Raw genomic sequence first — 56990 nt, forward strand, 5'->3', positions numbered from 1 at the left:
AGACGACCAACGCCGGCGTCCTGACCACCGTCACCACCACGCCCCAGGCGGTGTCGGTGGGACTGGTGATGACGGTCACACCACAGATCAGCGAGACCGACGAGATCATCCTCAACATCCGGCCCACCATCTCCAGCATCTCCGACTTCCGCCGGGATCCCAACCCCAACATCCCGGCGACCATCCCCAACCTGGTGCCCCAGATCCGGACCCGCGAGATCGAGTCGATCCTGCGTATCGAAAACGGTGAAACCGCCATCCTCGGCGGCCTCATGGAAGACCGGATCGACTACCGGACCGGCCGCGTTCCGCTGATCGGCAGCCTGCCCCTGTTCGGCGAGGTGTTCACCAGCCGGGACAACGGGGTCCAGAAGACCGAGCTGGTGATCTTCCTGCGCCCGATGGTGGTCCGGGAAGCCCGGCTCCTCGCCCGGACACCGCAGCTGCGCGAACACCTGCCGGGCGAGGACTTCTTTCGGAATACCCCACCGCCAGGGCAGCGCAACTTTCCGGGGACATCCCTGCCACTCGAGGCCAGGCCATGACCCGCCCCCCCCACCTCTCCTTCACGCTCGAGGAAGCCGGGCAAACCCCGGATCCCGGACTGAGCTTCGAATCCTCCGCAGCCCAGGTCATGCCGCCCGCAGAGGCCCGCCCGGCCGCCCCTGCCGCTCCACCTGCATCAATGGTCCGTACCCAGCGCCGCACGCTGGCAGACAGGTCGGCGCCATTTGCCCTGGCCGCTGCTGCACTCGCGCTCGCAGCCCTGGCCGGTCTGCTGGGCTACGAGTGGATGCTTCTCCATGCCGACCAGGCACCCCCTCCCGCCTCGCCAGCGAGCACCGACCACCTCCGGGCCCACACCAGCAGGAGTCCCAGCCAATGAACAGCGCCGCCCCTTCCCCGCCCATCGGCCAGACCCTCATCAGCATGGGCCTGATCAGCCCGGACCAGCTGCGGATCGGTCTACAGGAACAGGCCCGCAGCGGCCATGCGATCGGGCGACAGCTGGTCGGCCTGGGCTTTCTCTCCGAAGCGACCCTGCGCGACGCCCTGGCCCGCAAGCTCGACCGGATCAGTGTCGACCTGTCTGCCCTGCTGCCCGACCCGCAGGCCATCGCGCAGGTTCCCCGCCAGCTCGCCAGGCGCCTGGGCCTGATCCCCCTCAGCTATGACCCCGGCCAGGGCCGGCTGGTGGTGGCCTCCGCGAACCTTGACGACATCCTGGCCCAGGATCAGCTGCACGCCCTGCTGCCGCCCGGTACGCACATCGACGTCCGCCTTGCCGGCGACTCCGAGATCGCCCGCGCCATCGACCAGATCTACGGCCATGAGCTCTCCATCGACGGCATCCTCCAGGAGATCGAGACCGGCAGCATCGACACCGCGGCCGGGCGCGGCGACAGCTACGCGCAACCGGTAGTCCGCCTGATCGACGCCCTGCTTGCTGACGCCGTCAAGCAGGGCGCTTCCGACATCCATTTCGAGCCGGAGGCGGCCTTCCTGCGCATCCGCTACCGCATCGACGGCCTGCTCCAGCAGATCCGCGCCCTGCACCATGCCTATTGGCCGGCCATGGCGGTGAGGCTCAAGGTCATGGCCGCCCTCGACATCGCCGAGACGCGCAGCCCGCAGGACGGACGGATCTCCCTGAGTGTCAGCGGCCGGCCGGTGGACTTCCGGGTCTCCACCCAACCCACGCTGCATGGCGAGAACATCGTGCTACGCATCCTCGACCGCCAAGGCGGCCTGGTTGGCATCGACGAGCTGGGCCTCGCCCGGGCCCAGCTCGACCTGCTCAAGCGCATGATCCTCCGTCCGGAGGGCCTGATCCTCGTTACGGGCCCGACCGGCAGCGGCAAGACCACCACGCTGTACTCGGTGCTCAAGCACATCAACACCGAGAGCATCAACATCATGACCCTGGAGGATCCGGTCGAGTATCCGCTGGCCCAGATCCGCCAGACCGCCGTTTCGGATGCCGCCAGGCTGGACTTCGCCAGCGGGATCCGCGCCATGCTGCGCCAGGACCCGGATGTCATCCTGGTCGGCGAGATCCGCGACGGCGACACCGCCCGCATGGCGCTCCAGGCGGCCATGACCGGGCACCAGGTCTATTCAACCCTGCACACCAGCTCGGCCATCGGGGCCATTCCCCGCCTGCTCGACCTGGGCATCGTCCCCGAGATCCTCGCCGGCAACCTGATCGGGATCGCCGCCCAGCGCCTGGTACGCCGACTCTGCCCGGAATGCCGCGCTCCGGCGCCGGCCAGCGACCAGGAGATGCGCCTGCTCGGCCTCGGACAAGCCCGGACCAGGCCGGTGCTGCACCACCCGTCCGGCTGCCCGCAGTGCGCCTTCCGTGGCTACAAGGGGCGCATGGCCATCATGGAGCTGCTCCGGGTCGGCCCGGAGCTGGACGAACTCATCGTCCGCCGCGCCACCCCGCGTGAGATTTTCGAGACCGCGCAGGCACATGGCTTCACCAGCCTCGCCGAGGACGGCACCCGTCGCGTGCTGGAAGGCAGCACCTCGCTCGAAGAGCTGGCCCGGGTCATCGACCTGACCGGCCGCCTGGCATCCTGAGCGGCAGCAGGACTCATGGGCCTCTTCACCTATCGCGCCATGGATCCCCACGGACAGATTGTCCGGGGGCACATGGAAAGCAGCAGCCTGGCGGAGCTCGAAGCCCGGCTCCAGCGCCTCGAGCTGGATCTCATCCACGGCAGCGATGCCCGCAGCCACTGGCGCTGGCAACCACGCCCGGTGCCGCGCCGTGAGCTCATCAACCTGTGCTTCCAGCTGGAACAACTGCTGGGCGCTGGCGTGCCCGTCACCGACAGCCTGAACGACCTTGCCGACGCCATCCGGCAGCCCCGGCTGCGTCAGGTAGTGGCCGACCTGGCCTCGGGCATCGAGGGTGGCGCCAGCCTGAGCCAGGCTCTGGCACAACACCCCGACGTCTTCGATGCGGTGTTCTGCAACCTCGTCCGCGCCGGCGAATACAGTGGCCGCCTGCCCGAAGTCCTGCGGGCCCTTTGCGAAGCCTTCAAGCGCGACGACGAACTGGCCGCCTACGCGCGACGCATGGCCATCTACCCCGCCATCGTCGGCCTCATGGTGCTGGCCGCGCTTGGCGTGGCCTTGGTTTATGTGGTGCCCGAACTCGCCCGCCTGTTCCAGACAGCCGGCCTCCCGCTACCCTGGCAGACCCGGCTGCTGATCGCCCTCTCCCGCGGCGTCACCCACTATGGCGCGCTCCTGCTCTTCGCCACCGCCGCCGCCGCGCTGGCTCTGCGACAGGCGCTAGGCCGCCCCGCCCTGCGCCTGCGCTACGACGCAGCCATCCTGCGCGTGCCGGTTCTGGGGGCGCTCCGCAGCAAGATCGCCATGGCCCGTTTCAGCGGCCTGTTCGCCATGATGTACGCCTCCGGCATCACCGTGCTGGACGCCCTGCGGGCAGCCGAGAACGTGGTCGGCAATACGGCCCTGCAGGCAGGGCTGCGCCAGGCCGGACGCAGCATCGAGGACGGGCGGAGCGTCTCCGAAGCCTTTGCGGAAGTCAGCCACTTCCCACCCCTGGTCACCCGCATGATCCGGGTCGGCGAGCGCACCGGCGGGCTCGACAAGGCCTTGTCCAATGTCAGCTACTTCTACGACCGCGACGTGCGCGAAGCCATTGAGAAGCTCCAGGCCGGCATCGAACCCGCTCTGACCCTGATCCTGGGCGGACTGCTGCTGGCGGTCATGAGCGCAGTGATGATGCCGGTTTACGACATCGTCACCCGGCTCAAATTCTGACCATGACCAGGCCGCACCACATCCTTTACCTGACCAGCACCAGCCTGACCCCCTGTACGGTCGTGCGGGGCCAGATGAAAATCGAGCCCTCCTGCCCGCCGACCGCAGAAGGCTTCGCCCGCTTCGAAGCCTTTCTGCAGGCGAACCCGCCGGGCAGCCGCATGACCATCCTGGCCGACCTGGCGGACGAAGCCCACCACCTCGAATCCCTGCCCTTCGCCCGCGGCAGGGACCGGCGCAACATGCTGGAGCGGCGGCGGCAGCACCTCTTTGGCGACACACCTTTCGTGCTGACACGCTCGCTGGGGCGCAGCCCGGAAGGCCGCCGGGACGAACAGGTCCTGTTCGCAGCCCTGCCCCGCCCTGCCGTCATCACCCCCTGGCTGGAGCGCATCGTGCAGGCCGGGCATGTGCCCGGAGGGATCACCTCGGTCCCCTTCCTGACCCGCCACCTCGTGCCCGCAGACATCTCCGGCCCCATGGTGCTGGCCCACGCAACACCCGCCGGCTTCCGGGTCAGCTGCTTCGAGAAGGGCCAGCCGAGGTTCAGCCGCCTGACGGCACTCGCTGCCGCTCCGGGCCAGTCGGGCAACACCTGGCAGGACGAACTGCGACGCAGCGCAGACTACCTGCTCAACCAGCGCATCCTCCCACGGGATCCTCCGACGCCGGTGCTGCTGATCCTCACGCCGGAACTGGGCCTGTCCCCGGATGCCAACCTGAGCTCCCTTCACCCAGGCCTCGCCATACGCATCGAGACCTCGCCGACCGGGGCCGCCGCGCAGCCTGGCAGCCCTCTTCACGGACTGCTCGAAATCCTGTCACGCCACCCCGGTGAGCCCCAGTTTGCGCCGCACGCCATACTGGCCCGCCGGCGCCACCTGATCTTTGCGCAAGCCGCCTGGGTACTCGCCGCGGCGGGCATTCTGGCCTGCGCCGGCGTGTCCCTTCATGACCTGGGCAGCATCCGCGACCTGCGGCAGCAAAAAGAGACGAACCTGGCCCGGAGCCGGGCACTCGAAGCTCAGGCCAGTGCCCTGCGTGGCACACTGCACACAGCCCCCAACCCCCTGCCTCAGCTGGAGCAACTGGAACTGGATCTGGCCAACCTGGAGGCCCTGCAGCAGGCGCCGCAGGGCCCCGAAACCGACCTGCGTCGCCTGGCCGATATCCTGTCCGGCAACCCGGCCATTCAAATCGAGGCCCTGGATTGGCGGCGCCTCCCGCCTGTGGGGGAGAACAGCGCAAGCCGCAGTCTCGAGATAAAGATTGCCCCTCCGCCCCAGGAGCTGCAGGCAGGCGTGGCCCCCCCGCCGCTCATGAGCCTGCTCCGTGCATTACGTCAGTGGCCGGAAACTGAAGTCCGGCAGACAAGCGGGACGCTTGCGCCCGAGTCGCCGGCCCCGCGGGCAGGCGATGTCGCGACGGACGACAGGGCTGCACCGGACGACCATCCCAGCATCCAGGTCCGCTGGCTGCCACGCCAATGAAGAATCCCCTCACACGCTCCACTGCGCGGCTCGCCATGTCGGCCCTGGCGCCCGCCATGCTTGCACTCGCGGCTGGCGCGCTCCTCTTCTTCAGCCGCCACACGCTGGAAATCGCGCAAAGCCAGCTGGATTCCGCCCGCACAGCCCTGGCGCGCGCTGCGGCGGAAGTCTCGATGGCCAAAGATCTGGTCCGCCGACACGAGCTCGTGCAGGCTCATCTTGCCACCCTCCACGAACGCGGCCTTGACCAAGCCATCGATGAACTCCGCTGGCACGAGACCCTGACCAGGGCGCGCCGGGACCTCCACGTATCGTCCCTGCGCTACACCCTACCCCCCGAGAGCCCGGAGGAACGTGCAGCTGACGCACCGCCATCCTCACTCCGGATCTCCAGCCTGCGCTTTGAGGCGGAACTGCGGCACGAGGGAGATTTCCTGGCCCTGATGCACCGACTCGAACAAGTCAGCGCAGGTGTGCGTACCCGCCACTGCAGGCTGACACTGACACAGGAGGAGGATTCAGCCCCCCGCCTGAAGGCCCGCTGCGAACTCGAGCGGGCCTACGTTCAAGCAGGGGAAGGGGACATACAGCAGGCGGACCAAGGGCGCGGCGCCCTTCCGTCAAACCGGGGGGCGCCGCTCCGGCAGGATCAGGAGCGGTAATCCGCGTTGATCTTGACATAGTCATAGGAGAAGTCGCAGGACCACAGGGTGGCTGCCGCAGAGCCGCGCGCGAGGTCAACCCGCACGGTGATCTCGGCCTCCTGCATCACCCGGGCACCTGCCTCCTCCCGATAGCTCGCAGCGCGTCCGCCATGCTCAGCCACCAGCACCTCCTCACCGGCGCTCGCCAACCAGACACGCAGGCGGGACACGTCGAGATCGTCAATACCCGCATAGCCAATGGCGGCCAGGATACGTCCCAGGTTGGGGTCCGACGCAAAGAAGGCCGTCTTGACCAGCGGCGAATGGCCGATGGCATAACCAACCTTGCGGCACTCATCGCGGCTGGCACCGCCCCCCACCTGCAAGGTGATGAACTTGGTCGCGCCCTCGCCATCCCGGACAATGGCCTGGGCCAGCCAGATGGAGAGGTCCAGCACCGCTGCACGGAAGGCAGCGTAATCCGCCGAGGCTGCATCCGACAGGGTCGGGTTGCCGGCCTGGCCAGTCGCAATCAGGATGAAGCTGTCGTTGGTCGAGGTGTCGCCGTCCACCGTGATGCTGTTGAAGGACAGGTCGGCCACGTCCTTGACCAGCGCGTCCAGCAGGGGCTGGGCCACGTCCGCATCGGTGGCCAGGAAACCCAGCATGGTCGCCATGTTCGGCTTGATCATGCCGGCGCCCTTCGACATGCCGGTGAGCGTCACGGTCTTGCCGCCGATGCTCACCTGGCGGGAGGCCGCCTTGGGCACGGTATCCGTGGTCATGATGCCGTGGCAGGCATCGAACCACCCATCCGCCCGCAGCGCCTCCCGGGCAGCAGGCAGGCCGGCCACCAGGCGCTCGACCGGCAGCGGCTCGAGGATCACCCCCGTGGAGAAGGGCAGCACCTGCTCCGCCGACACGCCCAGGAGCGCCCCCACGGCCTCGCAGCTCGCACGGGCGGCAGCCAGGCCAGGCTCCCCCGTGCCGGCATTGGCCACTCCGGTATTGATCACCAGCGCCCGGATCCCGCCAGCCGGCAGATGGGCCTTGCATACCTGCACAGGCGCCGCGCAGAAACGGTTCTGGGTAAACACCCCGGCCACGCGGGCGCCCGGCGCCAGCTCGATCAGGGTCAGATCCTTGCGGTTCTGCTTGCGGATGGCGGCCTCGGCCACACCGAGGCGGACGCCGGTGACAGGCAGAAGGGCAGCGGCTTCAGGGGCACACAACAGGACAGGCATGAAAGACTCCGGAGATTCCTAGTTTTATGAGGATGAATGACACATACGCTGGCGCATCAGAATCGAGGCCAGCCTTGACGCGGATGATAGCGCCTCAAGGCTGCCAGGGGTTTGCACGCACAGGCGTCCCGTCCCAGCCCTCAGGGCCAGCCGCAGCCAGCCTTTCACACAGGCGTCTACACCATGACGAGCGTGCGTCGGCCAGTTCACCGGCATGTCGAATTTTTTTACACATCCTTGCACTCAAGTCTTCAATGAAATATTTTCCATAAAAAAAACATGAACTTACAGACGTAAAAATAGCTGGCACAGGACGTGCTAGATGGTTAGCGCGTCTTACTGCTGGCTCACAGCAACAGTCTGTTAGCAACCTACATCTGCAAAAGGAAATAAAATGAAACTCTCCAAGATTGCTCTGGCCACTGCTGCTACGCTGCTCAGCGGTGCCGCCTTCGCCGATTTCGTTCCGCTGCCCGTCGGCGTTGGCATCCTCGAAGATGACAACATCGAGTACGTTCTGGACGCTCAAGGCAACTTCAAGACCAGCGGCACCCTGGCCGTTGGCGACCGTCTGCGCGCTGTCGTGAAGTTCAGCAACGTCCTGAACCCCGACAACTCCGTCTTTACCGCCCTCGGCGCCCCCGGCCTTGAGCTGACCGGCATCTCCGAAATCGAAGTGAAGTCGATCAACGCGGTTACCGGCCTCTACACCTTCGGCACCTCCGCCGCCTTCACTTCCGTGTATGGCGCCGGCGCCATGGCCGCCATGTTCGCCCAGACCACCGGCGACTTCTTCACCTCCTGCAACGGCACCAGCATCGCTGCCTGCGAAACCGCCGCCACCAACGGTACCAAGTGGGCTGTTGCCGGCCTGTCGGATGCGGACGACTTCTGGGTTGCCAGCAGCGCCATCGCCGGCGTTCCCCTGAACACCATCGACGTCAGCACCCTGTCCGGCTCCGCCGCGACCACCAAGGTTGCCGTGGCCAACTTTGCCCTGTCCATCCTGTACAACGGCACTGGCTACGAGTTCAACGAACAGACCTCGGCCCTGTCCCCGTTCTACACCGTTGGCGGCGATGGCAAGACCGACGTTATCGGCTCCGGTGACATTCTCGGTGGTCAAGGCCTCGCCAACAACTACGTTGCTCGCAGCGACTTCGACTTCCAGGTGAGCCGCGTGCCGGAACCCACCAGCATGTCCCTGATCGGCCTCGGCCTGCTGGGCCTGGGCGCTCTGTCCCGCAAGCGCAAGGCTTCCTGATCTCCTGACGGAAATCACGTGCTGCCCCTGCAGCACGCAAGCCTGAACAAGCCCCCGGTTTTCCGGGGGCTTGTTTTTTTATGCCCATCACCCGCGGTATCCTCTTCTCCTGATCACTGGCATCCGTGTAATACGCAGCCCAAGGATCGGATCATTCGGTTCCACGCCGCCCATGCACCCCGCATGTAGCGGTCTTCAGTTACCGCAATCTGCCCGGAGAAGGCCTTACCCATGGACATTCTGGAACTACTGCGCCTGGCCACCCGCGCCCCATCCGCGGACAACTCCCAGCCCTGGACCTTCACCCAGCAAGCTGACGTCCTGAGCTGCCGCTACGCCCACCCGGGCAACTTCCGCGATCCCTTCGGTCCCAACGGGCATGCATCCCTGCTGGCAGCAGGCGCGCTGCACGAAAACCTGGACCTGATCACCGGCGGACAGGTCGAGTGCCGCCTGGATACCGGCCGCGAAGACATACCTTGGGAGTTGAACATCAGGCCTGCAGGTGCCTCCAGCCCTTCCAGCGCGTTACGCGGTCAGATGGAGAATCGCCATACCAACCGCCACCCCTTCGCCAGGCGCCTCCCGGGGCCACTCCCCGACTGCCAGGCCAGCCCTGGCGTGCGGATCATCACCTGCACGGAGAGCCCCCGCATCCATGCCCTGGGCGAGGCACTGCAACTCTGCTCGCGGGCCCGTTTCAATCAACCGGAACTCCATGAATGGTTGTTCACCAGCCTGCGCTGGAACGATGACGAGATCGCAGCAGGCGACGGGCTCGACATCAATACGCTCCACCTCCCGCCGGGCGGCCAGCACTTCATGCGCTGGATCAAGCCCTGGCACAGGATGGAAATGCTCAACCGGCTGGGTGTCGACAGGATGATGTCGATTGCCGATACCGTCATGGTCAAGCAGGCGCCCGCGGTCATTGCCCTGTGCGGCAGCGACGAGGCGCAAGACGTCTGGAACGCGGGGAGAACCCTGCAGCGCCTGTGGCTTGGATTGAACGATGCCGGCCTGGCCGTTCATCCCTACTACGCCGTGACCGACCTCGGCAACCGGCGCAAGGCCGGTCGCCTTCTGCCTGGCTGGGATGCCTCCGTCCAGCGCGGCGAGGAAATCTGCGCCGACACCCTCGGTCTCGAGCGAGGCGAGCAGGTCCACATGCTGCTGCGCGTCGGCCTCGCCCGCCACGAGGCTGTCCGCGCCAGGCGTCGCCCCGCACAGCGCTTTCTCTCCGCGGACAACAGAGCATGAATCCCCGCGCGGGTCTAAAGTCCGCCCGTTCCTGTCCGACATAGATCTGACGGGCATTTTCCGGAATCCCACCCGGCAGCCGCCATCCGCCGAGGAAGGTCTTTGGGCTACCATGTCGGCATGGGCGTCCGGGCGTACCTTTCGCTCACGCCCTCATTCAACACGCCAGGAACAGGAATCGACCCCCATGGCACGCATGCATAGCTCCAGGCACCTGCCAGCCCCCGGTGGCGCTCACCCTGCAGCGAGGACAAGATGAAACTGAATCTTGGCATCCTCCGCGGCATCGTCGACCTGGCCTCACGCAACCTGACGCGCCAGCGGAGACGCTCCCTGCTTGCGCTAGGCACTGTCTGCGGCGGGGTGGTGGCCTTCCTGCTGGCGGGCGGCTTCATCCACTGGATCTTCCTGCAGATGCGGGAGGCCACCATCCACGCCCAATTGGGGCACATCCAGATCACCCGGCCAGGCTACTTCAAGGAGGGCATCAGCGACCCCTACCGCTACCTGTTGCCGGACGACACGTCCGCGGTATCGGCCATCGCCCCCGATCAGATCAGCGCGGTCTCGCCCCGCCTGGCCTTCAGCGGCCTGGTCAGCAAGGAAGACTCGACCGTATCGTTCATCGGGGAAGGGATCGACCCGGTGCGCGAAGCACCGATCACCAGTGCAATCTCGATTGTGTCCGGCAAGGACCTGACTGCCAGCCCACCCGACTCCGCCATAGTCGGCGAAGGACTGGCGGCCAACCTGGGGGTTGCCGCCGGTGATCGCATCGTCCTGCTCGTCACCACTTCGAACGGCAGCATCAATGCGGTGGAGCTTACGGTCGCCGGGCTCTTCGCCACCAGCACCAAGGCTTATGACGATACCGCCCTGCGGGTTCCCATTCCGGTCGCCCGCAAGCTGATGCGGGTCCAGGGCGCCACGAGCTGGGTGGTCCTGCTCCACGAGACATCCCAGACCCAGCCCACCGCCGAGCTCTTCCGCTCCAAGCTGCCCCCGAAGGAGTTCGAAGTCGTTCCCTGGGAACAGCTGGCCGACTTCTACACCAAGACGGTAACGCTGTTTTCAAAGCAGGTGGGCGTCGTGCGCCTGCTGATCGCCATCATCGTCATCCTGACCATCTCGAACACCCTGTCGATGGCCGTCGCCGAACGCACGGGAGAAATCGGCACCTCCATGGCCCTGGGTGTCCGCCGCAGCGGGATCATGGCGCTGTTCATCTGTGAAGGCCTCCTCCTCGGCACCATAGGCGGGCTGCTCGGCATCGGTCTGGGTTATCTCGTCGCGGCTGCGATCTCGGCCGTCGGCATCCCGATGCCGCCACCGCCGGGCATGGCGCGCGGCTATATCGGTGCGATCCTGGTCTCCCCGGGCCTCGCCCTGGATGCCTTCCTACTGGCGTTCGTGACCACCCTCCTCGCAAGCATCCTGCCCGCCTGGAAGGCCTCACGGATGAACATCGTCGACGCACTGCGCCACCAGCGCTGACCGCCATGCTGCTCAAACTCGCCTCCCGCAACATCCTGCGCCAGAAGCTGCGTACCGCCATGACCCTGGCGGCGATCGTGATCGGCGTGGCCGGCCTCATCCTGTCCGGTGGCTTCGTCCAGGACATCTTCATCCAGCTCGGCGAAGCTTTCATCCACTCCCAGACCGGCCACATCCAGGTGTTCCGCAAGGACTACCTGGAGAAGGGCAGCCGCCAGCCGGAGCGCTTCCTGATCGACGCCCCCGACAAGCTGGCCGCAACGATAGCCGCCAGCCCCGGCGTGGAGTCCGTCTCCTCGCGCCTCAACTTCGCCGGTCTGCTCAACAACGGCAAGCGTGACCTGGGCATCATCGGGGAAGGCGTGGAACCCGACAAGGAAGCCCGTATCGGTACCTATGTGAAGGTCACCGCCGGCCGCCCCCTGACGGACAAGGATCAATACGGCGTATTCATCGGCCAGGGCGTGGCCCACTCCCTGAACCTCCACCCGGGCGACACGGTGAACCTCGTGATGAACACCTCCGACGGCGCGCTGAATACCCTGGAGTTCACGGTCATCGGGATTTTCCAGAGCTTCTCCCAGGAGTTCGACGCCCGCGCGGTACGCATTCCCCTGCGCGCCGCCCAGGAGCTGCTGGCAACCAAGGGAGCGAACCTGCTGGTCGTCTCGCTGAACCGGACCGAAGACACCGACACGGTCTTCAAGGGCCTGCGCGGCCAGCTCGACCCGGACAAGCTCGATGTCAAGACCTGGCGCCAGCTGTCCGACTTCTACGACAAGACCATCGTCCTCTATGATCGGCAGTTCGGGGTGTTGCAGCTGATCATCCTGTTCATGGTCCTGCTGTCGGTCATCAACAGCATGAACATGAGCACCTTTGAGCGCATCAGCGAGTTCGGCACCCTGCAGGCGCTGGGCAACCGCGAGAAGGATGTCTTCCGCCTGCTGATGTACGAGAGCTGCATCCTCGGGGCGATTGGCGCCACCGCCGGGGTCATCGTCGGCATACTGCTCGCGCTGATCATCTCCGCCATCGGCATCCCGATGCCGCCGCCCCCCATCGGCAATGTCGGCTACACCGCCTACGTCCGGCTGGTGCCCTCGACCATCGCCAGCGCCTGGATCATCGGCTTCCTGGCAACCGTCCTCGCCTCGATCCTGCCCGCCAAGCGCATCGTCCGCATGCCCATTGTCGATGCCCTGCGGCAGAGCATCTGAACACGCCCTGACACGAAAGGGAAACACACCATGATGAACCCTGCCCTGATCCCGGTCTTTCTGCGGGAGCTCCTGGTGGAACGAAGCCTGCCTCGCGAACCCGAGCCCGACCTGGTCATGGACGACCCGGAGCAGGTCGCGGCCTATGCCGAAGCCGGCCGCATCGATGGCGTGATGGCGGCGTCCTACCTGTTCCATTCGGCGCGGATCAGCCAGACCATCCAGGGTGCCCGCAGCGTGCTGGACCTGGGCTGCGGGCCTGCCACCCAACTGAGCCAGATCGCCCAGCTGAACCCGGACATCCAGTTCACCGGCATCGACCTGTCCCCCACCATGCTCACCGACGCGGAAGCCCATGTCCGCAATCTCGGGCTGAAGAACGTGCGCTTCATCGAGGGGGACATCTCCACCCTGGAGAAAGTGGGCGACGCATCCATGGACGGTGTGATCAGCACCATGGCCCTGCACCACCTGCCCAGGCTCGAGCTGCTGGCCAACACTTTCCAATCGGTACGCCGCGTGCTCACGCCTGGCGGCGCGGTATACCTGACAGACTTCGGGCGGCTCAAATCACTCAAGTCGGTGATCTTCTTCGCCTACATGAACGCCCGCTACCAGCCCCACCTGTTCTCCCTCGACTACGAACGCTCCCTGCGGGCAGCCTTCATCAAGGAAGAATTCGAGACCCTGGCGAGCCAGTTCCTGCCCCCCGGGATCAAGGTCCATTCGACCTTCAAGGTTCCGTTCCTGGTGATCGTCAAGTCGCCGGACCGGGGCTTGCCGGATGCATTGCGCAGCCATATCGGGAAGCTCTACCGCGAGCTGCGCCCCCGCTACCGCCGCGACATGGACGACATGCGCCGCTTCTTCGGCATGGGCGGGCTGCCCAACGATCCGTTCTGAACGAAGCGCCGCCGCCCCGGCGGCCTCCGGTCTTGCCTAGCCCTCGCCCCTCAGGCTGACCGCCAGGGACACCTGCATGGCGAAATGGCGCAGCGCCAGCCAGCGCTCCTCATCCCCGGGCTTCCCGTTGAGGTCGGCGTACAGGACACCGATCTGTCGATAAGGCGTCCCGAAAGGCACCAGGAAGGCCTCGTCACAGCCGGTGACCCCGAGCAGCCGTTCCATACCCGGCAGCTCCATGCGAGCTGGCTGGATGCGACAGGCCTGGGCACTATCGATGGCGGCGTCCAGCACATCATCCGGCTCACCATCCATCGAGAACACGAAACGGGCGCACAAGGCCTCTGCCCCCACGCCCAAGCCGAGCCGCCCCTTCAACTGGCGGCGGTCTGGCGTCAGCATGGCCAGGATCACACGATCGCAGGCCACCCCACGGAACACGCCCTCCACGGCCAACTGGAGAATCTCGGAGATGTCCGACCTGCCCACCGTCATCGCCGCCAGATCGTGCAGGATGCGCAACTGCAAGGCCGGATCCGGACCAGAAGGGGGGGCAACCACCTCGGGGGGGGGCGAAACCGGAAGATTTCCCTGCGGGATCAAGCCCGCTGCAGCCGTGGAGCCAAAAGTCGAGGCGATACGTGCCGCCACGGCTGAATTGGCCACGATCTCCTGCCCGACCACTGCCGGCGACATCTCAAGGTACTCGGCCAGCTCCCTCAGCAGCTGGCGCCCGGCGAGCGACTCCCAGCCTTGCTCCGCCACACGGGCGATCTTGTGCCCAAGCACGACGGCCCGCTCCGGCCCGCTGGCCCGCGGACGCCCCTCGAGCGCCGCCGCCACGAGGGGGCCAAGCCGCCACTCCCGCACAAGGCCAACCGATAGCTGTCGCAGCGGGAAGCCCGGGACCACCTGCTGCGCTTCATCCTCCTTGAGGCCGGACTGGATCATGCAGCGATCCAGACTGCGCGCCTGCCCGCCACCAAAGCACCAGAAGGCCATTTCACCCACACGCATCAGCAGGGCGGCAATGAAGACCTCTTCACCCTGGCTGCCACCACGCTTCATCGCCACCCAGCGAGCCTGCACCGCCGCATGGAAACTCCGGGCCATCTCCTCGTGCACCCGGCTGCGCACGCCACCGCTCAGCAAGGAGTCAACCAGGGACACCGAAAGAGCCAGCTCGGCGACCGGATCGAAGCCCAGCACGACGATCGCCCGCGACACGGTGCTCACACCTTGATGGGCGTGGTTGAAGAACGCGCTGTTGGCCAGCCGCAAGACCTTGGTGGTCATCGCAGCATCCTTGAGGATGACCTGGGCCAGCGCGGAGGCCGATGCCTTCTCATCCTCCATGAGGGTGTGCAGGGCATCGACAGTGCGGCCGAATACCGGCATCTCGCAATTGCGGATGTGCGCTATCCAGCCGGTCAGGTCGAGATTACGGTCAGTGGAGTTCATGGATTCACCTGCCCGGATAACGGCAGGCAGGCTGCCTGCCTTGAGGCTGATCGGGGCCGATCGGGGCCGTCAACGGCCGAGGCCGGCACTCTGCGCCGGCCTCGGAGAAGTCTCGCCAAGCGGGAAGATCAGCTCAGCTTGCCGTGGCAATGCTTGTACTTCTTGCCCGAGCCGCAGGGGCAGGGATCGTTGCGGCCTGCCTTGGGAGCCAGGTTCTGCACCGGCAGCGAGTTTTCGCGATCCGGGTTGGCCGCCGCCAGGGCTTCGTCGTAGTCGGCGTGGTGATACTGCACGTTCTCCAGCTCCGGCGGCGCTTCGACGTCCTCCAGTTGCGCCTCGGAGCGCACCTGGACGGTCATGAGCAGGCGGGTCACTTCGGTGCGGATGAGCTGCAGGAGGTTTTCGAACAGCTCGAAGGCCTCCCGCTTGTACTCCTGCTTGGGGTTCTTCTGGGCATAGCCACGCAGATGGATGCCCTGGCGCAGATGGTCGAGGGCCGCCAGGTGCTCGCGCCAGTGGGTGTCGAGGCTCTGCAGCATCACGTTACGCTCGAAGCCGTGCCAGGCATTGGCGTCCACCAGGGCCACTTTGTCGGCGTAGGCCTGGGCTGCCAGCTCGAGCACCCGGCGCATCAGGTCTTCGTCGCTCAGACTGGAATCGGCCTTGACCCATTCGGCCACCGGCAGCTTGAGCTGGTACTCGGACTCGAGGGCCAGTTCAAGGCCGGAGAGATCCCATTGCTCCTCGACGGAATCGGCCGGCACATAGATGCGGAACAGGTCGTGGAGCACGCCTTCGCGCATGGCGGCGACGGTCTCGGAAATGTCGGTGCTTTCCAGCAACTCGTTACGCTGCTGGTAGATCACCTTGCGCTGGTCGTTGGAGACGTCGTCGTATTCGAGCAACTGCTTGCGCATGTCGAAGTTGCGCTGCTCGACCTTGCGCTGGGCAGTTTCCAGCGAGCGGGTCACCATGCCGGCCTCGATCGCCTCGCCTTCCGGCATCTTGAGGCGGACCATGATCGCGTTGAGGCGCTCGCCGGCGAAGATCTTCATCAGCGGATCTTCGAGCGACAGGTAGAAGCGGCTTTCGCCCGGGTCGCCCTGGCGGCCGGAGCGGCCACGCAGCTGGTTGTCGATGCGGCGGGATTCGTGACGCTCAGTACCGATGATCTTCAGGCCGCCGGCCTTCAGGACCTGCTCGTGGCGCAGCTTCCACTCCTCACGGAGCTTATTGACCTGGGCATCCTTCTCCGCATCGGAGAGGCTTTCGTCCTCCCGGATGAGGGAGACGGGCTTCTCGACGTTGCCGCCCAGCACGATGTCGGTGCCGCGACCGGCCATGTTGGTGGCGATGGTGATCACTCCCGGGCGACCCGCCTCGGCGACGATCTCGGCCTCCCGGGCGTGCTGCTTGGCGTTGAGCACGTTGTGGGGCAGCTTGGCGCGGGTCAGCAGCTCGGACAGCAGCTCGGAGTTCTCGATCGAGGTGGTACCCACCAGCACCGGCTGCCCGCGGGACACGCAATCCTTGATGTCGGCGGTGATGGCGTCGTGCTTCTCCTTCATCGTGCGATACACCTTGTCGTTCTGGTCCTTGCGGATCATCGGACGGGAGGTGGGCACCACGACGGTTTCGAGGCCGTAGATCTGGTGGAACTCGTAGGCTTCGGTGTCGGCCGTGCCGGTCATGCCGGACAGCTTGGCGTACATCCGGAAATAGTTCTGGAAGGTGATCGAGGCCAGCGTCTGGTTCTCGGCCTGGATCTTCACGCCTTCCTTCGCCTCCACCGCCTGATGCAGGCCTTCGGACCAGCGACGGCCCGCCATCAGGCGGCCGGTGAATTCGTCCACGATCACGACTTCACCACCCTGCACCACGTAATGCTGATCCTTGTGGTACAGCGCGTGGGCCCGGAGGGCGGCGTACAGGTGGTGGATGAGCAGGATGTTGCCCGGATCGTAGAGGCTGGAGCCTTCCGGCAGCAGGCCCAGGCGGCCGAGGATCTCCTCGGCGTGCTCATGGCCCTGCTCGGTGAGCAGCACCGAGTGTGCCTTGAGGTCGACGGTGTAGTCGCCCGGCTGGGTGATCTCCTCACCCTCGCCCTCCTGGCGGGTCAACAGGGCCGGCACCGCGTTCATGCGCACGTAGAGCTCGGTGTGGTCCTCGGCCTGGCCGGAGATGATCAGCGGAGTACGGGCCTCGTCGATCAGGATGGAGTCAACCTCGTCGACGATGGCGTAGTTGAGGCCGCGCTGGACCCGCTCGGACAGGTCGTAGACCATGTTGTCGCGCAGGTAGTCAAAGCCGAACTCGTTGTTGGTGCCGTAGGTGATGTCTGCCGCGTAGGCCGCCTTCTTCTGGTCGTGGGGCATCTGAGACAGATTGCAGCCCACGCTCAGGCCCAGAAAGCGGTAGATGCGCCCCATCCAGTCGGAGTCGCGGCTGGCCAGGTAGTCGTTGACCGTGATGACATGCACGCCCTTGCCGGACAGGGCATTGAGATACACCGGCAGGGTGGCGGTGAGGGTCTTGCCTTCACCGGTCCGCATTTCGGCGATCTTGCCGTCGTGCAGCACCATGCCGCCCACCATCTGCATGTCGAAATGGCGCATGCCATGAACCCGCTTGCCGGCTTCACGGACCACCGCGAAGGCTTCGGGCAGCAGGGCATCGAGGGCTTCGCCTTGGGCGATGCGCTGACGGAATTCATCGGTCTTGCCGCGCAGCTCGTCGTCGGACAGGGCCTGAATCTTCGGCTCGAGGGCGCTGATGGCACGCACCGTCTGGGAATACTGGCGAATCAGCCGGTCGTTGCGGCTACCGAAAATTTTCTTGAGAAGGCCTGCGATCATTTGATTTCGAAGGGAAAACGCGGCAAAACCGCGATTCTATCATGGCACCCGGACCCGGCCGTGACGGACAACCGGGCTGCACGCATACTTGTCCGCCCCGGCACAAGTTCATACCATGGGGACGCTTTCCTGTTTTCCAAGCCCCCATGAGCACCAGTTCCATCGACAACTTCCTCGGCAGCGGCGACGCCCTGTCCCGCCTGCAGGCTCACGCAGCACGGCTGATGCGGCTGCAGCAGATGCTCGCCGGCTTCCTGCCCGACTACATGGGGGAGGTATGCCGTGTCGCCAACCTGAAGGGGGAAGAGCTGATCATCCACGTGGAAAGCGCCGGCCTCGCCGTGAAGCTCAAGCAGGCGGTGCCAAGCCTGCTCGTCGACTTCACCCGGGCCGGGGTGCTGCTGCGCGACATCAAAGTGAAGGTGGCGGTGAAGGACTATCGCCCGCCCCCTCCGCCCCCGCAGGAACGCCACGTCAGCACGACGACCCGCGAAGGTCTCGGCAGCCTGGCGGACACCCTGCCCGCCGATTCACCGTTGGCCAAGGCCCTGCGGCGCTTCGTCAAACGGGCAGGTTGACTGCAGCGGGCTATACGAAGGGAACGAAGACGCGCTCGAGGATCAGCAGCGCGAAGAACACCAGGGCTGCGATGATGGCGTAGCGGAACATGCGCCAGCCCAGCGCCAGATAGCGCCGGTCCCCCGTGAACACAAAGGCGGCCAGGGAGCCGCCGATCCCGATTGCCAGCAGCACGGCAACGAGGCGGAGCAGCAGCATGCCCGCCTCAGGCGCTGGCCAGATCGAAGAGACGCGCCACTGCCGGCGGGGTCCGGGCGTCTTCTTCGAAGGTAACGATCTCCCAGGCCGACTCGTCTTCGAGCAGCACCCGCAGGATCTGGTTGTTCAGGGCATGCCCCGACTTGTAGGCACTGTAGGAGGCCAGCAGGGAGTGCCCGGCGAGGTACAGGTCGCCGATCGCGTCCAGCACCTTGTGCTTCACGAATTCGTCGGCGTAGCGCAGGCCATCGGCGTTGAGGACCCGGTACTCGTCCATCACGATGGCGTTGTCGAGACTTCCGCCCAGGCCCAGACCATTGGCGCGCATGAACTCCACGTCCTGCATGAAGCCGAAGGTACGGGCCCTGGACACCTCGCGGACATAGGAGTGCTCGGCAAAGTCGATGACCACCGAGGTACCGGTGCTGTCGATGGCGGGGTGGTTGAACAGGATCGAGAAGCTCAGCTTGAAGCCATCGTAGGGCTCCAGGCGCACCCACTTGTCGCCCTCCACATATTCCACGGCCTTCTTGACCCGCAGGAAGCGCTTGGGGGCATTCTGCTCCTCGATGCCGGCGGACTGGATCAGGAAGACGAAGGGACCGGCGCTGCCATCGAGGATGGGGATCTCGGCCGCATCCACGTCGATGTGCGCGTTGTCTACGCCCAGACCGGCGAGGGCCGACATCAGGTGCTCGACCGTATTGACCTTGGCGTCACCTTGAAGCAGGCCGGAGCACATGCGGGTGTCACAGACTGCGTAGGGGTCAGCGGGCAGATCAACCACAGGCTCCAGGTCCACACGGTGGAAGACGATGCCCGTATCCGGTGCCGCAGGGCGCAGCGTGAGGGTGACCTTGGCGCCGCTGTGAAGCCCAACGCCCGTGGCACTGACGACGGTTTTGAGGGTGCGCTGCTTAAGCATGGTCCGGATCCGCTTTCAAGTCATTGAATATTAACACGTCCAGAGTGCGGCACTGCAGCATCCCGCGAAAACGGCCCGCCAATGAAAAACGCGCAGCGGATGGAGGCGACCTCCCGCTGCGCGTTCCCAAGGCCCGGAGGCCCCGCGTCAGTCCGCCTGCTTGCGCAGGAAGGCCGGGATGTCAAGGGTGGACATCCCGTTGGCGCTCATGGCTTCCACGGTGGTGCGCGAGGTGCGACGGATCACGGCCGGCATTTCCAGGCTGCCGTAGTCCACTTCCATACCGATGTTGTCGGTACCGGTACGGATCACCTGGATCTCCGGCTTGCGCATGACCGCGGCACGCACGGCACCCAGGCCGGTGGCCACCACGGTGACGCGGATGCGGTCTTCCATGGCCTCGTCGAACACTGTGCCGTACTTGACGAAGGCTTCGGAGGCGGCAAAGGCCTGGACGGTCTTCACGGCGTCACGCACCTCGGACATCTTCAGCGAGCGGCTGGCGGTGATGTTGATCAGCACGCAGCGGGCGCCAGACAGTTCGGTGCCTTCCAGCAGCGGGGACACAGCGGCCTGCTCGGCGGCGATGCGGGCACGGTCGAGGCCAGCGGCCTGGGCAGACCCCATCATCGCACGGCCCATCTCGGCCATGGCGGTGCGCACGTCCTGGAAGTCCACGTTCACCAGGCCCGGGACGTTGATGATCTCGGCGATGCCGCCCACCGCGCTGGTCAGCACGTTGTCGGCGGAGCGGAAGCAGTCCTCGAAGCCGGCGTCATCACCGTACACTTCGAGCAGCTTGTCGTTGAGCACGACGATCAGGGAGTCGACCTGCTTGGAGAGCTCCTCGACACCGCTTTCCGCCACGCGGATACGGTTCTCGAAGTCGAAAGGCTTGGTCACCACGGCCACGGTCAGGATGCCCATTTCCTTGGCGATCTCGGCCACCACGGGGGCGGCACCGGTACCCGTGCCACCGCCCATGCCGGCGGTGATGAAACACATGTGGGCGCCTTCCAGGGCCGCAGCGATGGCATCGCGGGACTCCTGGGCGGCAGCGCGGCCCGCTTCGGGCTTGGAGCCGGCGCCGAGGCCGGTCTTGCCGAGCTGGACCTTGGTGGGCGCCAGGCAGCGCGACAGGGCCTGGGCATCGGTATTGGCGGTGATGAAATCCACCCCCTGCACACCTTCACGGATCATGTGGTCGACGGCATTGCCGCCCGCACCACCCACGCCGATCACCTTGATATTGGTGCCACCGGCCGCCTTTTCAACAATTTCAAACATTTAACCTCGCCTCCAAAGAAATCTGCGCTGCCTGTTGCCGCGCGGCTAATACGATGCGCAAGCCGGGCCCATATTTAGTATTAATAGCGGATGTTACAACTAAATAAGGGCCTGCTGCACACAATCATTCAAATAGGTAACGCCTGTGAAACAGCGCTTCCCACCATTCAGAAATTCCGTTCAAACCAGGACCGCATGCGCGAAAAGACCTGCCCCACATTTCGCGTCTGACGTGCTTGGAAACCCCGCCGTTTCTGGGCTGCGCCTTCCATCACGAGCCCCATCGCATTGGCGTAACGGGGTTCGCAAACCACGTCTGCCAGCGCACCGTCGTACTTCGGATAGCCGATCCGCACCGGCATGTGGAAGACCTCCTCGCCAAGCTCGACCATGCCCTGCATCACCGCAGCACCACCGGCCAGCACGATCCCCGAGGACAGCAGCTCCTCGTAGCCGCTGCGCCGCAGCTCGGCCTGGACCAGCTCGTAGAGTTCGCATACACGCGGCTCGATCACGTCGGCGAGGGCCTGGCGGGAGAGCTTGCGGGGCGGACGATCGCCAACGCCCGGCACCTCAATCATTTCGGACGCGTCGGCCAGGGTATGCATGGCCACACCGTGACGGATCTTGATCTCTTCCGCCTCGGCCGTCGGCGTGCGCAGAGCCATGGCGATATCGTTGGTGACCTGGTCGCCGGCTATTGGAATCACCGCGGTATGGCGGATGGCACCCTGGGTGAATACGGCCAGGTCGGTGGTACCGCCACCGATATCCACCAGGCACACGCCCAATTCCTTTTCGTCATCGGAGAGGGTCGCATAGCTGGAGGCCAGGGGCTGCAGCACCAGATCGAGCACTTCAAGGCCGCAACGGCGCACGCACTTGACGATGTTCTGGGCGGCCGACACGGCGCCGGTGACGATGTGCACCTTCACCTCGAGGCGGACGCCGCTCATACCGATCGGCTCGCGCACCCCATCCTGCCCGTCGATGATGAATTCCTGGGTCAGAATGTGGAGGATCTGCTGGTCTGCCGGCAGGGGCATGGCCCGCGCGGTCTCGATGACCCGCTCCACGTCGATGGGCGACACTTCCTTGTCCTTGATGGCCACCATCCCGTTGGAGTTGAAGCTGCGGATATGACTGCCCGCAATGCCCGTATAGACATCGCGGATCTTGCAGTCGGCCATCAGCTCCACTTCCTGGATCACCCGGGAGATGGCATCCACGGTGGCCTCGATATTGACCACCACACCTTTCTTGAGACCCGAGGACGGCTGGGTGCCGAGCCCCACCACATCCATGCGGCCGTCCGGCTTGAGTTCGGCCACCACACAGGTGATCTTGGAGGTGCCGATGTCGAGGCCGACGATCAGTTCCTTGTACTCTTTGCTCATCGCTTCCCTTTGCTATCTTGCTTGCCTGCCGGCGCAGCGGACGGAATTGGCCGGAGGGCGAAACCACTGGGGTAGCGGAGGTCCACCACCGCTACGTTCATGTTCAATTGGGCCTTGGCCCTGGGGTAATGGGCCACGAAGCGCGACAGGCGCTCGTCGATGGGCGCTTTGGCCTGGTCATGGCCGAGCTCGATGGTCAGACCGTCTTCCATCTTGAGCTGCCAGGCCTCGCGGGCAGACAGCGAGACACCGACCAGTTGTTTGCCCAGGGGCCCGAGCTTGTGCGTGAAGTCGTCGAACTTGGCCAGCAGCACACCGGACGACCCTTCCGGGCCGCTGAAGATCGGCATCCTGGCATTGCTCGCCGCCGTGAAGATCTCGCCATAGCGATTGACCAGGCGCATGTCACCGGTCTCACCGACCCGCCAGTAGGCGGAGGCCACGTGCTCTTCCAGGCGCACCTCGATGGCACCCGGCCAGCGCCGCCGCACATCGGCCCGGCGCACCCAGGGCAGCTTCTCGAAGGCGCTCCGCACGTCGTCCAGGTCAACCGTGAAGAAATTGCCGCGCATCGACGAGCGCGCTGCGTATTCGAGCTGGGCCGTGGTGACCTGCGCCAGCGGAGTGGTGACCACCACTTCCTTCAGCGGGTACACCGGCAGGCGCGAGATGGCGGCCACCGCGGCATAGCCCAGCCCCGCCGCACCAAAGACCATCAGCGCATCGGAAATGAGATTGAGGAGCTGGGGACGATCCCACAGCCCGTTACCGCCTCCATCGCGCACCGGGCGCGCCGGGCGCGACCGCTTTCCGGCGGCGGACTTCCCCGCGCCGGCAGGCACATTGGAGGAGGCGCGCAAATCAGCCAAGACGCGCTCCAGCAAGGATTTCCAGGCACAGGGCCGCGAAGGACAGGCCGGCCACCCGGGCCGACATGGGAACCAGGGAGTGGTTGGTCATGCCCGGAGCCGTGTTGATCTCGAGCAGGGTGAAACTGCCGTCGTCCCGCAGGATCAGGTCGGCACGCCCCCAGCCCCGGCAGCCGAGCACCCTGGCGCTGCGCACGATGGCGGCCTGAATCTCCTGTTCCAGCGCTTCGGGCAGACCGCTCGGGCAGAAGTACTGGGTATCGTCGGTGAAGTACTTGTTCTGGTAGTCGTAGTTGCCGCCCGGCGCAACGATGCGCACCACGGGCAGCGCCCGTTCGCCCAGGAAGGGCGCGGTGAGCTCCTGGCCGGTGACGAACTCTTCGGCCAGGACCAGGGAGTCGTACTTCGCGGCCAGCTCCCAGGCCGCCTTCAGCTGCCCCGCCTCAGTGACCTTGGTGGCGCCCATGCTGGAACCTTCATGCACGGGCTTGACGAAGATCGGCAGCCCCAGCTCGGCAACCACGGCATCCCAGTCGGTATCCGCATCCAGAATCGCGAAACGCGGGGTCGGCAGGCCACTGGACAGCCACACCAGCTTGGTCCGCCATTTGTCCATGGCAATCGCCGAGGCCATCACGCCGCTGCCGGTATAGGGGATGCCCATCAGCTCGAGGGCGCCCTGCACCGTGCCATCCTCGCCACCACGGCCATGCAGGGCAATGAAGGCCCGGTCGTAGCCCTGTTCCTTGAGGATGTGCAGATCGGTCTCGGCGGGATCGAAGGCATGGGCATCCACGCCCGCCTCCTGCAGGGCAGCCAGCACCGCAGCGCCCGACATCAGGGAGATTTCGCGCTCGGCGGAAGATCCGCCCATCAGCACCGCCACTTTTCCAAATTGACTGCTCGACACCTTAGACCTCGCCACTCACCAGTTTGCCCGGCACACCGCCGATACTGCCGGCACCCATGGTGATCACCACGTCGCCATCCTGCGCCGCGGACAGGATTGCCCCCGGCATGTCATCGATGCTCTCCACGAACACCGGCTCGATCTTGCCCGCCACCCGCAGCGCCCGCGCCAGGGAACGCCCGTCGGCGGCCACGATGGGCGCCTCGCCGGCGGCATACACCTCGCCCAGCAGCAGGGCATCGACGGTGGACAAGACCTTCACGAAATCCTCGAAACAGTCCCGGGTGCGGGTGAAGCGATGGGGCTGAAAGGCCAGCACCAGCCGCTTGTCCGGAAAGGCGCCCCGCGCCGCGGCGATGGTTGCCGCCATCTCGACAGGGTGATGGCCGTAATCGTCGACGACCGTAGCCACGCCACCTTGGGGCAGGGCCACCTCGCCGTAGCGCTGGAAGCGCCGGCCAACACCCTTGAACTCGGCCAGGGCCTTGATGATGGCCTCATCGGACACCCCCACCTCGGTGGCCACGGCGATCGCCGCCAGGGCGTTCAGCACGTTGTGGCGGCCGGGCAGGTTGAGCACCACGGAGATGCGGCTGGTGGTGCCATTGACCCGCACCACATCGAAGCTCATGGTGCCGTCGGCGGCGTGGATGTTCTCGGCCCGCACGTTGGCGGATTCTGAGAAGCCGTAGCGCACGATCTGCTTCGACACCAGCGGCATGATCGAACGCACGTGCTTGTCGTCATCGCACAGCACGGCCACGCCGTAGAAAGGCAAATGCTGCAGGAAATCCACGAAGGACTGCTTGAGCCGCGCGAAGTCGTGGCCGTAGGTTTCCATGTGGTCGGCGTCGATGTTGGTGACCACCGAGATGACCGGCGTCAGCAGCAGGAAGGACGCGTCGGACTCGTCGGCCTCGGCCACCAGGAAGTCGCCCTTGCCCAGGCGCGCATTGGCGCCTGCCGCGTTGAGCTTGCCGCCGATCACGAAGGTCGGGTCCAGCCCGCCCTCGGCCAGGATGCTGGCCACCAGCGAGGTGGTGGTGGTCTTGCCATGGGTGCCGGCAATGGCGATGCCCTGCTTCAGGCGCATCAGTTCGGCCAGCATCTGGGCGCGCGGCACCACCGGGATATGGCGTGCCCGGGCAGCGATCACCTCCGGGTTGTCGCCCTTCACCGCGGTGGACGTCACCACGGCATCGGCGTCGACCACGTTCTCGGCGGCATGCCCCTGGATCACCCGGGCACCCAGCGACTTGAGGCGGCGGGTCGCCGCGTTGTCGCCCAGGTCGGAGCCGCTGACTTCGTAGCCGAGGTTCAGCAGCACCTCGGCGATGCCGCTCATGCCGGCGCCGCCGATGCCGACGAAGTGGATGGATTTGACCTTGTGCTTCACGTTCTGTCCTTTAAGCGGCGAGGCCTGCGCATACGTCCGCGACCCGCGCGGTGGCATCGGGCCGGGCGCACTGCCGGGCCTTTCCGGCCATCTCCAGCAAGCGCTCGCGATTCATGTCCTGCAGCAGCGCGGCGAGGCGCTGCGGCGAAAGTTCGGTTTGCGGCAACAGCACCGCCGCGCCGGCATCGGCGAGGAAGCGGGCGTTGCCGGTCTGGTGGTCATCCACCGCATGGGGGAAAGGCACCAGCACGCTGGCCACGCCGACGGCCGCCAGTTCGGCGACGGTGAGCGCGCCAGCGCGGCAGATCACCAGGTCGGCGTCGGCATAGCGCGCAGCCATGTCGTCGATGAAGGGCAGCAGCTCACCATCGACATCCGCCGCCGCATACGACGCCTTGAGCGCATCGATCTGGCGCGTACCGGCCTGGTGCGTCACCCGGGGGCGCTGCTCCGCAGCAAGCAGGGCCAGGGCCTTGGGCATGGCTTCGTTGAGGGCTGCGGCCCCCAGGCTGCCGCCCACCACCAGCACCTTGAGCGGGCCACTGCGCCCCGCGAAACGCTGGGCCGGCGGCGCCACCGCGGTGATCTCGGCGCGCACCGGATTGCCCGCCCACTCGCCCTTCTTCAACACATTGGGGAAACCGGTGACAACCTTGTCGGCCACCCCGGCCAGCACCCGGTTGGCCAGACCGGCCACGGAGTTCTGCTCATGCACCACCACCGGTGTGCCCAGCAGGGCCGCCATCATGCCGCCCGGGAAAGTGACGTAGCCACCCATCCCCAGCACCACATCCGGCCTCACGCGCCGGATCTGGCCCAGGGCCTGGGCGAAGCCGCGCAACAGGTTGAAGGGCAGCAGCAGCTTGCGCAGCAGGCCCTTGCCGCGCAGGGCGGTGAAGCGCACCCACGCCATGTCATAGCCGTTGGCCGGCACGATGCGCGCTTCCATGCCATCCGGGTTGCCCATCCACACCACCTTCCAGCCCCGCTCACGCAGGGCATCGGCCACCGCCAGGCCGGGGTAGATGTGTCCGCCGGTACCGCCGGCCATGACCATCAGGGTGGGCATCACGCGCTCCCTCCACGCATGATCTGCCGGTTCTCCCAGTCGATGCGGAGCAGGATGGCGATGGCCACGCAGTTGGCCAGGATGCCGGAGCCGCCAAAGCTCATCAGCGGCAGGGTCAGGCCCTTGGTCGGCAGCAGGCCCATGTTCACGCCCATGTTGATGAAGGACTGCACCCCCATCCAGATGCCGATACCCTGGGCCACCAGGGCGGCGTAGGTCCGCTCGAGCGTCACGCACTGCTTGCCGATGGCAAAGGTGCGCTGGATCAGGATGGCGAACAGCACCACCACCGTGAACACACCGGCAAAGCCCAGTTCTTCGGCAATGACTGCAAGCAAGAAGTCGGTATGGGCCTCAGGCAGGTAGAAGAGCTTCTCGATGCTCCCGCCCAATCCCACCCCGAACCACTCGCCGCGCCCGAAGGCGATCAGCGCATGGGACAACTGGTAGCCCTTGCCATAGGCGTCCTGCCACGGATCCATGAAGCCCAGGATGCGCTGGCGGCGATACTCGGAGAAGGTGATCAGCAGGACGAAGCCCACCGCCGCCACAATCGCCAGCAGCACGAACAGGCGCACATTGATGCCGCCCAGGAAGAGCACGCCGAAGGCGATGGCGGTGATCACCACGAAGGCGCCGAAGTCCGGCTCCTTGAGCAGCAGGAAGCCGACGAACAGGATCACCCCGGCCATCGGCAGGAAGCCCTGCTTGAAGCTGCCCATCAGGGGCAGCTTGCGGGTCGTGTAGTCCGCCGCGTAGAGCGCCGCGAAGAGCTTCATGAGCTCCGAGGGCTGCAGGTTGACAACCCCCAGGGGCAACCAGCGGCGGGCCCCGTTCACGTCGCGCCCGATGCCCGGGATCAATACGATCAGCAACAACACCACCCCGGCGATGAACAGCCAGGGCGCCATCTCCTGCCAGGCCCGCATGGGGATCTGGAATACCACCACGCCGGCGATCACCCCGATGGCCAGGAAGACGGCGTGGCGGATCAGGAAATAGGCGGGCTGGTGGCCGAACATGCGGCTGCCCTCGGCTGTGGCGATGGAGGCCGAGAAGACCATGACCAGCCCCATCAGCAACAGTGCCGCAGCCGACCAGATGAGGGCCGGATCGAGCTCACGGGCGGGGCCGGCCGGACGCAGCAGACGGTCGACGGCACGCCCGCTTTCCGGCGAACCGATCTCGCCGCCGTGGCGATTGAGGAAGCCGGACACAAGGCCCGAGAGGCTGGCAGCGAGCTTCATTCCGGGCTTACTCCGGGCAGGCGCAGCACGGCGTCGATGAAGACCTGGGCGCGGTGGGCGTAGTTTCTGAACATGTCGAGGCTGGCGCAGGCCGGGGACAACAGCACCACGTCACCGGCCTCGGCCCGGGCGTTGGCTTCGAGCACCGCGGCATCCATATCGGCGGCATGGACGAGCGGCACGCCGCAGCCGGCGACAGCCGCCTCGATCGTCGCGGCATCGCGTCCGATCAGGATCACGGCACGGGCATAGCGGGCAAAGGCCTCCTTGAGGGGTGAGAAATCCTGCCCCTTGCCGTCACCACCGGCGATCAGCACCACCTTGCAGCGCAAGCCTTCCAGCGCCGCCACGGTGGCGCCGACATTGGTGCCCTTGGAATCATCGTAATACGTCACGCCGTCATCACGCCGGGCGACCTGCTCCACCCGGTGCGGCAGACCACGGAAGGCTTTGAGCGCCTCGAGCAGGGCCGCCCGCGGCAGGCCGGCGGCCTCGCACAGCGCCAGGCCAGCAAGGGCGTTGGCCACGTTGTGGCTGCCCGCCAGACGCATGGCCGAACGTGGCATGAGCTTCTCGTCGCCCTTCGCCAGCCAATCCGCACCGTCCAGATCGACCACCCCGTAGGCGTCGGCACCGTCAGGCGCATCCACGCCAAAGCTCAGCACCCGACGGCCCGGCAGCGCCATGGCAACAACCCGCGCATCGTCGCGGTTGAGAACCTGTACTCCGTCGCCCTGGAAGACCGCGGCCTTGGTGGCCGCGTAATCGTCGAGCCCGGCGTAGCGGTCGAGATGATCGTCGGTCACATTGAGCACGGTGGCGGCCACGGCGTTCAGCGCGGGGGCGGTTTCGAGCTGGAAGCTGGAGAGTTCGAGAACCCAGAACCCGGGCAAGGGCTGGCCCGCATCCTGGCGGGCCATCAGCACATCCAGCGCGGCCGGGCTGATGTTGCCGGCCACCACACCATCCTCGCCGGCGGCCTTGACCATCTCGCCGGCCAGGGTGGTGGTGGTGGTCTTGCCGTTGGTGCCGGTGATCGCGATGATCCGGCTGCTGTCACGCACGCCGCAGAGATCCAGCGCCTCCACCAGCAGGTCCATCTCGCCGACCACCGGAATGCCCCGCGCCCGGGCGCTGCTCACCAGCGGCTGGCGCGGGTCCAGGCCCGGGCTGATGGCGATCCGGTCCACGCCGTCGAGCAGGCTGTCGGCGAAGGGGCCGGTCACCAGCTCGGCTGCCGGGGCCTCGACCTTCAGGCGGTCGATGCCCGGCGGCACGGGGCGCGAATCGGCCACGCGCAGGGCCACGCCTTGGCGGGCCAGCCAGCGGGCCATCGCCAGGCCGGATTCGCCGAGGCCGAGAACGAGAGTGAGCCGGGAGGCAGCCATGTCCGATTACCGCAGCTTGAGGGAGGACAGGCCGAACAGCACGAGCATGATCGTGATGATCCAGAAGCGCACCACCACCTGAGTTTCCTTCCAGCCGCCGAGTTCGTAATGGTGATGCAGCGGGGCCATGCGGAAGATGCGTTTGCCACCGGTGTACTTGAAGTACATCACCTGCACCATCACCGAAAGGGCTTCGGCCACGAAGAGGCCGCCCATGATGAAGAGCACGATCTCCTGGCGGACGATCACCGCAATCGTCCCCATGGCTGCGCCGAGGGCCAGCGCCCCCACGTCCCCCATGAAGACTTCCGCCGGATAGGCGTTGAACCACAGGAAGCCCAGGCCCGCCCCGGCGATTGCTCCGCAGATCACCGCCAGCTCGCCGGCACCGGGGATGTAGGGCACCCCGAGGTACTTGGAAAAGCCCATGTGGCCGGCGACATAGGCGAAGATCGCCAGCGCGGCGCTGACCATCACGGTCGGCATGATGGCGAGGCCATCCAGCCCGTCGGTGAGGTTGACCGAGTGGCTGGTGCCGTTGATCACGAAATAGGTCAGGACGATGAAACCGAGCACGCCGAGGGGATAGCTCACCGCCTTGAAGAAAGGCACGATCAGCTCGAGCTGGGCCGGCACCGAGGCCGTCAGCCCCAGGAAACAGGCCGCGGCCAGGGCGATGGCCGAGGTCCAGAAGTATTTCCAGCGGCTCGCCAGCCCCTTGGGGTCGCGGTACACCACCTTGCGCCAGTCATCGACCCAGCCCACGGCACCGAAGCCCAGGGTCACCAGCAGCACCACCCACACATACTTGTTGCCCAGATCGCCCCACAGAAGCGTGGTGAGCGCAATGCAGATGAGGATCAGCGCCCCGCCCATGGTCGGCGTGCCCGCCTTGGTCAGGTGGGACTTGGGGCCATCGTCGCGCACCGCCTGGCCGATCTTCTTGGCGGCCAGCCAGCGGATCACCGGCGGGCCGAAGACCAGCGACAGGACCAGCGCGGTCCCCGCGGCCAGCATCGTGCGCAGTGTGATATAGCCGAACACGTTGAAAAAACGCGCATCCTTGCCGAGCCACAGAGCCAGTTCAAGCAGCATGACACTCTCCCGGAAGCGTTACGGAAGACACTGCAGCCACATCGGCACTACGAAACATCATCAAACCTTCTCCGCGATGGCATCGACAACCCGTTCCATTTTCATGAAACGTGATCCCTTGACGAGCACCACCGTATCTTCATTGAGCTCCGCCTTCACCGCTGCGACCAGGTCGTCCAGCTTGGTGAAGTGGTGCCCGCCTTCTCCGAAGTTGCGTGCGGCAACCTCGCTCATCTCACCCAGCCCGAACAGGAAATCGATGCCCTCGCTCTTGGCGTAGCCGCCGATCTCGTCGTGGTACTGGAAACTCTGGTCGCCAATCTCACCCATGTCGCCGATCACCAGGATCTTGCGACCCGGCGTGGCGCCCAGCACCGCGATCCCGGCGCGCATGGAGTCGGGGTTGGCGTTGTAGCAATCGTCGATCACCGTGGCGCCATTGACGCCCTTGCGCAGGAACAAGCGGCCCGGCGTGCCGGTATAGCCTCCCAAGCCGGTCGACACCGCATCGAGGGAGACACCTGCGGCCAGGCAGGCCGCTGCCGCCGCGAGGGCATTGCGAACGTTGTGCTGCCCAGGCACCTGCAGGCGGAAACGGGTGCTGCCCTTGGGGGATTCGAGCACCACATCGCTGACAAAACCGTGGGCGTTGCAGGTGGCACGCACGTCGGCACCGGCCCCCAGCCCGAAGGTCAGGGTGTGACGCCCGCCATTGAGCGACCTCCAATATCCGGCGAAGGGGTCGTCGGCGTTGATGACGGCCACGCCGTCGGACGACAAACCCTCGTAGATGGCGCCCTTCTCGCGGGCGACCTCATTGATGCTGCCCATGCCCTGCAGGTGCGCGCGCTGGGCATTGTTGACCAGGGCCACGGTCGGCCGCGCCAGATGGGTCAGGTAGCCGATCTCGCCCGGATGGTTCATGCCCATCTCGATCACCGCGGCCCGGTGATTGCCGGACAGGCGCAGCAGCATCAGCGGCAGGCCGATGTCGTTGTTCAGGTTGCCACGGGTGGCCAGCACGCACAGGTCGGGGTCGAAACCGTCGAGCCGCGCCTGGGCGCGCAGGATCGCCGCGCACATTTCCTTGACGCTGGTCTTGCCGTTGCTGCCGGTCACACCGATCATCGGCAGGTCGAAGCGGCCCCTCCAGGCGGCAGCCAAGCGCCCCAGGCCGTAGCGGGTATCCTCGACCACCAGCAGGGGCAGCGGCACCGGATGAGTCGCCGCCCAGGCCCGGTCGACCATTGCCGCAGCCGCGCCCTGGCTGACCACGCCCTCGACGAAATCATGACCGTCGAAGCGCTCCCCGCGCAGGGCCACGAAAAGCTGGTCGGACTGCACCGCCCGGGAGTCGGTGCTGACCGAGAGAAAGGACGCGGCACCACCCACGGCGGTGCCGCCGGTGGCCAGCGCGGCTTCCTGCAGATCCATCATGACAGGTCTCCCTGGGCTTCATTCCAGGCTTCGAGGGCGGCGCGGGTCTGCTCCACGTCCGAGAAGGGGTGACGCACCCCGTTGATTTCCTGGTAGGGCTCGTGGCCCTTGCCGGCAACCACGACCACATCGTCGGGCGCAGCGGCGAGCACCGCACGGCGGATCGCCTCGGCACGGTCGGGGATACTCTCCGCCGCCGGACCTGCCGCCTCTGCGATGTCGCGAATGATGGCGAGAGGATCCTCGCCCCGCGGGTTGTCACTGGTCAGCACGACCTTGTCGGCCAGACGCCGGACCACCTCGCCCATCAGCGGGCGCTTGCCCGGGTCCCGGTCGCCACCGCAACCGAAGACGCACACCAGGCGGCCATTGCGAGCCTTGACCGTGGCCCGGATCGCAGTGAGCACCTGCTCCAGGGCGTCGGGGGAATGAGCGTAATCGACCACCACCAGCGGCTCACCGATCCCGCCGATGGTCTGCATGCGGCCCTGGGGCGGGGTCAGGTCACCCGCGACATCCGCCGCGTCCTCGAGGGTGAAGCCCGAAGCCATGAGGGTGCCGATCACCGCGAGCAGGTTGGAGACGTTGAACTGGCCTACCAGGTGGGGCGCCAGGTCGGCCGAATCATTGCCGCAGCGCGCGGTGAAACGGATCCCGGCAGCGGTCGTGGTCAGCCGGTCGGCCAACAGCACGCGGTTGACCGGTGCCGCATCCGCATTGCTGGGAATCAGGGTGTAGCCGATCACCTCCATGCCGCGCCCGGCCAGACGCCGGGCCTGCTCCATGCCGAAACGGTCATCGAGATTGAGGACGACCGAACGCAGGCCTTGCATGTTGAAGAGGCGGGCCTTGGCCGCGCCATAGTTCTCCATGCTGCCGTGGTAATCCAGGTGATCGCGGGTCAGATTGGTGTGCACGGCGACATCGAAGTGCAGGCCGTTGAGCCGCCCCTGGTCGAGGCCGATCGAGGACACCTCCATGGCCACGGCCTCAGCGCCCGCCTCACGGAAATCAGCCATCGTGCGGTGCACGGTGAGGCTGTCGGGGGTCGTGTTGAGGCTGGCCGAGAGGGCCCCGGGAAAGCCGATACCCAGCGTGCCGATCACACCGCACTTGCGCCCGAGGGTCGCAAAGGCCCGCGCCAGCCACTGGGTGACCGAGGTCTTGCCATTCGTCCCGGTCACCCCGACGGTCCACAAGAGCTCGGAAGGACGCCCATAAACCTCATGAGCCAGGTAACCCGACAGGGCTGCCAGGCCCTCAACCGGCAGATTGGGCACCGGCGGCAGCGAGGCATCCCAGACATGTCCGTCACGCTCCCACAGCACGGCGGCGGCGCCCGCATGCACGGCATCGACAATGAAACGACGGCCATCAGCGCGCAGTCCCGGAAAGGCCAGGAACACATCACCGGCCCTCACCTGACGCGAATCGGCACACAGACTCCGGGGCTCGACGCCTTCAGCGGCCAGGGCCTCGATCAGGCGGCGCAACTTCTGATGGGGCACGTCGACCATCACATGGACTCCCGCACGACGGGTGCTGCAGTCACCCCCTGGCGTGCTACCTGCAGGGGCTTGAGTGGCGCATCAGGTGCCACGCCCAGGGTCCGCAGGGCACCACCGGTGACCTGGGCAAAGATCGGGGCGGCCACATCACCACCATAGTGCTTGCCATTGCTGGGCTCATCGATCATCACGGCAACCACCAGACGCGGATCGGAAATCGGCGCGATGCCGACAAAGGAGGCCACGTACTTGTGGGCATAACGCCCCCCGACCAGCTTCATGGCCGTACCGGTCTTGCCACCAACCCGGTAACCCGGCACGTTGGCCTGCGGCGCAGTGCCGCCCTGCTGCACGACCAGTTCGAGCATCTGGCGGACCTCCCGCGCTGTCTGTGGCGAAAAGACCCGCGTGCCATGCACCGGGGGGGCATCCAGGCGGGAGAGCGACAGGGGCACGATGTCTCCATCGCGGGCAAACACCTGGTAGGCGTTGGCCATCTGCATCAGGTTCACCGACATGCCATGACCATAGGACATGGTGGCCTGCTCAATAGGACGCCAGGCCTTGGCCGGACGCAGCCGGCCGCCCACCTCACCAGGGAAACCCAGCTTCAGGGGAGATCCGAAACCCAGATCGTCGAGCATCTTCCACATGGTTTCCGGCGGAAAGCTGAGCGCCATCTTCGCCGCGCCGATGTTGGACGATTTCTGGATGACCTGTGCCACCGACAGCGCGCCATGAGGATGGGCGTCGGAGATCGTTGCCGAGCCGATGGTCATGCGCCCCGGGGCACAATTGATGATCGTATTGGCGGTGACCTTGCCATTCTCGAGCGCCATGGCGGCCGTAAACGGCTTCATGGTGGACCCGGGCTCAAAGGTATCGGTCAGGGCGCGGTTGCGCAGCTGGTCGCCCGTCAGCTTCACCCGGTTGTTGGGGTTGTAGCTCGGCGCATTGGCCAGCGCCAGGATCTCGCCCGTCTTGGCATCCAGCACCACGACACCACCGGCCTTGGCCTTGTGGTCAGCCATGGCCTGCCTGAGCGCCGCATGGGCGAGGTACTGGATCTTGTTGTCCACCGACAGAGCCACCTCGCGACCATCCTGGGGAGGACGAATCGACTGCACATCCTCGACTACGTTGCCACGGCGGTCCTTGACCACCCGACGCGAGCCGGGCTTGCCAGCCAGCTGCTGCTCGAAGGCCAGCTCGATCCCTTCCTGCCCCTTGTCGTCTACGCCGGTGAAGCCCAGCACGTGGGCCATGACATCCCCCCCGGGATAGAAGCGACGGAATTCCCGCTGATCGTGAACACCCGGCAGCTTCAGCGCCGCGACCCGGTCGGCCAGCTCGGGAGAGACCTGGCGCTTGATGTAGACAAAGTCCTTGTCCGTGGCCAGCTTCTGGTTCAGATCACCCACCTCCATCTCGAGCAGGGCTGCCAGCTGGCGCGTCTGGGCAGGCGTCAGCCGGGCATCCTCGGGAATCGCCCAGATGGATTTGACCGGAGAGGACACGGCCAGCACATCCCCCTGCCGATCGGTGATCTTGCCGCGGGTGGCCGGCACGGCGAGCACCCGCGCATAGCGCGACTCTCCCTTGGCCTGCAGGAATTGATCGTTGACACCCTGCAGGTAAGCGGCGCGGCCGATGAGGGCCATTGACCCACCCAGCAGGCACAGCAGCACAAAGCGCGGCCGCCAGGCAGACAATTCGGAACGCAACAGGGGATTGTGATTGAAGGTGACGCCCTTCTTGGCCTTGGTCATGGCCGCTCCTCGATGGCGATGATCTGCCCGGACTGAGGGGGACGCATCGTGAGCTTTTCACGGGCAAGCTTCTCGATGCGGGCATGGGCGGCCCAGGTGCTTTGCTCAAGCTGGAGCTGCCCCCATTCGACTTCCAGCTGATGGGAGCGCTGCTGCTCCCGCTCCACGGCCGCATAAAGCTTGCGTGCCTGGTGCTGTGAAGCCACCACACCGAGGCTGCTCAGCACCACCAGCATCACCAGGAATCCCGTGATCCGTGCCATGTCAGTCCTGCCCGGCAGCCCGCAAGGAACGACATGCCCCTCGGGGCCCGCGAACGTGGAAGTAAACCTGGGGCTGTTTCATGATCAGGAGTCGGCACGCTCGGCGATCCGCATCACCGCACTGCGCGAACGCGGATTGGCGACCACTTCGGCATCCGACGGGTAGACCGGCTTGCCCACCAGGGCCAGCTTGGGACGCGGAAGGTCGGCCGCCCGCACGGGGAGGCGCGCAGGAAGCTGGGGCGGCCGCGATGCGTCACGCATGAAACGCTTGACGATACGGTCTTCGAGGGAATGAAAGCTGATCACGACGAGGCGCCCGTGCGTTGCCAGCGCTGCCACCACCTGGGGCAGGACTAGCGACAGTTCCTCAAGCTCTTGATTGACGCAAATCCGTAGAGCCTGGAAGGTGCGCGTCGCAGGGTGTTGACCCGGCTCGCGTGTGCGGACCGCTTTTTCCACGAGCGCGGCAAGCTGTCCAGTGGTCGCAACATGCCCCCCTGCCCGAGCAGCAACAACCGCCTTTGCAATCTCATAAGCAAACCGTTCTTCACCGTATTCCCTCAGCACCCGGGTTATATCTGCGACCGACGCTTCCGCCAGCCACTCCGCCGCGGTCACCCCGCGGGTCGTATCCATTCGCATGTCCAGCGGCGCATCGAACCTGAAGCTCATGCCCCGCTCCGCCTCATCCAGCTGAGGAGAAGACACCCCCAGATCCAGGAGGACACCGTCCACCTTGTCGATACCGCGCTCCGCCAGCGCCCCGGCAAAGTCCGAGAACGGCGCATGCACGAGCTCGAAGCGCGCGTCCTTCACAGCCTGCCCCGCCGCCACCGCCACCGGATCCCGATCAAACGCGATCAGGCGCCCGGCCGGCCCGAGCCGGGCCAGGATCGCGCGGCTATGGCCGCCACGACCGAAGGTGCCGTCCACATAGACACCGTCTGTCTTGATGGACAGGGCCTCCACTGCTTCTTCCAGCAGCACCGTGATATGCGCGGGAGAGGTCACAGCGGCAGATTTTCCCAGCCAGCAGGCATCAGGTCGGCGCCCAGGGCAAAGATCTGCTCCTGCTGCCGCTGCCAGCCCGCATCCGACCACAACTCGAAGTGGTCGCCCTGCCCGACCAGATGGACCTGCTTCTCGAGCTGGGCGAAGTTGCGCAGCTCGGGAGCGATCAACACGCGCCCGGCCGAATCGAGCTCTTCGTCACGGGCAAAGCCGACAAGCAGCCGCTTGAGCAACGCGGAATGCTGATCGAGGCTGGAACCGGCAAGGACCTTGTTACGGATGGGCTCCCAGGCAGGGGCGGGGTAAATCAGCAAGCAGCGGTGAGGATGCGCAGTGAGGACAAGCTGGTTCTCGGCGAGCTTGGCGAGCGCGTCCCGATGCCGCGCCGGTATCGCCAGGCGACCCTTCGCATCGAGAGTGAGCGCTGCTGCGCCTTGAAACATGATTCCCCCACTTCTTCACCCGGACGAGTCGGAAAAATTCACTTTTTCCCACTTTGGCCCACTTCGCCCCACTTTAGAGCAAAAGAAATAGGCGGTCAAGCTGACCCGGACGTAAATTTCTTTTGGACACAAGCACTTAGGAAAGCAACACAGCCGGCGAGGGAAATCCGCTTATAAATCAACGGCCATACAAACATTGCAAAAGTGCTGCATCAATCACACCCCCCTGGGGCGCACCAAGACCTCCGGCGGCCATCGCTGCGGGGGAGCAGAGAAAATGGGTGCTGCGACGCAGCATCAGGCGCCAGAAACGGCCCGAAGTGGAAAAAAGTGGGGGATGTGGGGCGGGGAAGGGAAGTCCGCCGATAAGCCGGGTTCTGTCGAGCGGGCTGATCGTGAGAGCAGCCCGCCGGGCAATCATTCCTCTGGTCGACGCGTTGCCGCGCCGCTCTAGCAGCCTACCCGGGGACTCCGCGAGCAGCGTCAGCGTCCCCCTATTTGGCCTTGCCCCGGATGGGGTTTACCGTGCCGTCCGTGTCACCACGTCCGCGGTGGGCTCTTACCCCACCGTTTCACCCTTGCCTGTGCTCCGAAGAGCCATCGGCGGTCTGCTCTCTGTTGCACTTTCCGTCGCTTTCACCGTGAGGCTATGGCGCCCGGCCGTTAGCCGGCATCCTGCTCTGCGGGGCCCGGACTTTCCTCGATGCCGGAGGGCACCGCGATTGCCTGGCGAACTTCCCGCCGCGATTATAGCGGCGCAACCCCGCCGCGTCCCGCCTTTAATCGGCCTCGCGCAGGTCGGAGGCCTGATTCAGAACCTCGCTGATGATGCAATCAAGGCGCGAACGGGTAGACGGATCACTGGAGTCTCCCCAGGCAGTGATCGACTCCCCGATCGACAGCCCGACATCGACCTTACCGCAAGCCCCCTCGCCAGCGAGCCCTGGCAAACGCCCGGCCACCCGACGGCCAAGACGCCCACCGCCGGCAAACACAACCACGACATCGTCTGTCTTGTGATCAATTCCGAGGCTGCGCACCCCCATGGCACGCAATGCAGGCCCGTGCGCCGCCTCCACGTGAGCAGCAATCACAGGATTGTCCCTCGGCTGCCCCACCACCGGCGGATCAAGCTGAAGATAGAAGACCACGCCCACTGCCACCAGGATGATGGCGCCAAGGGCAACGACGAGCTTGCTTACATCCATGAGACTCCGGCTTTACACAAGAAGACAATCGGTATTGTCCTTGAGACCTCCCCCCTCGGCCATGGTATAGCACACAAGGCCGGCAGAATGCAGACGTAAGCAAATGTGTAGAACAGCACCGGCCGTCGCATCTGCTTACCTCTGTAAAGCCCGGACTGGCACACCCCCGGGCCGGCAAGTGCTGCAATGAACCATTGCCAGTCTGGTACCCCAGGAATCATGACCTCACCTCTCTCACGCAAGTGCCTGATGCTGGCCCTGCTTGCCACAGCAAGCCTGACCACCCTTCCGGCACAAGCTGGCGGTCCGCACGGACACGGCCATTTTCATGGTCCATCCTATCGTTCTCATGGCTACTATGGCCCCAGCCCCTGGTGGTGGGTCGCGGGAACCGGTCTGCTGCTGTACCCGCAGATCGTGGCTCCGCGCCCCCAGGTGATCGTCCAGAGCCCTCCGGTCGAGCCCATCATCGTTCAACCGCAATCCACCGCACAAAACTGGTACTACTGCGACAGCGCCCGCGCCTACTACCCCTATGTGCAGACCTGCGCCGAAGGCTGGCGCGCCGTCCCGGCCACCCCCGTGGCCACGGCCCAGCAGGCCCCGGCACCAGCACCGGCCTCGAGCCCCGCCGGCGGCAACTGGTATTACTGCGACAGCGCACAAGCCTACTACCCCTACGTGAAGGAATGCCCGGGTGGATGGCGCGCCACCCCGGCGACGCCCCGCCCCCCCGGAGGCCCCCAATGAAAGCCGCCACCTGCCTGATTCCGCTGGCCCTCCTCGCTGGCTGCGCCAGCCTTCCGGCCGGCCCGCGAGTCGCCGTCATGCCGGCTCCCGGCAAGCCCTTCGAGGTCTTCGTCGCGGAAGAGCGGACATGCCGGGACTACGCCGCCAGCACCCTCGGCACCGATCGAAACGAGCTGTCCAGCCGCAACATGGTTGAGGGCGCCATCGCCGGAACGGCCATCGGCGCCACCGCCGGCGCCCTTGGCGGCGGTCAGCGGGGCGCTGCAGCCGGCGCGGCGGCCGGGCTGGTCATCGGCTCGGCCGCGGGTGCTGGCAATGCGGGCTACGCCGGCAGCGAAGCCCAGCGGGCCTACGACATCGCCTACCTGCAATGCATGTACGCCAAGGGCAACCAGTTGCCGGGTAGCGCCTACCGGCAGCCGATGGCCCCGCCTCCGCCCACGTACAGCTACCCGCCACCGCCCACCCGCTGACGCCACCACGGGTGACTTCCCCTGCGCCCTCCGGCACAATCCCGGCGCAGGAGATCAGCCCATGAAATTCGATGTACTCGTTGTAGGCGCCGGCCTGGCCGGCGCTGCCCTGGCCGCGGCCCTTCGCGGCAGCCGACTCAAACTTGGCGTCGTGGAAACCCGGGCCCCGGCCCGCCCCGCCGGCTGGGACCCCCGCATCTACGCCATCAGTGCGGCCAACGTGGACTTCCTCTCCTCGATCGGCATCTGGCAGCACCTGGACAGCACGCGCATCACCCCCATCTACGACATGGAGATCCATGGCGACGCAGGTGGCCGGCTGGACTTCTCTGCCTACGACTGCGGCCTGCGCGAGTTGGCCTGGATCGTCGAGTCGAGCCTGATGCAGATCGAACTGTGGGAAACGATCAAACGCCAGCACAACGTCACCCTGATCTCTCCTGCCGAGCCAACCGCGCTGTCGATGGGCGCCGACGCCGCCAGCCTGACCCTGGCCGATGGCCGGCGCCTTGAAGCCCGCCTGATCGTCGCCGCCGACGGCCGCGACTCCTGGGTCCGCCAGGCGGCTGGCATCGGCGCACGCAACACGCCTTACGACGAGAAAGGCGTGGTGGCCAACTTCCGCTGCGCCAAGCCGCACCGGGACACCGCCTTCCAGTGGTTCCGCAACGACGGCGTGCTCGCCTACCTACCCCTGCCCGAGCAGCACATGTCCATGGTCTGGTCGGCTCCGGACGCTCTCGCCGATGAACTCGTCGGACTTCCCCCCCAGGCACTCTGCGCGCGGGTTGCCGAAGCCGGGGACTTCCGCCTCGGCGAGCTTGAACTCGTCACGCCGGCCGCCGCCTTCCCGTTACGCCTGATGCGGGTGGACGACGTGGTGCAGCCGCGCCTGGCCCTGATCGGCGACGCCGCCCATGCCATCCACCCCCTGTCGGGCCACGGCATCAACCTCGGCTACCAGGATGCGCAGGTGCTCGCTGGGCTGCTGGCCGGCCTCGACCCCTGGCGCGACCCCGGCGAGCTGCCGGTGCTGCGCGCCTACGCCCGGGCCCGGGCAGAGGAAACCGCGCTCCTGCAGTACACCACGCACGGGCTCAACCGGCTGTTCAAGCCCACCCACCCGCTGCTGTCAGGAATTCGCAACCTGGGACTGAACCTCACCAACACCCTGCCTGTCGTACGCAATGCGCTGGTGCGCTACGCGATCGCCGGCCGCTTCTGATCACACCACCCAATCCGCCACATATACAAATCGTGGCCGCCCCGGAGACCTCCCCATGAAATTCCCCCTCGTCCGCAGCCTGCTCGCCACCATCCTGCTGGCAGCCGGCCTTGCCCAGGCGGCCGACGAAAACTCCGTCAAGAAAGGCCTGGAAGGCTTCCTCGACGCGCCCGCGGTGGAGAGCGTCAAAAAGACGCCCTACGGCGGCCTTTACGAAGTCGTCCTCAAGTCGGGTGAGCTGCTCTACACCGACGGCAACGTCAGCTTCATCATCGACGGCAGCCTGATCGACGCGAAAACCCGCAAGAACGTCACCCAGGCCCGCATGGCCCAGTTGATGAAGATCGATTTCGCCACCCTCCCCCTCGACCAGGCCATCAAGCAGGTACGCGGCAACGGCAAGCGGGTGATCGCGAGCTTCGAGGACCCGAACTGCGGCTATTGCAAGCGCCTTGCCAAGGATCTGGTCAATCTCAAGGACGCCACGATCTACACCTTCCTGTACCCCATCCTGAGCCCGGACTCCACCGAGAAGTCCAGGAACATCTGGTGCGCCAAGGACCGCGCCGGGGCCTGGAACGACTGGATGACCGCCGGCAAGGTGCCTGGCGCCGCCGCAAGCAACTGCGACACCAGCGCCATCGACAAGAACGTGGCCCTCGGCCAGAAGATCAAGGTCAGCGGCACGCCCACCATCTTCACCGCCGACGGCAACCGCCTGCCCGGTGCCGTGCCCCTGGCCCAGCTCGAGCAGGCCATGGTTCAAGCCTCCGGCAAATAAGGCAGGATCCGCCCGCCCTCAGGCCGCCTCGCGGGGGCGGCGCAGGCTGGCCACTGGCAGACACTGCTCTGCCGGCCGGCCGACCAGAAAGCCCTGCACGAACTCCACCCCAGCCTCCAGAGCCAACTGCGACTGCAGCGTATTCTCGATGCACTGGCAGATCACAGCCGTACCGATGCGGCGCAGCTCCACCGCCAGCTCCGTCATGACCAGCCGGGCCAGGCTGAGGTGGCCGGCATGCCCGATCAGGCTCCGGTCCAGCTTGACGATGTCCGGCGCCAGCGCCTCCAGCCGATCCAGGCAGGCCGTGTGCCGGCCGAAATTGTCGATGGCAATGCGGTAGCCCCGCGCCCGGTAGGCCTCAAGGGCAGTGGCCAGGCGCAGCAGGGGGTCGAATCCGTCATCCGGGATCTCCAGCACGATGCGATCCGGCGTCAACCCACAGCGCGCCAGGATCGCCTCGAAGGCCAGGCCATGATTGGCGCGCACGCTGCGCAGCAATTGGGGATGCACGTTGACGGCAAGAACCCCCCCCTCCTGCTCCTGCTGCAGCAGGAAATTGAGGGCATGCAGGGTCCGCACCTGGCGATCCAGCTGCACCAGCGACGGGTCATCGGGCATTTCCAGGTAGACCGCCTGCGCCGGCACGCCCACCCATGGCCCCTCAATGACACGCAGCAGCGCCTCGTGCCCCGCCACCCGGCCGCTCCGGCAGTCCACGATGGGCTGGAAGGCCGTGCCAAAGACACTTCCCGCCACCCTCGCCCGGACCCGGCCATCGACGATCTCGAAGCAGTCGTCCGCGGCCCCGCCCTGAAGGAGGCGATCACGTTTGTTGAAGTAACGGACAAGGTCGGCGAGGGGCATGGCGGTCTCCTTGATCCAGGCAGTCCGGCCCCACCCGGAAAGAGGGCGGGAGTTCCACGATAGTCCGTGGACCTGCATCAGCAAACCACGAATTTACGCAGAACTTATTACCGCCCGTCGACCTGCCCAAGTCGCCTAGCGGGGCACCTGGTCGCGGGGCCACAGCACCCACATCTCACCCTTCTGGCGCATGCGCCCGGCCCGCACGCCGGCCTCGGCGCCAAAGCCCCAGAAGAAGTCACCACGTACACCGCCCTTGATCGCACTGCCCGTATCCTGGGCCAGCATCAGGCGGCGCAAGGCCTGCGTGCTGTTGGGCTGGGTCGTGGACAGGAACACCGGCGCGCCCAGCGGAATGCTGCGCGGATCAACCGCCATGCTGCGCCCCTCCGTCAGCGGCTGCCCGAGCGCGCCAACCGGGCCGTTGGCAGTGCTGGAGACCTCGCGGAAAAAGATATAGCTGGGATTGGCGTTGAGCATCTCCTGCAGGCGCGCCGGGTTGGCCCTGGCCCAGGCCTTGATGCCGTCCATCGAAGCCTGTTCGAGCTTCATCTCACCCTTGTCCACCAGCCACTTGCCGATGGACTGGTAAGGATGGCCGTTGGCGTCGCCATAGGCCAGCCGCAGCATGCTGCCATCCGGCAGTTGAACCCGGCCCGAGCCCTGCACCTGCAAGAAGAAGAGCTCTACCGGGTCCTCCGCGTAGAGCAGCGTCCTGCTGGCAAAACGCTCCGGCATGCGAGCGATGTCGGCACGGCTGTAATACGGCAACACCTTGTTGCCGACCAGACGTCCGCGCACCCGCTGGCCTTTCAAGTCGGGGAAAACATCACCGAGATCGATGTTCAGTAGATCATCCGGCACCCCCAGCACCGGCCACGAATACGCCTTGGAGCGGACCCGGCTGCCTTTTATCAGGGGCTCGTAGTAGCCGGTGATGAGCCCCTCCCGGGTGCCATCCGGATTGCTGACCCGCCATGGGCTGAAGCGGCTTTCGAAAAAGCGGCGCACCGCGGCCGGTGCCGGGCGCTCGCCCAGGCCCCGCGCCGCCTCGCAGACGGGTTGCCACAAGGCCTGTCGGGCCAGGGCCCGGCACGAAGCCAGAAAGGCTGGCCACGCCTCCTCCACCGCATCACCGGCCCAGCCGGGCAGATCGGACCAGTCAGCCGCCTGCAATGGCCGGGCCAGCGGCAAGGGCGCAGGCGCCCCGCCGACCGCAGGGGCTGCGGCGGGCTGCTGCGCCGGTGCAGGAGCAGACGGAGACGCCGGGGGCTGTGGCCGAGCGGGCTCCTCGACAGGTCGTGGCGTACCGGCACAACCGGCCAGCAGGAGGGCGGCCACGAGGCCGGACAAACGGGAAAAGGTGAGAAACATGGATGGGTTAAACTCGCGACTCGCGGATGACAGCCGCGCAAGTATACCCAGTACCCGGCGCCCGCCCGGGCCAAACCCGCGAAAGAACCTCGATGTGGCTGATCGGACTTGAACTCGGCATCGCCGCCGTATTGCTCGTCATCGTCGCGCTGGCCCTGCGCCAACCCAAAAACAACGATTCGGAAACGCCTCCCCATGACTGATCTGAACCAGTTCCTGTCCCGCGCCGAGCGACTGCTCGAACGCCTGGAGCAGTTCCTGCCCCCCGCCCTCACCGAACCCGACTGGAGCGCCTCGGTCGCCTTCCGCTGGCGCCGCAGCGGCAAGGCCGCCAGCCTGCAGCCCATCCCCCGCCCGCACCAGATCCGCCTGTCCGACCTGCAGGACATCGACGACAAGAAAGAGCGCATCGTCGCCAACACGCGCCAGTTCCTGGCCGGCAAGCGGGCCAACAACGTGCTGCTGACCGGCGCCCGGGGCACCGGCAAGTCATCGCTGGTCAAGGCGGTGCTCACCGAGTTCTCCAGCCAGGGCCTGCGCCTGATCGAGGTGGACAAGGACGATCTGATCGACCTGCCCGACATCGTCGAACAACTGGACGGCCGCCCGGAGCGCTTCATCCTGTTCACCGACGATCTGTCCTTCGAAGATGGCGAGCCCGCCTACAAGGCCCTCAAGAGCGTACTCGACGGCTCCGTCGCGGCGGTGCCCGACAACGTGCTGATCTACGCCACCTCCAACCGCCGCCACCTGATGCCCGAGTATTTCGCTGAAAACGCGGCCACCAAGCACCTGGATGGCGAAGTGCACCCCGCCGAGGCGGTAGAGGAGAAGATCTCCCTGTCGGAGCGCTTCGGCCTGTGGATCTCCTTCTACCCCTTCAGCCAGGACGAATACCTGGCGGTGGTAAACCACTGGCTCGGCGAGTTCGGTGTGCCCACCGACGCCATCGCCAACGCCCGCGGCGAGGCCCTCCAGTGGGCGCTCTTGCGCGGCTCCCGCAGCGGCCGGGTCGCCTGGCAGTTCGCCCGTGACTACGCCGGGAGATTCGAGGCATGAAGAAGATCGTCCATGTTGCCGCGGCAGTCATCACCCGGCCGGACGGCAGCGTGCTGCTTGGCCAGAGGGCGCCCGACACCTTTTACCCCGGCTACTGGGAATTCCCCGGCGGCAAGGTCGAAGCCGGTGAAACGCCGCGCGAGGCGCTGGTACGCGAACTCTCCGAAGAGCTCGACATGGAGGTACTTGAGGCCCATCCGTGGCTGACCCGCGAGCACGTCTACGAACACGCCCATGTCAGCCTGCACTTCTTCGAGGTGCCGGCTTGGCGCGGCGAAATCCACGACCGGGTCCATGCAGCCCTGAGCTGGCAGCATCCGGAGCGCTTCGAGGTGGGGCCCATGCTGCCCGCCAACGGCCCGATCCTGAAGGCCCTGCGCCTGCCCCGCCGGATGGCCATCACACAGGCCGGAGACATCGGCTGCGACGCCCAGCTGGCTCAGCTGGACAAGGCCCTGGCCGCAGGGCTGCGCCTGGTCCAGATCCGCGAACCCGGCCTGTCCGGCGACGCGCGCGAGGCTTTCGCCCGGAACGTAGTGACCCGCTGCCACGCTCACGGCGCCCTTGCCCTGGTCAATGAAGACATCGAACTGGCGCGCCGCATCGGGGCGGACGGCGTCCATCTCCCGGCCCGCCAACTGGCCGCGCTGGAGAACAGACCCGATCTGGAATGGGTTGGTGCGTCCTGCCACACTCGCGATGAACTGCTGCAGGCGGCACGCCTCGGGCTGGATTACGCCCTGCTGGGCTCGGTGGCGCCGACCGCCAGCCATCCGGAACGCAACCCGCTGGGCTGGCCGGCCTTTGCCGAGATGGTCAGGAACCTGCCCCTCCCGGTCCTGGCCCTGGGCGGCCTCGGCCCGGACGATCTGGCAGCAGCAAAGACCCACGGCGCCCACGGCATGGCCGGCATCCGGAGTTTCTGGAAGGCTTGAAGAAGAGGCCGCAGACGGAGGCGGCCCAAAACGCTCCAACGCGCTCTAATGGCGGGAGGAGCCAGGAGGTCGGGCAGGGCTGAGAGGGTCCGCGTCGTTGTCGAGGGGAGACTCCCCTTCAACCCGATAGACACCGGAAGCCCACGCTCCCAGGTCGATCTGGCGGCAGCGCTCCGAGCAGAACGGGCGCTGAGGATTCTCCGGCCCCCAGACAACTTCCTTGGCGCAGGTTGGACATTTGACAACGAGGGGGGGCTTGGCAGCTTCGCTCACAGATTGCAGAAAGTAATATTGAAAAACAACATAAGCTATTGTTTTTTATATGTATTTTTAAAGTCAACTCTCGGCAGCTACACATCCAGCTACACACATTCGCTGAGCGCCCGCTGACACGCTCTGCTGCGGCGCTAGCGCACGAAAACGCTGTGCGCTCAAGAGCTTCGTGCTGATTATCGATTGAGCACCTACGACGTGTCCACAGTGTCTCGCTTACATGGCCTCTCGCAACAAGGCAAGGGCAGCAGGGCGAACGAAGACAGGCTGCGTCAGTTCCCACACCCGACGGCAAGCACCCTCTGAACGGCCTTGACAGCAAGGTTGAAGGCACAAAATTATGTACTATATTTTGTACATCTTACTTAGTTGGAGCCTACCATGGCTTTCTCAGTCAATGACGTGATACCGCTCTCCCAAGCCCGGGCCAACCTGTCGGAGCTGGCCGACCAGGTTAAAGCTGGCGCAGAGAAGATCATCACCAAGAACGGCGAGAGCTACGTCGCTCTGATCGACGCTCAGCGACTCGATCACTACCACCGCCTCGAGCGGGCTCACATCCACCTTCAGTTACTCGACGAAGCAGGCAAAGGACTTGACGACATCGCAGCGGGTCGCGTTGCAGATGCCACGACTGCTCTGCAAGCAATCAAGCGTCGCAGAGCAGTCAAGACGAGCGGCTGACCGATGCCGACCGAGCAACACGCAGTCAAACTCACCAGAAACTTTGAGCGCAATCTAGACGACATCGAACGCTTCCTCGACAAGACCGAAGCGACGAGTGCATTCGATCTGCTTCTTGATGAACTGGCTGATGCCGTCATCCCGAACCTTGAGAGCTTCCCTAAGATGGGCCGGCCGTTTCTTGATCGCCCTGCGCTATCCGTTGAAGCCATGAGCCGGGTTGAAAAACTTCGCACACAGCTTAACGGGCTCGGTAGTAGCTCAGACATCCGTGAGTACGTCTTGAGTCACTATCTTGTGCTCTACACCATCACAGAGGCGACGATTTATCTACTATCGATTCGACACCATCGGCAGCTTTCGTTTGATTTTGGAGATTTCTGGTAAATCGGGGCCAGATCCCGTCAGACAAAGGATGAAATCCCCGACCCAGCGACTGCATCTCGGCCTTAATGGCCGTTGGTCTCGAGTACTGTATCGGACCGAAATTTTCTGCCTACCTGTCGCTCAGGCTACGGCGTGCTTACTGGCTCCGAGATGCTGAGCTGTTCTCAAAGAATGCAAACAGAGATGTATTGCGTTAAATTTCACACTTGAACTCTACCGCCCCGACGTTCTCTTTTACAAAACGCTCCACCGCGCGCAGCAGAAGAACAGAATACCGCTCAAAATTAGTCTTGATTCTTTCTATTTAACACCCCAGAAAAACCGCACGCAGCCCCATGATAATAAGAGCAATTATCCTCGTCTATTTCCGCAGCCTCACCTTCAAATCTTATGGTAACAGTACATACTTGATCACCCTCCTTTTTAATAAGCGTCAGAACATTATTGACCACTGATCCAACCCCCTCTATTGCACCTGCACATCCAGACGGACTACTCACGTTCAAATCAACATTAAATCCTCCTGCCGCAGGCTTTATACTCATCTCTCCATCACCCTCCAACGCCCCCCTCCAATACCCAGAAATCGCGGAGATATTTTTTTGCGGCCGCTCAGTTTCATGGCCCTGAGAAAGCTCGCCCCTCTTCTCCTCTCGAGCACCATTTATACTATTAGAAACAGCAATCTTCAGCTGATACAAATCGATTCTAGATATACCACCCACAGAGACAATATGCTCATCTTTATCATCAAGCTGCGATTCGTATGTTATCGGAAGCTGAATAGTTCCACCTGCAACCAATTTTGCCGAACAACTAAATTTCTTAATTTTTTCATCAAATGCACTTGCACGCGGCAATTCAATCTTCAGATTTTCTTCGAGCTCTTTATCAGTAACCCCTTCGCGCCCACCCAGTTGCTCTGCGATAATCTGGCGCACCAACGCAAAAGTACTCTCATCGGAGCATTTAGGAGGCTCTTTTGTGCAGCCGGCTAAAACTGCAGCAAACGCGGAAACAAAAATCAGCAAAACAGCTTTTGTTTTCACAAACATTCCTTTTAATTAAGCAACACACAGAAAAGCCAAAAAACCGCCCATGGAAAAATCACGCATTTTCTTGCCTAAAAAATGATCGACTTCAGTGCTCGTGCAATTCATCTCCTACCTCAAGCTGCACCCCGCCTCCAGGAGATTTCAAACGGCCGATAGCAAAGCGCGGATAAACAGTCGTTATTACAACTTCTCCTAAGGAGCGTTTCTCGTAGCCAAGGACCTCACCACTCAAAGTAGTAACCGGCTTATTATCAGACCTGAATACTGAGAATATATCTCCAACACTCAGCCCCTGCTCCGCACCAGCGTCAAGGTAAGCTAAATTCTGCCCACGACGGATAATCCGCGCTGAGAATGGCAGGCAACTTGCGGTCACCTCTGCCCAACGAATCACTTCATCTAGCACATAAGCATAAGCCTTACCAAAATCCGTCGCATAATGCGCTGCACTGCCAAAAATAATGCTACTCGGAACTTTTACGTTACCGTATGCCGTACGATGGAAGCGACGGCGAGCAACACAAAAGCCAGTAGAAGCATCTAAAATCAAGACATCCAGGACTATTTCTCGACTTTTCTCGTCAGCAGCTAAAGCGAGCGAAAGGAAACGGCCTGCTAATACGTACTGCGCTCTATGGTGCCGAGCAGCCTCGCGTACCAAGCGCGCGCCCTGGAGATCGGCACTAGCATTATCGGCAACCCTCTCTGGAACCAGCGGGTTAATCATCAAATCGCCTTGGTAATCGACTAGAATCGCAGGCTTTTCCGGAAAACGGCGAGCCACTTCACTTGCAGTTAGCTGGGCATAACCGTTCATTTCCTGAATCAATATCTGCTCAGGTCGAAGCAACGGAAATCCTGCCAGCAACAAACGGCGAACATGCCCCTGGGTACATGCCTGCGCCGTACCACCTTGAACATCTCCGAGTTGGGCCTCTAAACGAACCCTATAGACTCCATCCTCCGCGCTCTCTTGCAAAATCTTGTGGTGTTCTATTCGCAGCCTGGAGCTGAGTACAACCTCATCAAAATTCTGTATCCCTTGAGACGTTGTACCAGTGCGCGCATCGATCTTTACGACACCTTGTCGTGCCGCATCAGCCAACGCACTGCGTAGGGCCTCTTCACGAGCAGAATTCTGATGCCCAGGCTCTATAGGTGCAAAGCCTTCTCCAATCACCGTTTCAGCTTGAATACTTGACTGAATTAAAAAGCAAAGCACTGCAGCCGCATAGCAGGAAAAACGCATCCTCTTTCAAATTCAGTACGTTGAATAGTAGTAAGCACTCGGCTGGACACATCCGTTTACACCACAGGTTGCATCGGATAGCCTAGCAGGAGCACCACAAAAAGCTGTGTTATTAGATACACAATAAAAAAATGCCGGGGTCAGATCCAGCTCCACAGTAGCTTCATAATTACCGTCGGCCACAGGAGTCAAGCTTACGACTCGGGCACCACGTATAAATGCGTCAACATACGTGCGAATACTGTCGTTTTGAGTCGCAAACGCCGATACAGACGTATTCCCCGCGATGTAAAAACCGTAAACTTGCTCGGCTAGATTTCTATAGGCGTCCACTCTGGCGGCACGCATTGCAAGCAATTTTTGCTGACCCAGAGTGTACTGGGAGTTACTTCCTCCCACAGCTCCGTAACCGACTGCGGTCAGTTTGCGCGACGACATTACCGCCGGACGCAAATCCTGAACGGAATTGCAGCACGGATTATAGACGGTACCACAGCCGGTCAAAAGAACAGAAAGGCTGAGCCCGCATAAAACTTTCTTCATCGAAGCCATGATGACATTTATGTTGTTGTGACTATAGCTACATCGGCTTCCAGGAAAAATAATTAAGGCCATCATGCCGAATCAGACTTCCCAAATTGGGGTGAACTACTTCACAGGCCAAGTACTTACTATTTTGGCGCCCCTCGACTTTGCACGGTGAGAAAGACGTCCAGATAAACGCGGACTCCCAAACCATAAACATCTCAACCAATTGATTATTAAATCAAATGAACGATAAAGAATAAGATATATCGAGGCGCTCAGAAGGTATTTCAAACCACCGAACCGATCAAGGCAATAATTGAGGACAACCCGTCCTTTGGCTACCGGACGGTGGCCCACCTGCTGGGGTTCAACAAGAACATGGTGCAGCGGGTGTTTCAGCTGCGTGGCTGGCAAGTGCGGAAGCGTCCGGTTGGGTTTCGGCCCCGGATCGAGGCGCGGCGTTCGCGGGCATCTCAACCGAACGAACGCTAGGCGACGGATCTGTGCCGTGTCTGGGCGGGCCGTGACGGCTGGGTCACGCTGGCGCAGGTGATCGACTGCTTCAGCCGTGTCACCGACCGGCACATTGGAGCCAGTTGATGATCGGCACAATGGAGCCACCCACGGATCGGCACATACGCGCCAGCGCCGGATCGGCGTAGTGGAGTCCGTTTCACTCTGACGGCCGTCTCGACCTTTCGCGGCCCACCGCTACCCTGCCAGGCTTGGCAGGAGCAAGCCGGTTGCCCGCAGGAGTATCTAGATGCACGATTACCGCCAGGTCCTGATGCGTTTGCGTCAGGGCGACTCGGAGCGCGAGATTGCGCGCTCCGGTTTGATGGGCCAAACAACGCCAAATCGGCTCTTGCCAACACCCTGAAAAACCCAGTCTTGAACCACTGAAGACATCCGTCAGAGACGATTCAAACTGGCTCCTATCTGCCGATCATCGGTGGCTTTATTGTGCCTGTCAGTGACAGCAATTCGCAAAAAAACTAGACGGCACTTACCCCCATCCACAGCCTCTGATCTCCGTAGACGGAAAACCTTGGCCAGGATGGGCATACATCTTCCTATGCAATGTATTTACTTAATCTTTAATCAACCAAGCATCTAGATCACCGCCGTTATTCAGATAAGTTTGAATCCACGCAGGCTTGCGTCCCTTACCCGTCCATGTCAAGGATGCGTCAACAGAGCTGCGATACTTGGGCACACCCTTCCCCTTTTTTTCAATCGTCTCCTTCTCTGCACGAGCTTTTCTTCTCTTCGGCTCGGCGGCTACCAAACCTAGACTTTCAGCGATCTCGCTCATATCAAGACCAAGAGCCTTCACTTTCTCGATAATTTCATTCATCGCAGCTTGCTTAAGAGAACGTTCGGCCTCTTTCAACTCAGCCTCAACTTGAACCTTTTCAGCAGTCAGCATAGCAAGCTGCTCGTTAAGCTTGGCAAGCTTGTCCTTCAGTTCGTCAACAGTACTCATTCGTGCTCCTTTCGCTATAGACATAACCAAACTAACATAACGAAAACAATACAGTCAATCGAATAGAGGAACGCAGCGACTTAATACATAGACTTGTCAATAACACCATAAGCAATCCGACACAATACTTGACAAAAACAGTCAAGTATTTTATATTGGATACACTTGTTAAAGTCTTCTGACTCTGACGGTCTCTAGAGCACAACGCTCACTCGCAGCCCCTCTTCTCGCTCCCCATCTCTTCTGAAAGATCACTATGAACGCAACTTTTGCGTCGGTGAGGCCCGTTCACGTCTCTGACACGGATGCTCTCGCTGCGCTTTACATTGCACGCATGCTGCAGAAGCAAATTGTTCCTATCAGAGTATTCAACGACAGTCTCTATACAGAAGAGATTCGCGCTCTTGTTGGCATATCGCCCAGCGAAGGTAACATCCCAAAGGCCAAGGCGCTTCAATTACTGAAAGTGCAACTGCCCCAGCTCAACACCATGACGGAAAAGCGCACGCCGCGTTTACAACGCAACATCCGTATGCTCGGGAGACTGCTCAGCCTGACAGACATCGAAGAAGCGATCCTGACGTTCTTTGTGTTGGTGGATCATCATTTTGTGCTAGCAGACCTATTGTCAAGCATAGTGATTATGGACAAAGACGCACTCGTGCGGCTCATGTCAGCTGCACTCTCTATAGAGCGAGAGATAATCAACGCGTACGTTCAGTCGAGTAGCACCCTGTTCGCGACGGGCTTGTTAGCACAAGAGCTTCGCCCGGAAAGAATCGGCGTGAATGTCAAGATTCCGCGAGGAATCAAAGATGCACTGCTCAGCGAAGCAGATAGCATCGAGTCGCTGATGAAAGTTGTGCTTGAGCCAAGCCCCAAACCCACGCTGCGCGCTCATGACTTCGAGCACCTGAGTGCCGAGACAGACCTCCTGCACACCTACTTGACAGAGGGGATTCAACAAGGCGTTACCGGAATCAATGTGCTGATCTACGGGCCGCCTGGAACGGGCAAGACAGAATACGCCCGCTGGCTCGCCAGCGTGATCAAAACGCCGCTGTATCAAGTTCGAGCATGCAACGATAGCGAAGACTCGATCTCCGGCTCAGATCGCCTGTCGTACTTCCGGCTTTCCCAACGTTTCCTTCAATGCACCACGGCACTGATCTTGTTTGATGAGATTGAAGATGTGTTTCCCGATCCAGACATGGTCAGTCCATCGAGTGTTGCGGCTCAAAAATGGCCGGGAAAGCTCTTCATCAATCGTCTCCTCGAGACCAACCCGGTCCCAACGATCTGGATTGCCAACGAGATCAGCCACGTCGACAAAGCCTACCTGCGCCGCTTTGACTACTCGATAGAACTCGCCATTCCCCCGATTCAAGTTCGCCGCCGCATCGCTAAACGTCACCTGCAGAAGCATCGACTACCGCCCACATTCCTTGAACACCTCGCCCAGCAAGACGAGCTGAGTGCGGCACAGATCAGCAAGCTTGCGAAGGTTCTCCACGTAGTCGGTTGCGACGACAAAACAGCACGTCACGACATCGCAGAGCAAGTCATAGAGCGCAGTATGTCTCTGCTCGATCAGAAGCGCGTACAAGCCCGCACGGGCGCAGAAACGTACTCGCTTGAATTCTTGAACACAAGTCATGACGTCAGCGCACTCATCCCGGCGCTACGCAGCGATCAAACCTCTTGTCGCGGCGCAATGTGCTTTTATGGCCCGCCCGGCACCGGAAAGACAGTCCTGGCCCACCATCTCGCATCGGAACTCGGGATGCCGATCCACGCCAAGCGTGCATCGGACATTCTGAGCCCCTACGTTGGCGAGACCGAAGCCCGGATTGCCAAGATGTTTGCCCACGCGGCCGACACCAGCGCCCTCCTCCTGCTTGACGAGGCAGACAGCTTTCTAAGCGCACGGCAAGGTGCAAAACAGCACTGGGATGTCACTGCAGTCAACGAACTCCTTGTTCAGATGGAACAGTTCGACGGGCTCTTCATCTGCTCGACAAACGCAATGACCTCGCTCGACAGCGCAGCGATGCGCCGATTCGTGCTCAAGATCAAGTTTGACTACCTGAAGCCCGAGCAGCGTTGGCGCCTCTTCCTTCGTTACATCCCTCAGAAACTCGGCGTATCAGAAAACACTCGATTTCGCGGTGTCCTTGATACGCTGACGACGCTCACCCCAGGCGACTTCACGACCGTCAGCCGCGGAGCCAAACTCTTCGGAAAGAAACAGCTTTCGCCCGATGAGCTTCTAAATGGCTTGATAGAGGAGTGCAAACTGAAACGCGGAAACGCTACCCAGGGAATCGGTTTCGTACTCAGCTACTAACCGCTTCCATCAAACGCACCTTACGCCCCCTTCCAAGTAGTAAAGCTTCAGCACATCCTGTGCCGATGTAGATCCGCCCTCTCCTGCAGTAACCAGTCCCCGTTCTCACCTCAGATCGACAAACGCGCTTTCGCGCCTTTGTCTGCTTTCGCTCGCCTTTTGAAAAGGAGCCTCGACTCATCATGAACTTTGAATTCTCAAACTCGAACCGTCCGAAGTCGCTCTTCCCACTCGGTCAAGTTGTTGCCACTCACGGCGCGCTTGATCTTCTTGATCGCAGCGCAACGAACGCTTTCGCACTTCTGCAACGTCATCAAGCGGGTGACTGGGGCGATATCCACCCAGATGATGTCACTGCAAATCGCGAAGCTGTTCAACACGGCTTTCGCATTCTTTCTAGCTATCCGCTCGGCACTCAAGCAGAACGGCTCTGGATCATCACTGAAGCAGATCGAAGCGTAACGACGCTGCTACTGCCGTCTGAATACTGAGCACGCTCCGAACATCCGTTTGCTTGCGCTAAACACGCATTCGTTCAATTACTGAGATGACGCTCTCCGGGGCGCAAACTCGAGAATTCGCATAAATTCGGAAGGCCATATGTGAGATAGCGATATATCGCTTCCTCTGAGCTTCAGCCGGATTTATGCGAATTCTCGAGTTTGCGCCCCGAGATGCGTCGAACACGTCATCGAACAAATGCGCACTGAGCGCATCAACGATGATCACTACTTTTGCGCTAACTAGCGATAACAGTCATTAGCAAATTGACTTGCGAGTACTGACTTCGCTCATAAGCGCATTGAAAGAACATAATGAAAGACAACGAATTCTTTGACGCAGAACCGCTCACAAACGCAGTCGTAGGGCTCTCATGCAAAGACGGCAACGCGTTCCTAATTCTCGGCCTCGTACGCCGTGCGATTTTGCAAAGCGATAAACCCGAGCTTGCTGATCAGTTTATCGAAGAAGCAACAGCGCACGATTACGACCATCTGTTGATCACCTGCGCGAAATACGTAACGATTGAATAGAGCGTGCAATCATGAACACACGTAACAACAACAGCAACACTCGGCGCAAAGCGCACATTGAACAGAATGACGTATTCTCAAACAATGCACTTCTCGCGCTTATGGGAGACGACGAGCTTGATGCTGAAATCCGGCAATATCTGACCTCTGCGTTTTCAGAGAACACAAAGCGGGCGTATCGCGCGGATTTAGCGCATTTCGAGTCATGGGGCGGCACAATACCCGCTCAACCAGCCATGATTGCGCGCTATATCGCAGATCACGCACGAAAGCTCTCAAACTCAACGCTTTCTAGACGACTCGTGGCGATCGGACATGCACATACGGCACAAGGACATGCAAACCCCACAGATGCGTTGCTTGTACGCGCCACACTCAAGGGTATCCGACGCACTGTAGGCACAGCAGTTAAGCAGGCTGCAGCTCTCAAATACGAGGACTTGGTAAAAATGGTGCGCAAACTGAAGGGGATGCGCGGCAAGCGGGATGCAGCACTTCTTCTGTTCGGCTTCGCTTCTGCAATGCGGCGCTCGGAACTCGTCGCGCTCAACGTTGAGGACCTACAGTTCTGCGAGCAAGGCGTCATCGCAAACATCAGGCGCAGCAAGACAGATCAGGATCAGCGCGGGCGACTCGTAGCCATACCTCGTATCAGGGCCGAGGGGAACCGGCAGAGAACTCGGTACTGCCCGGTACAGCATCTCGAGAACTGGTTGAAGGCTGCGGGGATCACATCAGGTGCGCTCTTTCGGTCAGTGAGCCGCTTCGACCACGTCATGCTCAGTCGGCTTAGCGGCCAGTCCGTATCGCTCATCATCAAGCAACGAGCCACCGAAGCCGGCATTGACGCCTCCCGGCTGTCGGGGCATAGCCTACGGGCGGGGTTCGTCACCGCTGCGGCGCAAAGCGGAGCAGCAACGACTCGCATCAGAGCTCAGACGGGGCACACATCAGACTTGATGCTACAGCGGTACATCCGAGACGCTGAGCTGTTTTCAAACAATGCGAATGTGGATCTCTGGATATAGCCCTCTCTGGAACGTTGAAAGGGAGCAGTGGGTTCGATTCCCATCGCCCGCTCCACACTGGATTCCGGTAGGTCGTTGATCTGCAAAAAAAGCCAACCATCAGCGGTTGGCATTTTTGTTGTCTGTGTCGATATCTGGTCGGAGGTAGGTAGGGTTCGGTCACACTCCATCCAACCAGAGCATGGCTACACCGCTAATCTGGCAATCTGAACTGCCCGTTTTCAAACCATGAAACGTCGAAGCCATGCTTCAGAAGCACTGATTGGGTAGCGAGCTGGCCAGGGGCCTGGGAGCGGGCAAGGTACTTGACCAATGTGCTTTCATCTTCACTCAACAGGTGACTGATCCCCTCACAGTCGCACTGAGCGATGAGCTTGAAATCATCTTTTACGCGCACACGATCATCGGTGGGGTCGCGCGACAGCTGCCGAACTAGAAAACCGCAACGCATGGCGTGATCGACATTAAAAGGCAGCACGACCAGATTTCTTAACGGCAGGTCGTTGATGGCTTGTTTGACCTGAAACTCCGAAATGACGATCGTGGATAGATACATCGGTATCTGACGGTGTACGCATTCACGGAAATACTGGTGGGCTGCAGCATGGTGTGGCCTGGAAGGGTCAGCCAGCGTGATGAGGAAACTGGTGTCCAGCAGGGCGCTATTCAATGCTCCCCTCCCCGCAGTTCATCCACCCACATCGTGGGATTGCTCACATCCTTCCAGGCGCTCTCGCCGCGGCGCGTGAGGCGTGCCAAGCTGGCCTCATCGATCTGATCGACGTACTCCACAAACTCCAGCAACTGAGCATTGCGTAGCTGACGGGTCAGAACGTTGAATTCAGCCTTAACTCGGAGCATGGCCGTCTTGTAAAGGCGGTTGACCTTGTCTTCTCGGAGCAAACTTTTGTCCGTGGTGACTCTCAGCGTGGAGCCATCGGGCAGCCGGACATGTGCATTGGCTTTTGTACTGCCGCCCAGATCCTGAATCTCACCCCGAATATAACGCTCGACCTGAACCCATTGGTCCGCATCATCCCCGCGGTAATCGGAGTCTGCATTGACCACCACCGGGCGTTGCATGAAGGGGGCTGAAATCCTGTAGGCAAGGCCACGGGTCTGACGGGCCGCCTTCTGCCAGCGTTCCATCACCTCCTTACGCTTGGCGTCAACGCCGTCAAGCAACTCGCCTTTTAGCAACGCCTGAAGGTCGGCGAAAAGCTGGGGCGCCATCGGGATGGGCGCGGTCTGGATGGCGAGCGAACCTTTGCGGACAGCTACCTCCAGACTCTGCGTATCGATCTCTCTAGTCTCCCCCCGCAGGAAAATCTGCACATCGTCGGAAAAGCGTGCCAGATCCGCTAGGCGAACACGATCCGGGGTGGTTTCAAAACCCCCCGAATGGTCATCGAGTGCCAATGTGATGCGCTGAGCTTCCATAGAATCATTTTACGAGTAAAGGCACCTAAAGTAACCCTCGCCTTACACGGACGGGCGTCAGCACGAACCTGCATGGATCAGGCACCACAGCCCCCACACCGGCCCTTTCGACGCCGCGTACACCATCAAGCAACCGCTTTGAACAAAACCCACGGCCCGCGAAAGACGACGCCCTTGCGGTAAAGTCGCGCCCTCACGCCTCAGAGCAAGCAGACACGCAACGACCCCATGGCCATCAAGAAATCCGACCTCTACTCGTCCCTTTGGGCTTCCTGTGATGAACTGCGCGGCGGCATGGACGCTAGCCAGTACAAGGACTACGTCCTGTTCATGCTGTTCATCAAGTACATCACGGACAAGTACGCCGACAGCGACGC

Annotated in this window: 55 protein-coding genes and 1 other RNA gene (2 of these 56 only partly in view); 25 read left to right on the forward strand and 31 right to left on the reverse strand. The window is 63.3% G+C overall.

Going from position 1 to position 56990, the window contains the following annotated elements; all coding sequences use genetic code 11:
- The 6 genes in view from mshL to HHL15_RS13895 are tightly spaced (at most 15 nt apart) and all read left to right on the forward strand, a layout consistent with a single transcriptional unit that may run on beyond the window.
- Positions 1-545, forward strand: the 3' portion of a protein-coding gene (gene mshL, locus HHL15_RS13870; protein WP_169146379.1) for a pilus (MSHA type) biogenesis protein MshL. Its footprint begins 1300 nt before the window's first position; 545 of the gene's 1845 nt are visible here — the last part of the coding sequence; its start codon lies beyond the left edge, outside the window; its stop codon occupies positions 543-545.
- Complete coding sequence (locus tag HHL15_RS13875) at positions 542-886, forward strand: hypothetical protein (RefSeq protein WP_169146380.1); 345 nt, start codon at positions 542-544, stop codon at positions 884-886. The genes mshL and HHL15_RS13875 overlap by 4 nt, the downstream gene beginning before the upstream one ends.
- Complete coding sequence (locus HHL15_RS13880; RefSeq protein WP_169146381.1) at positions 883-2586, forward strand: GspE/PulE family protein; 1704 nt, start codon at positions 883-885, stop codon at positions 2584-2586. The genes HHL15_RS13875 and HHL15_RS13880 overlap by 4 nt, the downstream gene beginning before the upstream one ends.
- A 15-nt stretch (positions 2587-2601) precedes the next feature.
- A complete protein-coding gene (locus HHL15_RS13885; protein WP_169146382.1) occupies positions 2602-3801 on the forward strand; it encodes a type II secretion system F family protein in 1200 nt (399 codons plus the stop codon).
- Between the two features lie 2 nt (positions 3802-3803).
- Positions 3804-5291, forward strand: a complete 1488-nt coding sequence (locus HHL15_RS13890) for a hypothetical protein (protein WP_169146383.1) — start codon at positions 3804-3806, stop codon at positions 5289-5291.
- Complete coding sequence (locus HHL15_RS13895) at positions 5288-5953, forward strand: hypothetical protein (RefSeq protein ID WP_169146384.1); 666 nt, start codon at positions 5288-5290, stop codon at positions 5951-5953. Before HHL15_RS13890 ends, HHL15_RS13895 begins: the two co-directional genes overlap by 4 nt.
- Here HHL15_RS13895 and argJ read toward each other — a convergent pair.
- Positions 5941-7179 (reverse strand): bifunctional glutamate N-acetyltransferase/amino-acid acetyltransferase ArgJ, encoded by a 1239-nt coding sequence (gene argJ / locus HHL15_RS13900; RefSeq protein WP_169146385.1) that lies wholly within the window; start codon positions 7177-7179, stop codon positions 5941-5943. The two genes, HHL15_RS13895 and argJ, sit on opposite strands and share 13 nt — an antisense overlap.
- Positions 7180-7573: 394 nt before the next feature.
- On the opposite strand from argJ, the gene HHL15_RS13905 reads away from it, so the two are divergent.
- The 5 genes from HHL15_RS13905 (at position 7574) to HHL15_RS13925 (ending at position 13320) form a co-directional block, all read left to right on the forward strand.
- Complete coding sequence (locus HHL15_RS13905) at positions 7574-8443, forward strand: PEP-CTERM sorting domain-containing protein (protein WP_169146386.1); 870 nt, start codon at positions 7574-7576, stop codon at positions 8441-8443.
- A gap of 231 nt (positions 8444-8674) precedes the next feature.
- Positions 8675-9703, forward strand: a complete 1029-nt coding sequence (locus HHL15_RS13910) for a nitroreductase family protein (RefSeq protein WP_169146387.1) — start codon at positions 8675-8677, stop codon at positions 9701-9703.
- A 255-nt stretch (positions 9704-9958) separates the two neighbouring features.
- Entirely contained in the window at positions 9959-11197 is a 1239-nt protein-coding gene (locus HHL15_RS13915) for an ABC transporter permease (RefSeq protein ID WP_169146388.1), read from the forward strand.
- Between the two features lie 5 nt (positions 11198-11202).
- Entirely contained in the window at positions 11203-12417 is a 1215-nt protein-coding gene (locus HHL15_RS13920) for an ABC transporter permease (RefSeq protein WP_206198759.1), read from the forward strand.
- 30 nt (positions 12418-12447) lie between these two features.
- Positions 12448-13320: a class I SAM-dependent methyltransferase gene (locus HHL15_RS13925; RefSeq protein WP_169146389.1), complete on the forward strand. Its 873-nt coding sequence runs from the start codon at positions 12448-12450 to the stop codon at positions 13318-13320.
- Between the two features lie 36 nt (positions 13321-13356).
- Here the strand turns inward: HHL15_RS13925 and HHL15_RS13930 are convergent, their stop codons facing one another.
- Positions 13357-14781 carry an HDOD domain-containing protein gene (locus HHL15_RS13930; protein ID WP_169146390.1) on the reverse strand — a complete coding sequence of 475 codons (1425 nt, stop codon included), beginning with the start codon at positions 14779-14781 and terminating at the stop codon, positions 13357-13359.
- Between the two features lie 128 nt (positions 14782-14909).
- Positions 14910-17636, reverse strand: coding sequence for a preprotein translocase subunit SecA (gene secA, locus HHL15_RS13935; protein ID WP_169146391.1), 2727 nt, complete (start codon positions 17634-17636; stop codon positions 14910-14912).
- 146 nt (positions 17637-17782) lie between these two features.
- On the opposite strand from secA, the gene HHL15_RS13940 reads away from it, so the two are divergent.
- The gene (locus HHL15_RS13940) at positions 17783-18214 is read left to right on the forward strand and encodes a DciA family protein (protein WP_169146392.1); all 432 of its coding nucleotides are present in this window, start codon (positions 17783-17785) and stop codon (positions 18212-18214) included.
- 10 nt (positions 18215-18224) lie between these two features.
- Here the strand turns inward: HHL15_RS13940 and HHL15_RS13945 are convergent, their stop codons facing one another.
- The 19 genes from HHL15_RS13945 to HHL15_RS14035 form a co-directional block, all read right to left on the reverse strand.
- Positions 18225-18413, reverse strand: a complete 189-nt coding sequence (locus HHL15_RS13945) for a hypothetical protein (RefSeq protein WP_169146393.1) — start codon at positions 18411-18413, stop codon at positions 18225-18227.
- Positions 18414-18420: 7 nt separating this feature from the next.
- Positions 18421-19338, reverse strand: a complete 918-nt coding sequence (lpxC, locus tag HHL15_RS13950; RefSeq protein WP_169146394.1) for a UDP-3-O-acyl-N-acetylglucosamine deacetylase — start codon at positions 19336-19338, stop codon at positions 18421-18423.
- A 147-nt stretch (positions 19339-19485) separates the two neighbouring features.
- Complete coding sequence (gene ftsZ / locus HHL15_RS13955; protein WP_169146395.1) at positions 19486-20625, reverse strand: cell division protein FtsZ; 1140 nt, start codon at positions 20623-20625, stop codon at positions 19486-19488.
- Between the two features lie 167 nt (positions 20626-20792).
- The gene (gene ftsA, locus HHL15_RS13960; protein WP_169146396.1) at positions 20793-22022 is read right to left on the reverse strand and encodes a cell division protein FtsA; all 1230 of its coding nucleotides are present in this window, start codon (positions 22020-22022) and stop codon (positions 20793-20795) included.
- A complete protein-coding gene (locus HHL15_RS13965) occupies positions 22019-22891 on the reverse strand; it encodes a cell division protein FtsQ/DivIB (protein WP_235943393.1) in 873 nt (290 codons plus the stop codon). Before HHL15_RS13965 ends, ftsA begins: the two co-directional genes overlap by 4 nt.
- Positions 22884-23801: a D-alanine--D-alanine ligase gene (locus HHL15_RS13970; RefSeq protein WP_328825039.1), complete on the reverse strand. Its 918-nt coding sequence runs from the start codon at positions 23799-23801 to the stop codon at positions 22884-22886. The genes HHL15_RS13965 and HHL15_RS13970 overlap by 8 nt, the downstream gene beginning before the upstream one ends.
- 1 nt (position 23802) lies before the next feature.
- On the reverse strand, positions 23803-25197 hold the full coding sequence (gene murC / locus HHL15_RS13975; RefSeq protein ID WP_169146398.1) for a UDP-N-acetylmuramate--L-alanine ligase: 1395 nt from the start codon (positions 25195-25197) through the stop codon (positions 23803-23805).
- Between the two features lie 10 nt (positions 25198-25207).
- Positions 25208-26266, reverse strand: a complete 1059-nt coding sequence (gene murG / locus HHL15_RS13980) for an undecaprenyldiphospho-muramoylpentapeptide beta-N-acetylglucosaminyltransferase (RefSeq protein ID WP_169146399.1) — start codon at positions 26264-26266, stop codon at positions 25208-25210.
- Complete coding sequence (gene ftsW, locus HHL15_RS13985; protein ID WP_169146400.1) at positions 26266-27513, reverse strand: putative lipid II flippase FtsW; 1248 nt, start codon at positions 27511-27513, stop codon at positions 26266-26268. Before ftsW ends, murG begins: the two co-directional genes overlap by 1 nt.
- Positions 27510-28901: a UDP-N-acetylmuramoyl-L-alanine--D-glutamate ligase gene (gene murD / locus HHL15_RS13990; RefSeq protein ID WP_169146401.1), complete on the reverse strand. Its 1392-nt coding sequence runs from the start codon at positions 28899-28901 to the stop codon at positions 27510-27512. The genes ftsW and murD overlap by 4 nt, the downstream gene beginning before the upstream one ends.
- A 6-nt stretch (positions 28902-28907) precedes the next feature.
- Complete coding sequence (mraY, locus tag HHL15_RS13995; protein ID WP_169146402.1) at positions 28908-29996, reverse strand: phospho-N-acetylmuramoyl-pentapeptide-transferase; 1089 nt, start codon at positions 29994-29996, stop codon at positions 28908-28910.
- 60 nt (positions 29997-30056) lie between these two features.
- The gene (locus tag HHL15_RS14000; protein WP_169146403.1) at positions 30057-31433 is read right to left on the reverse strand and encodes a UDP-N-acetylmuramoyl-tripeptide--D-alanyl-D-alanine ligase; all 1377 of its coding nucleotides are present in this window, start codon (positions 31431-31433) and stop codon (positions 30057-30059) included.
- On the reverse strand, positions 31430-32950 hold the full coding sequence (locus HHL15_RS14005; protein ID WP_169146404.1) for a UDP-N-acetylmuramoyl-L-alanyl-D-glutamate--2,6-diaminopimelate ligase: 1521 nt from the start codon (positions 32948-32950) through the stop codon (positions 31430-31432). The genes HHL15_RS14000 and HHL15_RS14005 overlap by 4 nt, the downstream gene beginning before the upstream one ends.
- A complete protein-coding gene (locus HHL15_RS14010) occupies positions 32950-34710 on the reverse strand; it encodes a peptidoglycan D,D-transpeptidase FtsI family protein (protein WP_169146405.1) in 1761 nt (586 codons plus the stop codon). Before HHL15_RS14010 ends, HHL15_RS14005 begins: the two co-directional genes overlap by 1 nt.
- A complete protein-coding gene (gene ftsL / locus HHL15_RS14015; protein ID WP_169146406.1) occupies positions 34707-34973 on the reverse strand; it encodes a cell division protein FtsL in 267 nt (88 codons plus the stop codon). Before ftsL ends, HHL15_RS14010 begins: the two co-directional genes overlap by 4 nt.
- A gap of 84 nt (positions 34974-35057) precedes the next feature.
- Entirely contained in the window at positions 35058-35987 is a 930-nt protein-coding gene (rsmH, locus tag HHL15_RS14020; protein WP_169146407.1) for a 16S rRNA (cytosine(1402)-N(4))-methyltransferase RsmH, read from the reverse strand.
- Positions 35984-36430, reverse strand: a complete 447-nt coding sequence (gene mraZ / locus HHL15_RS14025; RefSeq protein WP_169146408.1) for a division/cell wall cluster transcriptional repressor MraZ — start codon at positions 36428-36430, stop codon at positions 35984-35986. Before mraZ ends, rsmH begins: the two co-directional genes overlap by 4 nt.
- Before the next feature lie 350 nt (positions 36431-36780).
- Positions 36781-37168, reverse strand: an RNA gene (gene rnpB / locus HHL15_RS14030) — RNase P RNA component class A.
- A gap of 41 nt (positions 37169-37209) precedes the next feature.
- Positions 37210-37638, reverse strand: a complete 429-nt coding sequence (locus tag HHL15_RS14035; protein ID WP_169146409.1) for a hypothetical protein — start codon at positions 37636-37638, stop codon at positions 37210-37212.
- Between the two features lie 219 nt (positions 37639-37857).
- Between HHL15_RS14035 and HHL15_RS14040 the strand changes: the two genes are divergently transcribed.
- The 4 genes from HHL15_RS14040 (at position 37858) to HHL15_RS14055 (ending at position 40867) form a co-directional block, all read left to right on the forward strand.
- The gene (locus HHL15_RS14040) at positions 37858-38388 is read left to right on the forward strand and encodes a hypothetical protein (protein WP_169146285.1); all 531 of its coding nucleotides are present in this window, start codon (positions 37858-37860) and stop codon (positions 38386-38388) included.
- A complete protein-coding gene (locus HHL15_RS14045) occupies positions 38385-38861 on the forward strand; it encodes a glycine zipper family protein (RefSeq protein ID WP_169146410.1) in 477 nt (158 codons plus the stop codon). Before HHL15_RS14040 ends, HHL15_RS14045 begins: the two co-directional genes overlap by 4 nt.
- A gap of 61 nt (positions 38862-38922) precedes the next feature.
- Complete coding sequence (locus HHL15_RS14050) at positions 38923-40086, forward strand: UbiH/UbiF family hydroxylase (RefSeq protein ID WP_169146411.1); 1164 nt, start codon at positions 38923-38925, stop codon at positions 40084-40086.
- A 55-nt stretch (positions 40087-40141) separates the two neighbouring features.
- The gene (locus tag HHL15_RS14055; protein ID WP_169146412.1) at positions 40142-40867 is read left to right on the forward strand and encodes a DsbC family protein; all 726 of its coding nucleotides are present in this window, start codon (positions 40142-40144) and stop codon (positions 40865-40867) included.
- Between the two features lie 18 nt (positions 40868-40885).
- On the opposite strand, the gene HHL15_RS14060 is transcribed toward HHL15_RS14055, so the two are convergent.
- Both HHL15_RS14060 and mltA read right to left on the reverse strand, forming a co-directional pair.
- Positions 40886-41734: an EAL domain-containing protein gene (locus HHL15_RS14060; RefSeq protein WP_169146413.1), complete on the reverse strand. Its 849-nt coding sequence runs from the start codon at positions 41732-41734 to the stop codon at positions 40886-40888.
- 135 nt (positions 41735-41869) lie between these two features.
- Positions 41870-43108: a murein transglycosylase A gene (gene mltA, locus HHL15_RS14065; RefSeq protein WP_169146414.1), complete on the reverse strand. Its 1239-nt coding sequence runs from the start codon at positions 43106-43108 to the stop codon at positions 41870-41872.
- Positions 43109-43303: 195 nt separating this feature from the next.
- On the opposite strand from mltA, the gene HHL15_RS14070 reads away from it, so the two are divergent.
- Positions 43304-44167, forward strand: coding sequence for an ATP-binding protein (locus HHL15_RS14070; protein WP_169146415.1), 864 nt, complete (start codon positions 43304-43306; stop codon positions 44165-44167).
- A complete protein-coding gene (locus tag HHL15_RS14075; protein WP_169146416.1) occupies positions 44164-45102 on the forward strand; it encodes a Nudix family hydrolase in 939 nt (312 codons plus the stop codon). The genes HHL15_RS14070 and HHL15_RS14075 overlap by 4 nt, the downstream gene beginning before the upstream one ends.
- 45 nt (positions 45103-45147) lie before the next feature.
- On the opposite strand, the gene HHL15_RS14080 is transcribed toward HHL15_RS14075, so the two are convergent.
- Positions 45148-45375, reverse strand: a complete 228-nt coding sequence (locus tag HHL15_RS14080; RefSeq protein WP_169146417.1) for a DNA gyrase inhibitor YacG — start codon at positions 45373-45375, stop codon at positions 45148-45150.
- Between the two features lie 381 nt (positions 45376-45756).
- Here HHL15_RS14080 and HHL15_RS14085 point away from each other — a divergent pair, with 381 nt between their 5' ends.
- Positions 45757-46059, forward strand: a complete 303-nt coding sequence (locus tag HHL15_RS14085; RefSeq protein WP_169146418.1) for a type II toxin-antitoxin system Phd/YefM family antitoxin — start codon at positions 45757-45759, stop codon at positions 46057-46059.
- Positions 46060-46062: 3 nt separating this feature from the next.
- The gene (locus tag HHL15_RS14090) at positions 46063-46446 is read left to right on the forward strand and encodes a type II toxin-antitoxin system RelE/ParE family toxin (RefSeq protein WP_169146419.1); all 384 of its coding nucleotides are present in this window, start codon (positions 46063-46065) and stop codon (positions 46444-46446) included.
- Between the two features lie 284 nt (positions 46447-46730).
- Here the strand turns inward: HHL15_RS14090 and HHL15_RS14095 are convergent, their stop codons facing one another.
- The 4 genes from HHL15_RS14095 to HHL15_RS14110 all read right to left on the reverse strand — a co-directional run bounded on the left by HHL15_RS14095 (position 46731) and on the right by HHL15_RS14110 (position 50764).
- Positions 46731-47495 carry a hypothetical protein gene (locus HHL15_RS14095; protein WP_169146420.1) on the reverse strand — a complete coding sequence of 255 codons (765 nt, stop codon included), beginning with the start codon at positions 47493-47495 and terminating at the stop codon, positions 46731-46733.
- Between the two features lie 91 nt (positions 47496-47586).
- Positions 47587-48750: a flagellar assembly protein T N-terminal domain-containing protein gene (locus HHL15_RS14100; protein WP_169146421.1), complete on the reverse strand. Its 1164-nt coding sequence runs from the start codon at positions 48748-48750 to the stop codon at positions 47587-47589.
- Positions 48751-48762: 12 nt separating this feature from the next.
- Positions 48763-49368: an LPP20 family lipoprotein gene (locus tag HHL15_RS27015; RefSeq protein WP_408065729.1), complete on the reverse strand. Its 606-nt coding sequence runs from the start codon at positions 49366-49368 to the stop codon at positions 48763-48765.
- Between the two features lie 1000 nt (positions 49369-50368).
- Complete coding sequence (locus tag HHL15_RS14110) at positions 50369-50764, reverse strand: H-NS histone family protein (protein WP_169146423.1); 396 nt, start codon at positions 50762-50764, stop codon at positions 50369-50371.
- Positions 50765-51098: 334 nt separating this feature from the next.
- Here HHL15_RS14110 and HHL15_RS14115 point away from each other — a divergent pair, with 334 nt between their 5' ends.
- The 4 genes from HHL15_RS14115 to HHL15_RS14130 all read left to right on the forward strand — a co-directional run bounded on the left by HHL15_RS14115 (position 51099) and on the right by HHL15_RS14130 (position 55173).
- On the forward strand, positions 51099-53111 hold the full coding sequence (locus HHL15_RS14115) for an AAA family ATPase (RefSeq protein ID WP_169146424.1): 2013 nt from the start codon (positions 51099-51101) through the stop codon (positions 53109-53111).
- Positions 53112-53293: 182 nt separating this feature from the next.
- The gene (locus tag HHL15_RS14120) at positions 53294-53602 is read left to right on the forward strand and encodes a hypothetical protein (RefSeq protein WP_169146425.1); all 309 of its coding nucleotides are present in this window, start codon (positions 53294-53296) and stop codon (positions 53600-53602) included.
- Between the two features lie 324 nt (positions 53603-53926).
- Complete coding sequence (locus HHL15_RS14125) at positions 53927-54145, forward strand: hypothetical protein (protein WP_169146286.1); 219 nt, start codon at positions 53927-53929, stop codon at positions 54143-54145.
- 11 nt (positions 54146-54156) lie between these two features.
- Positions 54157-55173, forward strand: coding sequence for a site-specific integrase (locus HHL15_RS14130; RefSeq protein ID WP_235943394.1), 1017 nt, complete (start codon positions 54157-54159; stop codon positions 55171-55173).
- 193 nt (positions 55174-55366) lie between these two features.
- On the opposite strand, the gene HHL15_RS14135 is transcribed toward HHL15_RS14130, so the two are convergent.
- Together HHL15_RS14135 and HHL15_RS14140 are read right to left on the reverse strand one after the other, a co-directional pair.
- A complete protein-coding gene (locus HHL15_RS14135; RefSeq protein WP_169146426.1) occupies positions 55367-55843 on the reverse strand; it encodes a type II toxin-antitoxin system VapC family toxin in 477 nt (158 codons plus the stop codon).
- Positions 55840-56613, reverse strand: a complete 774-nt coding sequence (locus tag HHL15_RS14140) for a hypothetical protein (protein ID WP_169146427.1) — start codon at positions 56611-56613, stop codon at positions 55840-55842. Before HHL15_RS14140 ends, HHL15_RS14135 begins: the two co-directional genes overlap by 4 nt.
- 228 nt (positions 56614-56841) lie before the next feature.
- On the opposite strand from HHL15_RS14140, the gene HHL15_RS14145 reads away from it, so the two are divergent.
- Positions 56842-56990, forward strand: the 5' portion of a protein-coding gene (locus HHL15_RS14145) for a type I restriction-modification system subunit M (RefSeq protein WP_206198761.1). The gene runs 1054 nt beyond the window's last position; the window shows 149 of its 1203 coding nt (coding positions 1-149); it begins with the start codon at positions 56842-56844; the stop codon falls past the right edge of the window.

This window comes from Zoogloea dura (assembly GCF_012927165.1).
Lineage (GTDB): Bacteria > Pseudomonadota > Gammaproteobacteria > Burkholderiales > Rhodocyclaceae > Zoogloea > Zoogloea dura.

Coding starts and splice junctions, on each gene's coding strand:
- HHL15_RS14000 (WP_169146403.1), bottom strand. CDS start 31,433: ATGATGGATCTGCAGGAAGCCGCGCTGGCCACCGGCGGCACCGCCGTG.
- murG (WP_169146399.1), bottom strand. CDS start 26,266: ATGCCCACCCTGATGGTCATGGCCGGCGGTACCGGCGGACACATCTAC.
- HHL15_RS13880 (WP_169146381.1), top strand. CDS start 883: ATGAACAGCGCCGCCCCTTCCCCGCCCATCGGCCAGACCCTCATCAGC.
- HHL15_RS14060 (WP_169146413.1), bottom strand. CDS start 41,734: ATGCCCCTCGCCGACCTTGTCCGTTACTTCAACAAACGTGATCGCCTC.
- HHL15_RS13895 (WP_169146384.1), top strand. CDS start 5,288: ATGAAGAATCCCCTCACACGCTCCACTGCGCGGCTCGCCATGTCGGCC.
- ftsW (WP_169146400.1), bottom strand. CDS start 27,513: ATGAAGCTCGCTGCCAGCCTCTCGGGCCTTGTGTCCGGCTTCCTCAAT.
- HHL15_RS13905 (WP_169146386.1), top strand. CDS start 7,574: ATGAAACTCTCCAAGATTGCTCTGGCCACTGCTGCTACGCTGCTCAGC.
- HHL15_RS27015 (WP_408065729.1), bottom strand. CDS start 49,368: ATGATGGCCTTAATTATTTTTCCTGGAAGCCGATGTAGCTATAGTCAC.
- HHL15_RS13940 (WP_169146392.1), top strand. CDS start 17,783: ATGAGCACCAGTTCCATCGACAACTTCCTCGGCAGCGGCGACGCCCTG.
- HHL15_RS14090 (WP_169146419.1), top strand. CDS start 46,063: ATGCCGACCGAGCAACACGCAGTCAAACTCACCAGAAACTTTGAGCGC.
- mraZ (WP_169146408.1), bottom strand. CDS start 36,430: ATGTTTCAAGGCGCAGCAGCGCTCACTCTCGATGCGAAGGGTCGCCTG.
- ftsA (WP_169146396.1), bottom strand. CDS start 22,022: ATGAGCAAAGAGTACAAGGAACTGATCGTCGGCCTCGACATCGGCACC.
- HHL15_RS14005 (WP_169146404.1), bottom strand. CDS start 32,950: ATGGTCGACGTGCCCCATCAGAAGTTGCGCCGCCTGATCGAGGCCCTG.
- HHL15_RS14100 (WP_169146421.1), bottom strand. CDS start 48,750: ATGCGTTTTTCCTGCTATGCGGCTGCAGTGCTTTGCTTTTTAATTCAG.
- HHL15_RS14040 (WP_169146285.1), top strand. CDS start 37,858: ATGACCTCACCTCTCTCACGCAAGTGCCTGATGCTGGCCCTGCTTGCC.
- mraY (WP_169146402.1), bottom strand. CDS start 29,996: ATGCTGCTTGAACTGGCTCTGTGGCTCGGCAAGGATGCGCGTTTTTTC.
- HHL15_RS14010 (WP_169146405.1), bottom strand. CDS start 34,710: ATGACCAAGGCCAAGAAGGGCGTCACCTTCAATCACAATCCCCTGTTG.
- HHL15_RS13945 (WP_169146393.1), bottom strand. CDS start 18,413: ATGCTGCTGCTCCGCCTCGTTGCCGTGCTGCTGGCAATCGGGATCGGC.
- HHL15_RS13930 (WP_169146390.1), bottom strand. CDS start 14,781: ATGAACTCCACTGACCGTAATCTCGACCTGACCGGCTGGATAGCGCAC.
- HHL15_RS14110 (WP_169146423.1), bottom strand. CDS start 50,764: ATGAGTACTGTTGACGAACTGAAGGACAAGCTTGCCAAGCTTAACGAG.
- HHL15_RS14070 (WP_169146415.1), top strand. CDS start 43,304: ATGACTGATCTGAACCAGTTCCTGTCCCGCGCCGAGCGACTGCTCGAA.
- HHL15_RS13925 (WP_169146389.1), top strand. CDS start 12,448: ATGATGAACCCTGCCCTGATCCCGGTCTTTCTGCGGGAGCTCCTGGTG.
- lpxC (WP_169146394.1), bottom strand. CDS start 19,338: ATGCTTAAGCAGCGCACCCTCAAAACCGTCGTCAGTGCCACGGGCGTT.
- HHL15_RS14035 (WP_169146409.1), bottom strand. CDS start 37,638: ATGGATGTAAGCAAGCTCGTCGTTGCCCTTGGCGCCATCATCCTGGTG.
- HHL15_RS14075 (WP_169146416.1), top strand. CDS start 44,164: ATGAAGAAGATCGTCCATGTTGCCGCGGCAGTCATCACCCGGCCGGAC.
- ftsZ (WP_169146395.1), bottom strand. CDS start 20,625: ATGTTTGAAATTGTTGAAAAGGCGGCCGGTGGCACCAATATCAAGGTG.
- HHL15_RS13875 (WP_169146380.1), top strand. CDS start 542: ATGACCCGCCCCCCCCACCTCTCCTTCACGCTCGAGGAAGCCGGGCAA.
- HHL15_RS14055 (WP_169146412.1), top strand. CDS start 40,142: ATGAAATTCCCCCTCGTCCGCAGCCTGCTCGCCACCATCCTGCTGGCA.
- HHL15_RS13890 (WP_169146383.1), top strand. CDS start 3,804: ATGACCAGGCCGCACCACATCCTTTACCTGACCAGCACCAGCCTGACC.
- HHL15_RS14045 (WP_169146410.1), top strand. CDS start 38,385: ATGAAAGCCGCCACCTGCCTGATTCCGCTGGCCCTCCTCGCTGGCTGC.
- HHL15_RS14130 (WP_235943394.1), top strand. CDS start 54,157: ATGAACACACGTAACAACAACAGCAACACTCGGCGCAAAGCGCACATT.
- HHL15_RS14115 (WP_169146424.1), top strand. CDS start 51,099: ATGCTGCAGAAGCAAATTGTTCCTATCAGAGTATTCAACGACAGTCTC.
- murD (WP_169146401.1), bottom strand. CDS start 28,901: ATGGCTGCCTCCCGGCTCACTCTCGTTCTCGGCCTCGGCGAATCCGGC.
- secA (WP_169146391.1), bottom strand. CDS start 17,636: ATGATCGCAGGCCTTCTCAAGAAAATTTTCGGTAGCCGCAACGACCGG.
- HHL15_RS14050 (WP_169146411.1), top strand. CDS start 38,923: ATGAAATTCGATGTACTCGTTGTAGGCGCCGGCCTGGCCGGCGCTGCC.
- mltA (WP_169146414.1), bottom strand. CDS start 43,108: ATGTTTCTCACCTTTTCCCGTTTGTCCGGCCTCGTGGCCGCCCTCCTG.
- HHL15_RS13920 (WP_206198759.1), top strand. CDS start 11,203: ATGCTGCTCAAACTCGCCTCCCGCAACATCCTGCGCCAGAAGCTGCGT.
- argJ (WP_169146385.1), bottom strand. CDS start 7,179: ATGCCTGTCCTGTTGTGTGCCCCTGAAGCCGCTGCCCTTCTGCCTGTC.
- HHL15_RS13910 (WP_169146387.1), top strand. CDS start 8,675: ATGGACATTCTGGAACTACTGCGCCTGGCCACCCGCGCCCCATCCGCG.
- HHL15_RS14140 (WP_169146427.1), bottom strand. CDS start 56,613: ATGGAAGCTCAGCGCATCACATTGGCACTCGATGACCATTCGGGGGGT.
- HHL15_RS14085 (WP_169146418.1), top strand. CDS start 45,757: ATGGCTTTCTCAGTCAATGACGTGATACCGCTCTCCCAAGCCCGGGCC.
- HHL15_RS13885 (WP_169146382.1), top strand. CDS start 2,602: ATGGGCCTCTTCACCTATCGCGCCATGGATCCCCACGGACAGATTGTC.
- HHL15_RS14125 (WP_169146286.1), top strand. CDS start 53,927: ATGAAAGACAACGAATTCTTTGACGCAGAACCGCTCACAAACGCAGTC.
- HHL15_RS13915 (WP_169146388.1), top strand. CDS start 9,959: ATGAAACTGAATCTTGGCATCCTCCGCGGCATCGTCGACCTGGCCTCA.
- ftsL (WP_169146406.1), bottom strand. CDS start 34,973: ATGGCACGGATCACGGGATTCCTGGTGATGCTGGTGGTGCTGAGCAGC.
- HHL15_RS14120 (WP_169146425.1), top strand. CDS start 53,294: ATGAACTTTGAATTCTCAAACTCGAACCGTCCGAAGTCGCTCTTCCCA.